This window comes from Shewanella litoralis, from assembly GCF_009828585.1.
GTDB lineage: Bacteria > Pseudomonadota > Gammaproteobacteria > Enterobacterales > Shewanellaceae > Shewanella > Shewanella litoralis.
In genome coordinates, this window is the sequence record NZ_WSRZ01000016.1 from 1 (window position 1) to 57,671 (window position 57,671).

Annotated in this window: 48 protein-coding genes and 4 pseudogenes (1 of these 52 running past the window's edge); 21 read left to right on the forward strand and 31 right to left on the reverse strand. The window is 38.8% G+C overall.

Annotated elements, in window-relative coordinates; genetic code table 11:
- Positions 1–427: 427 nt before the first annotated feature.
- Complete coding sequence (locus GQA99_RS13285; protein ID WP_160054376.1) at positions 428–694, forward strand: hypothetical protein; 267 nt, start codon at positions 428–430, stop codon at positions 692–694.
- A gap of 57 nt (positions 695–751) precedes the next feature.
- Here GQA99_RS13285 and GQA99_RS13290 read toward each other — a convergent pair whose 3' ends face one another.
- On the reverse strand, positions 752–2,167 hold the full coding sequence (locus tag GQA99_RS13290; RefSeq protein WP_160054377.1) for a DEAD/DEAH box helicase: 1,416 nt from the start codon (positions 2,165–2,167) through the stop codon (positions 752–754).
- A complete protein-coding gene (locus GQA99_RS13295) occupies positions 2,164–2,673 on the reverse strand; it encodes a VspR family transcription factor (protein WP_223419997.1) in 510 nt (169 codons plus the stop codon). Before GQA99_RS13295 ends, GQA99_RS13290 begins: the two co-directional genes overlap by 4 nt.
- A gap of 101 nt (positions 2,674–2,774) precedes the next feature.
- On the opposite strand from GQA99_RS13295, the gene GQA99_RS13300 reads away from it, so the two are divergent.
- Positions 2,775–3,011 carry a helix-turn-helix domain-containing protein gene (locus tag GQA99_RS13300; RefSeq protein ID WP_150139088.1) on the forward strand — a complete coding sequence of 79 codons (237 nt, stop codon included), beginning with the start codon at positions 2,775–2,777 and terminating at the stop codon, positions 3,009–3,011.
- A 192-nt stretch (positions 3,012–3,203) separates the two neighbouring features.
- Here the strand turns inward: GQA99_RS13300 and GQA99_RS13305 are convergent, their stop codons facing one another.
- The 4 genes from GQA99_RS13305 to GQA99_RS13320 form a co-directional block, all read right to left on the reverse strand.
- Positions 3,204–3,566, reverse strand: a complete 363-nt coding sequence (locus tag GQA99_RS13305; protein WP_229785903.1) for an AbrB/MazE/SpoVT family DNA-binding domain-containing protein — start codon at positions 3,564–3,566, stop codon at positions 3,204–3,206.
- A gap of 432 nt (positions 3,567–3,998) precedes the next feature.
- Positions 3,999–4,568, reverse strand: coding sequence for a PIN domain-containing protein (locus GQA99_RS13310; RefSeq protein WP_160054378.1), 570 nt, complete (start codon positions 4,566–4,568; stop codon positions 3,999–4,001).
- Positions 4,568–5,020 (reverse strand): helix-turn-helix domain-containing protein, encoded by a 453-nt coding sequence (locus tag GQA99_RS13315; protein WP_160054379.1) that lies wholly within the window; start codon positions 5,018–5,020, stop codon positions 4,568–4,570. Before GQA99_RS13315 ends, GQA99_RS13310 begins: the two co-directional genes overlap by 1 nt.
- A 670-nt stretch (positions 5,021–5,690) precedes the next feature.
- Entirely contained in the window at positions 5,691–6,230 is a 540-nt protein-coding gene (locus GQA99_RS13320) for a DUF4377 domain-containing protein (protein ID WP_160054380.1), read from the reverse strand.
- A gap of 201 nt (positions 6,231–6,431) precedes the next feature.
- Here GQA99_RS13320 and GQA99_RS20810 point away from each other — a divergent pair.
- Positions 6,432–7,487 (forward strand): annotated as a pseudogene (locus GQA99_RS20810) (M12 family metallopeptidase).
- Positions 7,488–8,005: 518 nt separating this feature from the next.
- Here the strand turns inward: GQA99_RS20810 and GQA99_RS13335 are convergent.
- The 10 genes from GQA99_RS13335 to GQA99_RS13380 form a co-directional block, all read right to left on the reverse strand.
- Positions 8,006–8,827: a DUF2726 domain-containing protein gene (locus GQA99_RS13335; protein ID WP_160054382.1), complete on the reverse strand. Its 822-nt coding sequence runs from the start codon at positions 8,825–8,827 to the stop codon at positions 8,006–8,008.
- Between the two features lie 61 nt (positions 8,828–8,888).
- Complete coding sequence (locus GQA99_RS13340; protein WP_160054383.1) at positions 8,889–10,208, reverse strand: DUF6602 domain-containing protein; 1,320 nt, start codon at positions 10,206–10,208, stop codon at positions 8,889–8,891.
- A 636-nt stretch (positions 10,209–10,844) separates the two neighbouring features.
- A complete protein-coding gene (locus tag GQA99_RS13345) occupies positions 10,845–11,441 on the reverse strand; it encodes a tyrosine-type recombinase/integrase (protein ID WP_160054384.1) in 597 nt (198 codons plus the stop codon).
- A 186-nt stretch (positions 11,442–11,627) separates the two neighbouring features.
- A complete protein-coding gene (gene merA / locus GQA99_RS13350) occupies positions 11,628–13,286 on the reverse strand; it encodes a mercury(II) reductase (RefSeq protein WP_160054385.1) in 1,659 nt (552 codons plus the stop codon).
- Between the two features lie 35 nt (positions 13,287–13,321).
- Positions 13,322–13,741 (reverse strand): organomercurial transporter MerC, encoded by a 420-nt coding sequence (merC, locus tag GQA99_RS13355; protein ID WP_160054386.1) that lies wholly within the window; start codon positions 13,739–13,741, stop codon positions 13,322–13,324.
- 10 nt (positions 13,742–13,751) lie between these two features.
- On the reverse strand, positions 13,752–14,027 hold the full coding sequence (gene merP / locus GQA99_RS13360) for a mercury resistance system periplasmic binding protein MerP (protein WP_160054387.1): 276 nt from the start codon (positions 14,025–14,027) through the stop codon (positions 13,752–13,754).
- 98 nt (positions 14,028–14,125) lie between these two features.
- Positions 14,126–14,473, reverse strand: a complete 348-nt coding sequence (locus tag GQA99_RS13365; RefSeq protein WP_160054388.1) for a mercuric transporter MerT family protein — start codon at positions 14,471–14,473, stop codon at positions 14,126–14,128.
- A gap of 91 nt (positions 14,474–14,564) precedes the next feature.
- Positions 14,565–14,972, reverse strand: a complete 408-nt coding sequence (gene merR / locus GQA99_RS13370; protein ID WP_160054389.1) for a mercury resistance transcriptional regulator MerR — start codon at positions 14,970–14,972, stop codon at positions 14,565–14,567.
- Positions 14,973–15,452: 480 nt separating this feature from the next.
- Positions 15,453–16,403, reverse strand: a complete 951-nt coding sequence (locus GQA99_RS13375) for a hypothetical protein (protein ID WP_160054390.1) — start codon at positions 16,401–16,403, stop codon at positions 15,453–15,455.
- A 112-nt stretch (positions 16,404–16,515) separates the two neighbouring features.
- Entirely contained in the window at positions 16,516–17,019 is a 504-nt protein-coding gene (locus GQA99_RS13380; protein WP_160054391.1) for a hypothetical protein, read from the reverse strand.
- Positions 17,020–17,185: 166 nt separating this feature from the next.
- Between GQA99_RS13380 and GQA99_RS13385 the strand changes: the two are divergent.
- Positions 17,186–17,337, forward strand: a pseudogene (locus tag GQA99_RS13385) (IS110 family transposase); the annotation flags it as partial.
- Here the strand turns inward: GQA99_RS13385 and GQA99_RS13390 are convergent.
- From GQA99_RS13390 to GQA99_RS13415, 6 genes and pseudogenes are all read right to left on the reverse strand, one after another.
- A pseudogene (locus GQA99_RS13390) lies at positions 17,329–17,771 on the reverse strand (transposase); the annotation flags it as partial. The pseudogenes GQA99_RS13385 and GQA99_RS13390 overlap by 9 nt on opposite strands.
- Positions 17,772–17,871: 100 nt before the next feature.
- Entirely contained in the window at positions 17,872–18,327 is a 456-nt protein-coding gene (locus GQA99_RS13395; protein WP_160054393.1) for a hypothetical protein, read from the reverse strand.
- Entirely contained in the window at positions 18,320–20,122 is a 1,803-nt protein-coding gene (locus GQA99_RS13400; RefSeq protein WP_160054394.1) for a tyrosine-type recombinase/integrase, read from the reverse strand. The genes GQA99_RS13395 and GQA99_RS13400 overlap by 8 nt, the downstream gene beginning before the upstream one ends.
- Before the next feature lie 4 nt (positions 20,123–20,126).
- Positions 20,127–22,157: a site-specific integrase gene (locus GQA99_RS20595; RefSeq protein ID WP_170293544.1), complete on the reverse strand. Its 2,031-nt coding sequence runs from the start codon at positions 22,155–22,157 to the stop codon at positions 20,127–20,129.
- Entirely contained in the window at positions 22,147–23,265 is a 1,119-nt protein-coding gene (locus GQA99_RS13410; protein ID WP_160054395.1) for a tyrosine-type recombinase/integrase, read from the reverse strand. The genes GQA99_RS20595 and GQA99_RS13410 overlap by 11 nt, the downstream gene beginning before the upstream one ends.
- A 441-nt stretch (positions 23,266–23,706) precedes the next feature.
- Positions 23,707–25,020 carry an ATP-binding protein gene (locus GQA99_RS13415; RefSeq protein WP_160054396.1) on the reverse strand — a complete coding sequence of 438 codons (1,314 nt, stop codon included), beginning with the start codon at positions 25,018–25,020 and terminating at the stop codon, positions 23,707–23,709.
- A 913-nt stretch (positions 25,021–25,933) separates the two neighbouring features.
- Between GQA99_RS13415 and GQA99_RS13420 the strand changes: the two genes are divergently transcribed.
- The 3 genes from GQA99_RS13420 (at position 25,934) to GQA99_RS13430 (ending at position 30,902) form a co-directional block, all read left to right on the forward strand.
- Entirely contained in the window at positions 25,934–26,239 is a 306-nt protein-coding gene (locus GQA99_RS13420) for a helix-turn-helix domain-containing protein (RefSeq protein WP_160054397.1), read from the forward strand.
- Positions 26,236–27,501 (forward strand): type II toxin-antitoxin system HipA family toxin, encoded by a 1,266-nt coding sequence (locus GQA99_RS13425; protein ID WP_160054398.1) that lies wholly within the window; start codon positions 26,236–26,238, stop codon positions 27,499–27,501. The genes GQA99_RS13420 and GQA99_RS13425 overlap by 4 nt, the downstream gene beginning before the upstream one ends.
- A gap of 245 nt (positions 27,502–27,746) precedes the next feature.
- The gene (locus tag GQA99_RS13430) at positions 27,747–30,902 is read left to right on the forward strand and encodes a DUF3427 domain-containing protein (RefSeq protein WP_160054399.1); all 3,156 of its coding nucleotides are present in this window, start codon (positions 27,747–27,749) and stop codon (positions 30,900–30,902) included.
- A gap of 291 nt (positions 30,903–31,193) precedes the next feature.
- On the opposite strand, the gene GQA99_RS13435 is transcribed toward GQA99_RS13430, so the two are convergent.
- The 3 genes and pseudogenes from GQA99_RS13435 to GQA99_RS13445 all read right to left on the reverse strand — a co-directional run bounded on the left by GQA99_RS13435 (position 31,194) and on the right by GQA99_RS13445 (position 34,677).
- On the reverse strand, positions 31,194–32,510 hold the full coding sequence (locus GQA99_RS13435; RefSeq protein WP_160054400.1) for an anaerobic C4-dicarboxylate transporter: 1,317 nt from the start codon (positions 32,508–32,510) through the stop codon (positions 31,194–31,196).
- Positions 32,511–32,821: 311 nt separating this feature from the next.
- Positions 32,822–33,604 (reverse strand): annotated as a pseudogene (locus GQA99_RS13440) (DNA glycosylase AlkZ-like family protein); the annotation flags it as partial.
- A gap of 392 nt (positions 33,605–33,996) precedes the next feature.
- On the reverse strand, positions 33,997–34,677 hold the full coding sequence (locus GQA99_RS13445; RefSeq protein WP_160054402.1) for a hypothetical protein: 681 nt from the start codon (positions 34,675–34,677) through the stop codon (positions 33,997–33,999).
- A gap of 130 nt (positions 34,678–34,807) precedes the next feature.
- Here GQA99_RS13445 and GQA99_RS13450 point away from each other — a divergent pair, with 130 nt between their 5' ends.
- Positions 34,808–36,169 carry a hypothetical protein gene (locus GQA99_RS13450; protein ID WP_160054403.1) on the forward strand — a complete coding sequence of 454 codons (1,362 nt, stop codon included), beginning with the start codon at positions 34,808–34,810 and terminating at the stop codon, positions 36,167–36,169.
- A 313-nt stretch (positions 36,170–36,482) separates the two neighbouring features.
- Positions 36,483–37,151, forward strand: coding sequence for an inovirus Gp2 family protein (locus GQA99_RS13455; protein ID WP_160054404.1), 669 nt, complete (start codon positions 36,483–36,485; stop codon positions 37,149–37,151).
- 117 nt (positions 37,152–37,268) lie between these two features.
- Here the strand turns inward: GQA99_RS13455 and GQA99_RS13460 are convergent, their stop codons facing one another.
- The 4 genes from GQA99_RS13460 to radC all read right to left on the reverse strand — a co-directional run bounded on the left by GQA99_RS13460 (position 37,269) and on the right by radC (position 39,915).
- Entirely contained in the window at positions 37,269–37,994 is a 726-nt protein-coding gene (locus GQA99_RS13460; protein WP_160054405.1) for a lecithin retinol acyltransferase family protein, read from the reverse strand.
- Between the two features lie 182 nt (positions 37,995–38,176).
- Positions 38,177–38,737 carry a tyrosine-type recombinase/integrase gene (locus tag GQA99_RS13465; protein WP_160054406.1) on the reverse strand — a complete coding sequence of 187 codons (561 nt, stop codon included), beginning with the start codon at positions 38,735–38,737 and terminating at the stop codon, positions 38,177–38,179.
- A 133-nt stretch (positions 38,738–38,870) separates the two neighbouring features.
- Positions 38,871–39,275 carry a DUF2787 domain-containing protein gene (locus tag GQA99_RS13470; protein ID WP_160054408.1) on the reverse strand — a complete coding sequence of 135 codons (405 nt, stop codon included), beginning with the start codon at positions 39,273–39,275 and terminating at the stop codon, positions 38,871–38,873.
- 163 nt (positions 39,276–39,438) lie between these two features.
- Positions 39,439–39,915, reverse strand: a complete 477-nt coding sequence (radC, locus tag GQA99_RS13475) for a RadC family protein (protein WP_160054410.1) — start codon at positions 39,913–39,915, stop codon at positions 39,439–39,441.
- A 137-nt stretch (positions 39,916–40,052) separates the two neighbouring features.
- On the opposite strand from radC, the gene GQA99_RS13480 reads away from it, so the two are divergent.
- Positions 40,053–40,259 carry a helix-turn-helix transcriptional regulator gene (locus GQA99_RS13480; RefSeq protein WP_160054412.1) on the forward strand — a complete coding sequence of 69 codons (207 nt, stop codon included), beginning with the start codon at positions 40,053–40,055 and terminating at the stop codon, positions 40,257–40,259.
- 182 nt (positions 40,260–40,441) lie between these two features.
- Complete coding sequence (locus tag GQA99_RS13485) at positions 40,442–41,374, forward strand: hypothetical protein (protein ID WP_189386228.1); 933 nt, start codon at positions 40,442–40,444, stop codon at positions 41,372–41,374.
- Between the two features lie 46 nt (positions 41,375–41,420).
- Here GQA99_RS13485 and GQA99_RS13490 read toward each other — a convergent pair whose 3' ends face one another.
- The gene (locus GQA99_RS13490) at positions 41,421–42,731 is read right to left on the reverse strand and encodes a DNA cytosine methyltransferase (protein ID WP_373291440.1); all 1,311 of its coding nucleotides are present in this window, start codon (positions 42,729–42,731) and stop codon (positions 41,421–41,423) included.
- Positions 42,732–42,856: 125 nt separating this feature from the next.
- Here GQA99_RS13490 and GQA99_RS13495 point away from each other — a divergent pair, with 125 nt between their 5' ends.
- From GQA99_RS13495 to GQA99_RS13520, 6 genes are read left to right on the forward strand one after another with little or no spacing between them, the layout of a single operon-like run.
- The gene (locus GQA99_RS13495) at positions 42,857–44,707 is read left to right on the forward strand and encodes a DEAD/DEAH box helicase (RefSeq protein ID WP_160054416.1); all 1,851 of its coding nucleotides are present in this window, start codon (positions 42,857–42,859) and stop codon (positions 44,705–44,707) included.
- On the forward strand, positions 44,704–46,296 hold the full coding sequence (locus GQA99_RS13500; RefSeq protein WP_160054418.1) for an ATP-binding protein: 1,593 nt from the start codon (positions 44,704–44,706) through the stop codon (positions 46,294–46,296). The genes GQA99_RS13495 and GQA99_RS13500 overlap by 4 nt, the downstream gene beginning before the upstream one ends.
- Positions 46,296–47,219: a hypothetical protein gene (locus GQA99_RS13505; protein WP_160054420.1), complete on the forward strand. Its 924-nt coding sequence runs from the start codon at positions 46,296–46,298 to the stop codon at positions 47,217–47,219. Before GQA99_RS13500 ends, GQA99_RS13505 begins: the two co-directional genes overlap by 1 nt.
- A gap of 49 nt (positions 47,220–47,268) precedes the next feature.
- Positions 47,269–49,212 carry an AAA family ATPase gene (locus GQA99_RS13510; protein WP_160054422.1) on the forward strand — a complete coding sequence of 648 codons (1,944 nt, stop codon included), beginning with the start codon at positions 47,269–47,271 and terminating at the stop codon, positions 49,210–49,212.
- On the forward strand, positions 49,199–50,491 hold the full coding sequence (locus tag GQA99_RS13515) for an LlaJI family restriction endonuclease (protein WP_160054424.1): 1,293 nt from the start codon (positions 49,199–49,201) through the stop codon (positions 50,489–50,491). Before GQA99_RS13510 ends, GQA99_RS13515 begins: the two co-directional genes overlap by 14 nt.
- Positions 50,492–50,511: 20 nt before the next feature.
- Positions 50,512–50,754, forward strand: coding sequence for a helix-turn-helix domain-containing protein (locus GQA99_RS13520; protein ID WP_160054426.1), 243 nt, complete (start codon positions 50,512–50,514; stop codon positions 50,752–50,754).
- On the opposite strand, the gene GQA99_RS13525 is transcribed toward GQA99_RS13520, so the two are convergent.
- Positions 50,751–50,957, reverse strand: coding sequence for a hypothetical protein (locus tag GQA99_RS13525; RefSeq protein WP_160054428.1), 207 nt, complete (start codon positions 50,955–50,957; stop codon positions 50,751–50,753). The two genes, GQA99_RS13520 and GQA99_RS13525, sit on opposite strands and share 4 nt — an antisense overlap.
- A 624-nt stretch (positions 50,958–51,581) precedes the next feature.
- Here GQA99_RS13525 and GQA99_RS13530 point away from each other — a divergent pair.
- The 4 genes from GQA99_RS13530 to GQA99_RS13545 all read left to right on the forward strand — a co-directional run.
- Positions 51,582–52,484, forward strand: a complete 903-nt coding sequence (locus tag GQA99_RS13530; RefSeq protein ID WP_160054430.1) for a hypothetical protein — start codon at positions 51,582–51,584, stop codon at positions 52,482–52,484.
- Positions 52,485–52,554: 70 nt separating this feature from the next.
- Positions 52,555–55,428 carry a helicase-related protein gene (locus GQA99_RS13535; RefSeq protein ID WP_160054432.1) on the forward strand — a complete coding sequence of 958 codons (2,874 nt, stop codon included), beginning with the start codon at positions 52,555–52,557 and terminating at the stop codon, positions 55,426–55,428.
- A gap of 2 nt (positions 55,429–55,430) precedes the next feature.
- Positions 55,431–57,092, forward strand: coding sequence for a nuclease-related domain-containing DEAD/DEAH box helicase (locus GQA99_RS13540; RefSeq protein ID WP_160054434.1), 1,662 nt, complete (start codon positions 55,431–55,433; stop codon positions 57,090–57,092).
- Positions 57,085–57,671 carry the beginning of a helicase-related protein gene (locus tag GQA99_RS13545; RefSeq protein ID WP_160054436.1) on the forward strand. Its footprint extends 2,626 nt past the window's final position, so 587 of the gene's 3,213 nt are visible here — the first part of the coding sequence; it begins with the start codon at positions 57,085–57,087; its stop codon lies off the right edge, out of view. Before GQA99_RS13540 ends, GQA99_RS13545 begins: the two co-directional genes overlap by 8 nt.

Genomic DNA, 57,671 nt, shown 5'->3' on the forward strand with positions numbered 1-57,671 from the left:
TTTAGAGCAGCATCCGCTAAAAGCCAGTAAACCAACCAAAATAAGAAAGGCAGCATGGAATGGTGATTTTAGGAGCGAGATTTTCTTTGGTTAAAAGATTTAACAAAGCTTAATCCCGCCCTGCATTAGAAAGCGTGTTTGAAGATGAATCAAAAATAAACTCAAAAACGGTATTGAAAGTGCATTTATTTATCGTAGTTTTTTTCCAATGATGGGATTAAAGAGTACTCATATCGGACGATTACTTGTTAGCGCAATAAATGTGCAATTCTCAAAAGATTACAGCCATACATAAATATTTACCTCCATCTTCCTAATTTAAAAGCATGCAAAGCCATCCCTCATCATTAAAAGTATTGAGACCCTCTTGATTCTGTAATTTATTCAAGGTATTTTGATTATGTAACAAAACCAAGGTGGAGTTTACATGTCTGAAGAAAAAGCTGAGCACAAGGTAAAACATGGCGGATTTCGAACTGGTGCAGGTCGAAAAACTAAATACGAAAAAACAGTCGTGATGCGGGTTCCTGAAAAATACAAAGACGCTATAAAAAGTTTAATTAAACATTTAGATGATTGTGAAATGATAGATAAAAACTACTCAGGAGTGAAGTCCGAACCTATTTTTATTCGATCTCTTCAGGACAAACCACAAAAAATAACTTTTATTGTTAATCCAGTTTCAAAATCTTGATTAAGTAACGATATCAAGTTGTATAATGATAAATAATCTAGATTGAAGTAAGTAAAGTTACTTCAACTCTCCTAACCCTAACCCTAGGCCTATGGTTTCTTGTTTGAAGCGACCGAATATATTCATCACTTGGTCATATGAAGTTGATAAAAAATCTTCATCGAACAAGCTATCAATGTTTTCATTGAAATCATTTAGTTTAATTTCATTACCGGCCAAATCAATACTTGGCCCTTTCAACGAAATTGTTTTGTTTTGACTATTAGTCTCATCGCCGACGAGCAGTGATTGCATTGTTTCAAATTTTACAACATCAGCCTCAACAGGCACGTCATGTCTAACTCTATAAGCATACTCTAGTAACTTGGGTTCCGCTGGCATATAAAGAATTGCTTCTTGATTAGTAGTGTCTGTAACTCTAAGAATTCGTCCTAGTGTTTGCCTAAAATACATTTCAGTTTTTATGTTTGAGAGATAACAACACACTTGTAGGCGAGGGATATTAGTTCCCTCACTAATCATTCCAACAGAAATAATCCACTTGGATTCTGAATGTCTGAATCGCTGAATAATGGCTGTCGGGTCATTTTCCTTATAGGTAGCTACAACCGCTTCTTCTTCAAGCCATTTTTTTACAAATGTTGAAATTCTATTGGCCTGTTCTATCGATGACGCTACGATTAAGCCAGCGGCATTAGAGTTTTCAAGTCTTATAAAATCTAGCTTTTTACTAGCCGAAGTGATGATATGTTTTATTACATCCTCATTTTCGATTACGTCCTGGTATGCAACTTGGGAGTTAGACAGTAGGTCATCAAAGCTTTCGAAAACGACGGTTTCATTACTTTCTATTACTGAAATATGATTGTTATCAATAGCGATTATCTGAGGTACGCGACAAACACCGTCTAAAATGGCCTCATGAAGCCCATAGACGTAATCACATGAGATTTCACCATCTGGTGAGGCGTAGCTAGCAAAAACGATAGGGGCCGTATCTGAGCGCCAAGGCGTGCCGGTTAATGCCATGGTGAATCGAGCTTTGTTCTGAATGTTCAGAATTATATGCTCTCCCCATGAATTCGCATTATCGACAGTAGATCCTGCACAATGATGGATTTCATCGAAAATAACGAATACTCGATATTTTTCAAATAGCTCCCAAAAAGCACCATCTAAGTACTGCAAATGTTGATAAGTATAAGCTCTGCCCTTTGAACCAATTAGCCCGTCAAAACGTTCATTCGATCTTAATTGTAAGCACTCAGCAAAATCCATGGAAACTATCGAAGATGGGGAAAAACAAAAGATTAAATCAACAAGGTCATTCTTCAATAGATGGTTTGATAAAACAGAGGCCATCAGAGTCTTTCCTGAGCCAGGCGTCGCTAAAACCAAGAAATGAGACTGTCCATTAAGGTATTGTTTTAATGACGAATCTATACATGCATTTTGCCAACGTCTAAGTCTCATATATTTCTCTGTTCGATGATCGCTTCAATGGCCTTGATTTTCCCCAACAATTTAGTGCTATTTTCCCTCGCTAAATTGTACTTGGGTTGTAACTCTTCAGCTAAATCAGGCAGCTCTAAGTATATCTCTTTATATGCCTCTGATTCACCTAAGCTCAATAATAGTTCTGATTTATAGTAGTTTAGTTTTGCGCTCAATTTCTTATGTTTATCAATGCCTTCAATATCAGAAATAGGTAATAAAGCCATAGGCTTAACAGGAAGGTTTGTGGCATCAAAATGAACTGTTTTTTTGAATCTAGTCTGTCCCTTTTGCTTTTGTATATTCCTCTCTAACCAGCCTTTTTTTACTAACTTCATTAATTCTGCATAAATCATTCTTCTGATCTCTGCGCTATCCAAAGAGGGATCTTTTTTTAATGCAAAATATGCAGAGCGGACATCACTTGTTGTGAACTTATCAAAGTTTTCTGCTTTAATGATTTGAGCTACGAATGGGTCTAACATCAAAAACAGATCCTAATAATTTATCTCGAATGGGTATTATAGGGCGTGGTGGCTTGTACCTCAATATGAAAATCTAATCATTTTACCTGGAGTGTTGATAGGTGAGTGATTTAGTAATTGAATTTGGCGAGAAATTAAGATACCTAAGAGTTAATGCTGGCTATTCTCAAGAGGCATTTGCAGCATATGTCGGTATTGAAAGAGGTAATTACGGGAAAATGGAAAGAGGTTGCGTCAACATCAAACTGGAAACTCTATACAAAATCGTTAATGCACTTGACTGTGAGTTTGATGAAATTCTACCAGCCAGACTCAAATATAAAGTACAACTAGATTAGTGCTAATGCTTAAAGTGAGCCTCATTAATTTATACCTATAGCAGCAGTGATAATTAGTAGTAAACTTATAAGATTATTAACTAAGGTTATGATGGAGCTGATATGTGTTTATTTAACTCGGAAATGGACATTTCTGCGTTACAAAGAGCGAACAAAGTTAGGTTTTCAGATAACTTCTAGTCTCCCAATTACCTACAACTCGTCTAATAACTGATCACCAAAATCAATTTCTACACTTTCAACTAAACTTTCAGCACTTCTACGCATACTTGCTGTGAGCGGCACTAATTTGTCGGGGTGTTGTTGCATGTCATTTTCAAGAATAGATAAAAAACCTTCCAATTCAGCGGTATTAGGTATTGCATCAAACAATCCTTCGATTGTCTTTAAAGCGGCACGATATTCATCATCAGAACTCAGAGATATCTCATCGTGACCAGTAATAATTTCATTTCCGACAGAAGGAGAATCAAGCCATGCAGTTAAATCATCAGGAACTGGTGCCGTTGCGTCACATTTTAAAAGCAATATATTGAGTTTAGTATTCTTCATCATCAATTCCTCTCTTTGAATCGTCACTATTAGAGTAGCAACTCCCGACTCTGTGGTATTACTAAAATTTGATCGACTGATTTGTGCTTAGTTTCTTATTGCTAAGCTATCCTGTCACACTTTTGGACATAATCGTTTTACGAACTTTGGACGATATCTACATTCCCCACTTCCAGATAGCAAAACGGCACCTCATGAAGCGGTGCCGCTAATGACTAGAATTGAACACAATCATTCACCTCTGCTCTGAAGTGTTAGATTCATTATATGCAAAATTTCTTGCTGAACATGCATAACGAACACATGGATAAACACTGAAGCACTTTGGCACAAAAGTGTGTCTCAACCACTTTTCAATTCGTGTTTTCACTAACCGATTCTGAACTTGTTGGATTAAAACGCACTTGGCAATCTTGATTACAAAACTATTTCTATTTAAAGCATAAGCTTAAAGTTCTTTAACTTTGAGACAAAGCTTGGCAGTTTCTGCTTTTGCAAGCAGGCTAAAAACTCGTCTTGACTCATTGGTGGCCTTTTCAACGAACCTCGTTGTTGCTGGGCAGCCTTGACACAAGCACTGCTATCTAACTCAAACATATCACATAAGAACTCATCTGGATGTATTGCACAAAGACCTAGCGGATCAAGCTCCTTTATAGGGAAGTCTTTAAGATTGAAGGTAATGATTGACTCCGCTTGACCTTTAATAGCTGCAGCAACAACGTGTCTATCATCAGCATCTGGCAAGGTTAAACCATTAATCAATGGTTCATAACCTTCAACCAAGCAGTCAAGTACATGAGCATTCATTAACAGCTTGGTTCTTTCTAGCCGCACAGGATCGGCATCTGGGTTGTTCTTGAGAAGATTACGAGTCCATTCATCATGTATTTGCTCTGTCCATCGTGCTCTGAATAGCCCTGTGTTGGACAAATACATTAGGTAACTGCGAAGTGGAGCAGGATACATAACACATGCGTCTAAAATTACCGTGTATGATGTCATTAATATCCCATATCCATTTCTTGATCTAATGCGGATAGTTCAGCAAGAGCAGCTAGTCTGTTCTCTTCTAAACGGCTCTTGTATTCCATAAGATCAGCATAGGCCACCTTTCTACGGTTACCAGTGCGACTAAAAACAATCTCCTTAGAATCTAATAGCTTAATAAATGTAGGGCGAGACATATTTAGCATGTCAGCACCTTCTTGCGTTGTGAGTTCTGCATGAATAGGTGTAATGCTAACAGAGTTACCCTGACCTAATTGAGTAAGCACCTCAATCATCATGTTTAATGCACTTGATGGAATCATGACTTCGTGAGTCTTACCTGACTTGTCGATAACATTAATCCTTTGAGCTTCGCCATTGGTTTTTATAACGGCTGACAACTCTTGGCTACCAAGCTTAGCCAGTGCAATTTCTTCAGCGGTTGGCAATTTTGTAGCAGTATTCATCGTATTTCTCTCTAGATTCAAATTTAAACTATACAAATCTGTATATCAGAACATTATCCGAAATATTCGAAAAAGTCAATATTCGAAATATTCGCAATACTAAAGGTTTACTGTATAGGGTAGCCCTAAAACTGATCTCCAGAAGCAACTGGTGCCTTTCAATGAAAAAGCATTTTTTTGGCTCCCAAACATTGATATGGTACCTATAAGGGAAGGACAAAATTTATCGACTCAAAATTTCACTGGCAAGGAATGGGGCACGAACGTGTCAGCTTCATTCCTCTGACACGTATATGGACATTTGTGAGCCTGCAACTTTGCTAAATTAGCTGTTTGCGAATAACTTTTGGTATTACAAAATACTGAGCGGCACCGATTGATACGGTGCCGTCCGTGAAAGGAAATGGACATTTCTGAGTTACGAATGCCATCAGTGTATGCCTTGTTCGCATAAATAAAAATATGGGAAAATTCTATATCAGTGGCCAGTTTTAGTGAACCACTATAGATTTCAGTTTTGAAAAATATGGAAAATTCTAAACATGTGAAGTAATGGTGATTCAATACGACCAATATTTATCGGCCGCTACAAATATTGATTGTTACTAGAGCGAATTTATCACTTATAATTGCACTATAATGGCTTTCTTATTTGCAAATTGATAGATTTCTAATTCCATGAAATTAAATTGATAACACCATTCCCCATATATTTAAAAGTGATTGTCACTATTCCACCTGAGTTATTCATATTTAATAAAGACTCACACAACGCTGTATCTTCACACTCAAATGATTGACTTAAAAAAAAGTACTCACCATCATTCATATGAATTGTTGAGTCAAGAAGTTCAACATTATCAATGACGTACTCCACACCCAATTCATCTTCAACCGATGAGTTGATACTAACCAATGAATACTGTTTACTTGAAGCGTCCGCAGAAGGTGAGCCATCCTCATTGACTTCGACTGTAAGCTCATAAGTATACCCCCACATATAAGTAAAGCCTTCAATTTCGTCATAAAAGAGCTTGCCATCAGCCAAAACGCAAAGCATTTGATTTACACCTGTGCACGGTTGCATATAAGAAGCTATGGAGGTTGACTGTTCATATGATGAAGCGTCTTTTTCGTCTGAATTGTTACAAGCTGACGCGAACATAAGGCAAACAAAAAACAAAAATGAAAATGAAAATTTAGATTGCATAACACTAATCCTTTAGTTTTATTGGATATAAATAAACATAATTATAAATTTTTATATTAGCAACAAAATAAAAACAGTAAATAGACGCAGATCACATCTTGGTAACAAAATTTTGACATATGTTACTATCTTTATTTCTAATTAAATTTCTGAATAAAAACCAATTTCGGACTTTTATTGATTGTAAATAGGATCGAAGGAATGAAATTATTTAACTATTTAATCTTATCTTCATGCATTACACTGTCACTAAACTCACACTCGAAAACGTATGATATATTGGTAGAAGGCGCCGATGAAAATAATGTGTTGGTTCACAAAACTCTAACAGTTGAGAGATCAAAAGGTGAATATATTTTTGAAGGAGATATCATTGTCACTGAGCATATTGAAACTCTAAACACTCCAACTCCTTATTCCGTTATCATTAGCGGTAGTCAATATAGATGGGATTTGGGTGTAATTCCTTATACCATTTCAACAAATTATAGCACCAGTCAAATAAATTCAATTCTTCAGGCGATGAGTGATATAGAAGATGTTTCAGGTGTTATTTTTGTCGAACGCTCGAATCAAGCGGACTATATCTCTATATACAAGGGCTCAGGTTGAAGCTCTCAAGTAGGGAAGCGAGGTGGCTCTCAAAATGTTAGTTTAGCAGATGGTTGCTTTAGCGGCGGAACACCTACACATGAACTCCTACATGCTGCAGGCTTTTGGCATGAACAATCACGGGAAGATCGTGATTCATATATTACAATTAATTGGGAGAATATTATATCCGGGAAAGAGCACAATTTTGAACAACATATTTCTGATGGGGAAGATGTTGGCCCCTACGACTATAATTCTATAATGCACTATCACTCGACCGCTTTTAGCTCTAATGGTCAAGCAACTATTTCGAGAAATGACGGTATGTCTTCTCTAGGTGGTTCTGTTATGACTTCGACAGACATTTCTACTCTTCGAGAAATGTACGGTTATCTTCAAGAAGTTGATTTAAACGTAAATTACCATTATTGCTACGGCGAAAACTCTCTCAATTGGGCATCATATAATGATGATGCTGATTATTATGAGATTCAGATAAATTCAGGGTATGCGTTTTCAAACTTCGCAACAACTACAAATAAAGCATATCAAGTAAGTGTTAATCAAAATACAGAGTTCAGAGTTCGAGCTTGCAATAATGAGGGGCAATGCTCGAAGTACTCTAACAGCGTTACAGCCAAATATGCATCAGTTTGTATGTGATTTAAATAGTTGAAAATTGGCTGAATTTTAAGTGAAGACTAAACATTCTGGGCTTTCTGGCTTGGTAACTTAACTAAAATTCAGCCTATCTAACTGCATCGATTCAACATCAAGTAATATTTCTATAGCATAGTCAATTGGAAAGTTAACTTGAATCAGGATTAATATTTTGTTATCCATTCTTGCTGTTGAGACTGTATCCATAGATAGACAAGCCACTGTATTATTTAAATCGTCACAGAAATAGTAAACACTTTGGTGCATTATCTGGAGTGGACCTAGTTCAATGGACACTCTGTAGCATTACTAAAATTAGGCCAACAGGCCAGTATCAAGCAAATCTAATCTAGGCATGCGAAACAAGCTTTGGGGCAGAAATTAGTTAGAGCTTTGACCCTAACTCAAGAACTTTTGATTAGAAAATGTATACCTAGTCTCTAATGTCGTGACCAATTTGATTAGCCACTAGACAACTAAGATGTTGGACAAAAGCTCGAGCTAATCTGAACTTTTGTCCTCTATCTAATAAGTTTCCTGATTACAACCTTAAAGTCATGTGCAGTGGTCAGGGAATCGGTATCAGCACGGACTCTGTGAAGCGGAATGTTTGCAGCATCAAAGATGTTATTTTTTAGTTTGTCCCTGCGTCTTGCATCTACATTGTCATGATAGTGACTATCTACCTCGAAAAAATATTTTGGGTTATGGTTATCAGCTGGATCAAAAACAACAAAATCAACGATCCCTTTGAAGTAAAAGTCTCTTTCAGGTAGAGCAAGATGTTCTCTAATCATGTCAAAATCAAATATGTTACTAAGCACTACATTGGGATAGATAAAATAACTTGGAAAAACGTCTTTTAACGCTTGATAAAACTCTGATTCTAAATTACTTTTAAATAAAGGTTGTAACCAATCAACCCTAGAGAATTTGGATGTCTTTGTTGGTTCTTCAACTGATGGTTTGATGCCAGTATTCTTTTGAGGTTCAACAAGTAACTCAGCTGCTTTATTGGAATGCGTACACATTCGCGCAAATGCAACAGCTTCTTTATGGCTTAATTCTTGATACGCCTCTATTCCAATGTTCTCAATTTTTGTTCGTGCATCGCCACTGAGATATAAGTAACTTGCAGAATGTAATAGTATATATTCACGGCACAAAGTCGATACGAGCACAGCAAGTTCTTCATTGGCAAATCGAATAAACTCCGTCTCTAAATGTATACAAACATTAGCCCACTCCACTTCAGAGTGTTTAAGAGATGATTGCTCAGTTCTTGTTAACTTGAATATATCTGGCCAACGTTTTTCTGCCATCAAAGAGTAAAACCTTTCCATATCTAATCCTATAAACCATTTCGATAACGATGGATTTAGAGCTAATCTTCAATACTCTGATTTAATCAACAATTATCAGGTTGATATAACTCTTGCTAATGTCATGACGGTCACACCAAGTATCCAAGCGCTCTTTACTGGATGAGATAAAGTCCTGATTACCGCTGTCACTGACCATGTGGAGAATTGAAGAAATTGGCCGAATGTGGTCTCCTACTTGCTTAAATAGAAGAGTATTCATGATTTTTTCCAACAATTCATCTTCAGGCACAGAATTATTCACTGCTATTTCACAAATATTATCCAAGTGAATATACCCTCCATAACCAAGCATTGAATAGACTACACTAGACATAACGGGATCAATTTTGACAGGCTGCCATTGTTGCACATCCTTACGGGATCTTAACTCAGACTCCTTAAGCCGAACGGGGTGGTACATCCAGCCTGCAGCATCTTCGGTTTCGGTTGGAACTGCAAACATCAACGGGACAGGCACTTCAACATTTGAATCTTCACCCCAAGGCATTTTTACATCAAAATAAAGAGATATTTTAGACCAAATCACTTCTAACATTATGCGAGCAGCATTTCGATTCAACGATAATAATGCGGCCCATTTTCGATCTTCATTTATGGCGATAAAAGGAACACCATTACCTTTAACAATACTAAAGCCATTCGTTGTTACTAAAGCAGGCAAGCTTGGAACTCCTAACCCATCGCCTGTAACCTCACCCTTCTCCAGCAATATGTCTAAGAAGGCATTTCTCATACCAGACTCTGTGCTGTATCCACCATAACCATGAATGATACTAAGTGGTGCTAATATTTCTTGGACCAAAGAATAGAATAATATTCCATCAGACTTAGACAGCGAGTTAATTTGACGATAACTCTTAGGAGCTTCTTTACCCGTAATTTGTGAGAAATGAATGCGAGCAGCCTCGATTTCAGGTTCAAAATTTGGATCATCAAACTTTGATTCAAAATGTTCAGAAAACTTCTGCCTAATTACTCTTAGATGATCGAAAGCATCTATATAGTCTGCTTTATTAAGAGTTTTCTTTACTTCAAAAACACAAAGAACCTGATCTATTGGATAAATAAACTCTTTTGTTCGACCATATTGTGTACCTTCACCACAAACTAACATTCCGTCAATTTGTTGAGGTAACATTTCTTCTCCCACAGAAATGAAACCGGACACGACCTTCAAACCCAAAGACTTCGGAATGGCAAAATTTTGATCAATGCCCTGCTTAGTTATTTCTTCATATGCACTACCTAATGTTGGCATATGAGGCATATCAAACTTATCTAAGGCTTCTTTTTCAATTTGAATGAACTGTGCTAGCAGTTCTGATGCTTGCTCTATCATGATTTTTCTTGTTTGATGAAATAATACTTTAGGTTGGTGTAGCTATGGCACGCTTTGATTTGTTCCGCTTGCCAAACTTATATACACCCCGTATAGCCATAGACTAATCCGGTGAAAGTCCTTTGCAAGAAGGTTTTTCTCCAGTAACACACTGTTATTAAGCGCTAATTATTATAAAATCGCAAGTGTTCATCACGAGGATAGGTCAGAAGGAAACCGCGTCTTGTAATATCCACCATAATTATGCAGTACTGCAGGAAAGTTCATGACCCTATCAGGGGAGATCCGAAATATTGAGCATCCATAGATTTAGTATTGATAAATAAGGATGGAAGTTTTCCAGATTATAATACCTCTAACACACAATTGAGCATAAACGTGCCAGCAGAAGAACTGACACGTAATTGGACAGAAATGAGTTAGGTTTGAAATTGAATTGGGAATTTGATTCATCAGAAAATCTGCAGAAAAATGTTCTGTTCAAGTAATTGTTGACACCTTTTATCTCTAACTAATTTCCTTTGGCTCATAATAATGGACGTTTTGGGTATCTAAAATTTGGACAAAGTTTAACCTGAAAGAAACCCGCTAACTTGTCGTTGATGAAGTAGCCCTAGGCTCTAGGGCTACTTCATATTAGCAATCTGTATTTTCAGAAATTATGAGAGCATCTTCCAGTTCAACACCAAGATATCTTATCGTATTATCTACCTTTGTATGACCTAGCAAAAGCTGAACTGCTCGTATATTCTTTGTTTTTGCATAGACCAGAGTCGCTTTGGTTCGCCTCATAGTGTGGGTTCCATATAGGTTTGGATCTAATCCCAGATTGGATGCCCATTTCCTAACTATGCATCTATAGTACGAGTAGCTAATTGACTGTTGTTTCAATCTAGGGCTAGAAAAAATAAAATCGCTTGCGCTTAACGAAGCAAGTAAGAGCCATTTCATCAAACTTTGTTGTGTTCTGGCTGTAATTTCAAATTGAACTTCAATACCAGTCTTCTTCTGGATATGCTTAACTCGATTAAACATCCTGTCTTGGGAAGAAACATCGCATACTTTCAAAGATAGTAAGTCGCTTGCCCTAAGTTTGCTATCAATAGCCAAATTGAATAGTGCTAACTGCATCAAGTTATCCTCAATCTCGAGTCTGGTACGAATACGCCAAATTTCTTCAAGCCTGAAAGGCTTTTTGACACCACTTCTTTGTCCACGGTTTAGTATGACCATGATGACCTCCTTTGGGGGTGACTGGTCATAGTTAGTAGGATTGGGATACAAATAATTACACGTCTACACTCATTTCTTAACAAAAAAAAGCTAAGTCTCGGTAGCATTTAGTACCACCGACCTTCGACGGTTCTTGTTTGATTTCAAATTCACATCATATAGAACACCGCATCAATCAGTGATGATTTACCCAGCACAACATGAAAGCTCTTTAACATCCTTATTAAAAGTCTGGGCGCAAAGTTTTAGCCCTTCCACCATGGTTAGGTAAGGGAAAAGTTGATCGGCTAACTCTGTGACAGTCATGCGATTGCGAATGGCCAAGGCTGCACTCTGAATAATTTCACCGCCTTCATGTGCCAAAATTTGCGCACCGATAATTCTTCCGGTTTTCTTTTCTACCACTAATTTAATGAAGCCGTCGGTCTCGAAATTCGCTAGGGCTCGTGGCACATTTTCCATACCCAAAACTCGGCTGTCGGTGTCGATACCTTGCGCCTTGGCCTGAAATTCTGTTAACCCCACCGTGGCTACTTGCGGGTCGGTAAAGATCACTGCGGGCATAGTGGTTAGATCCAGTGTGGCATTTCCACCGGTCATATTTACACCGGCACGACTGCCTGCCGCTGCGGCAACATAGACAAATTGTGGCATATTGGAGCAATCTCCTGCGGCATAAATGCCAGAAATATTGGTCTCCATCCACTCATTAACAATAACCTCACCTCCTTCGTTAGTTTTAATACCGATTGCGGCAAGATTAAGTTGACTAGTATTAGCATTACGTCCGGTACTGATTAACAGTTGATCACCAATCACAGTACCTGCATTGGTTTCTAGCGTAAATTGTTCACCATGATATGAAACGCTTGTCGCCTGAGTGTGATTCAACACGTTAATGCCTTCTTTTTGAAAACATTCGGTCAGCTTCTCACCTAGCAAGGGATCTTCTGCATACAATAATGAATGACGCGCCAATACCGTCACCTCGCTGCCTAAGCGGCGATAAGCTTGTGCAATCTCCAACGCGATCACAGAAGAGCCAATCACGATCAGATGGTGTGGTAGCGCTTTGGCAAATAATGCTTCTGTGGATGTCCAGTAAGGTGTGCCAGCAAGGCCATCAATCTGCGGGATCGTCGGTGTTGAACCAGTAGCAATTAATATTTTATCGGCATGTAGTATTTGCTCTGAACCATCAAGATTACTAATGATTAAGGTATTGGCATCGTTAAATCGAGCAAAACCTTTGATTAAACTCAGCGCAGGATTGTTGTCTAGAATATTTTGGTATTTAGCTGTCCGCAACTCTTCCACTCGGGCAGTTTGCTGCTCAGATAACAGCGCACGACTTAGTGCTGGAGTATGATTTTCTAGTCCAGCAAACGGGTTACTTCGTTGTTGTTGAGCCAATTGTGCTGCTCGAATTAAAATTTTTGACGGCACACAGCCAACATTGACACAACAGCCGCCAATCACATCACTGGATTCAATGAGTGTAACCTTGGCACCGCCTTCGGCTGCTTTAATGGCGCAGGCAAATGCCCCTGAGCCGCTGCCAATGATGGCGACCTGTTGCTTTAAGCTATAGTCTTCTTTCTGGTTTGTGTTACCACGGATTGTCATGTCTTTAAGTTCTGTTGCAATGTAGCCTAAAGCATTAATCGCAAGGATAAGTTCAGCTACATTTACATCATCTCGAGTAGTGATATATGCTAAAGCGTTTTCGTAATACACCTCTGTTTTAATGACACCTTCAACGGAATCGAGTGCTTCTTTAATATGTTTAACGCAGCTTGGGCAGGTCATACCCTGTATGGATAAGCGTATAGGTAATAAATTCATTTTTTTTCCTTCAATTAAGGTAAACAATCATTGGCTTAAACGGCACAACTGTCATCGTCGCAGCGCTTATTTACGGGTGAAAAAATGTCCCATACAGAAACTGCCACCATCATTGCGAGTGCAGAATACGTCACATAGCTACTCCAGCCGTATCGAAACAAGGGGTAAAGTGATATCAAAAGTAGCGCAGGGCCGAACATACCCAGAGCACTACGATGCCACTGCCTATGGCTGAACCAGCCCAGTCCGTTTAGCACTAAGGCAACCCAAGCAAATAGAGGTAATAAAGTATTAACAAATTGGCCTTCCCATTGACTAAGAAACCCCAATCCAAGGGCAGAGCCCAAACTGGCAATCGCCGGGAAACACATGGCGCAGCCCATAGCAGAGATAACAGCACCCAAGGAGCCCGCTTTATCACCGATGCGTGTCAGCATATTGAATAAATTGGTCATAGCCTTCTTCCTATTGTTTGATAGTTGACGGGTAACCTGCGTTGGTGGTCGCATCGATTAACGCTTTGACCGTGGTTTTCTCATCATCAAAGGTCACAATTGCCACCTTGGTCTCAAAGGTGACATCGGCCTCGCTGACGCCTGCAACATTTTGCAGCGATTTTTTCACCGTAAAAGGACAGGTGACGCAGTTCATGGTGGGCACGTCTAAGGTCACTGTTTGTGGTTTGGCAGTAGCCGGCAAACTAGTGAGTGCCATAAGGGTGAGTAACGTGACTTTTCTCATTGTATTCTCCAAGCGTTAGTTAAAAGTGTAAGTGCTATGAATCGCTGTGTTCTGTCATTAATCTTCAATTGGTTTATGCCAAATCCTTGCTGCTGCATTTAAGCAAACCAGACAATCCAGTAATTGCTGGTCACTAGCGCTAGCGCTGCCAGTGCCGTTAACCAATAAATCACTTGCCGGCGCTTGCGCACTTGCGGCACAGCGCAGGCGGTTCCTGGCTCACAAGCCTCCACTGGTCGGTAAACTTTTCGACCGGCGACAGCAAACAGAACCAATACCAGCACAATAAAAATAGGCCGATAGGGCTCTAATAAGGTCAGGTTACTAATCCAGGAACCACTGACTCCTAGCAACAACAATATGAATGGCCCTGCGCAACACAGGCCTGCGCCGACGGCGGCGACAATGCCACCAATAATGTGCAGATTAGGATTTTGGGGGGACACGGCTTACTCCTCGGATTTCAATCTATGGAATAAGTGTAAGTGCCGTACCTATATACGGAGTCAAGCGGAATTTTTCTGTGGGTAGAGTCGTTTAGGGTTGCAGGGAATCGATGATGGGGCAATGGCTGTCATCTTGATTGCTATGGCACTGCAGCAATAGTGTATTGAGTGCTGTTTCCAAGCGTCGTAAATCCGCCATTTTGTCTCTGACGGCGCCGAGTTTATGCTCGGCAAGCTCTTGGACTTGGCTGCATGGGTAGTCTTCTAAGCTTAATAGATTAGCAATTTCCTCGAGCGTAAATCCCAATTCTTGGGCACGTTTGATAAAGCGAATACGGTTCACCGTTTCATTTGGGTAATGACGATAACCAAAGTCTGGCTTTAGCGGTTGTTCGATCATTCCCCGCCGCTCATAAAAACGCACCGTCTCAATATTTATACCAAGCTCATTAGCCAGCTTACTGATGGTTCTGTTCTTTTTAGATGTTACAGAAGTCATACCTCCTCCTTTGATTACTATGATGAATGATACTTTGGCTTGAGCTCTCTGCCCTGAGAGATAATAAATAGATTTTTACAAGGTATCCATTTTATCCAGAGTTGCAAATATTACGACCTTTCTTACATAAAATGCTATTGATGAGTAATGTTTAGTTAGATAACTCATAGCTAAAGTGAACATAATTCGATACGTGATATTCGATGCCCCTTTTCTATGACACTCAGGCAAGACTCACCTGTGATTTAGTAGCCACTGTGCAGTATTGTTAAAATGTGGTCAATATTCTGATGTCTGAAATAACCGTATCACCCACCCCAACTCACAATGGGGCAACAAAAGCGTGTTAGATTCTCAACTCTAATTTTTGGATATCGCATTAAAATTTCTATGGGTAACCTTTTGCTAAAAACGCAATAAAATAGCTGGCAAAAAACAAGTAAAAGCCAGCTGTTATTTTCCGTTTGAGCAACTTGATACCTATTCTTCCTCGTAACTTTCATCTATTTCTCGTGCAATACTTTCGAAGCTTTTGTGATTTTCTTGTAGGTAGTACAAGTAAATTCTGGCGTCATGCTCAGAAAAATCCTTAGTATTTGAGTTGGTCAAATAATCTTTTACTCGCTCAATGCCATGAAAATATTCATCAAGGTCGTACTTAGTATAATCAGTAAGCTCGTTTCTTTCTTGCAGTGCACCTTGAAACTCATTATATGTTTTTTCAATCGACTCAAGCATTTTAAAACCAAAGGAGACATTTGAGCTCGAAGGCGAGTAAATAGCTTGTCCTACTTTCTCAAACATATATCTCATTGTTGAGTCAAGGATGTCTACTAGCGGTTTTTCCATAAATTTAACCTTATGCTTTTCGTCAATTTCTCGAAGCCTTTCATTAATTGATAGATATGCTGTATTGATGCCCATCAGCTGTGTTTCTGCAATTTCCGAAAAATCTACGTCGATGAATTCACTTTTACCCTCATCGTAGAAACGAGCAAGGGTGAAACCACCTTTGCTCATAGAAATACGAGATATGTGATTAAAGTACGTTGTTTTCTTTACGTGATTCTTTGTTGGGTGACCTATTGAGGCATTTCTAACTGCTCTAATACCTTTTAATTCTTCTGACAGTTTATATGGTACATCAAATGCTTCTGATAAATGATTCATTGCATCTTGCTGTATAAATAACGCTTGTAGTAGCCCGTATGTATAGATATACGATAATCCAGTTTCATCAGGATATTCCGATTTAAAGTAGCTTTGCAATGCCAAGCCAGTGTCACCAAGGGTATCTAATGAACTACATATTTGATTCCAGTTATCTAACTCTGAAATCAAAACCTTCTGATATCTATGAGTATTTATATGATCACGTACCTGTTTTTCGATATCGAAGAATATGGTAAGACTTTCTTCAATTTTGCTCATCTATCGCAAATCCTTTCAATAGGTATAGTGCCTTAAAAATTGGCGAAAATTGTGGGCTAAACTTGAGCGTAGCGAAAATAGACTGCGGTTTTTAGTCTAATTAATCAAATTGTTATAAACCTTTGATTAATGACTTCCAATCTACGTATTTACCTATGTTTTTGAGGTTAGAATCGTCAATATGACGACCTTTTAACTCATTACGACAATCATCGACGTATGAGCAAATCGTTTGGTAGATTTCTGCGTTTGTTGCCTCTTTGTAAAACGAATTCTCAGGAGCTAATTTATGAGTTACATATTTGAACTGCTTAGTTCTCGATTTAACAAACCGTTTTTTATCATCTTGCCAATATTCGCCTCTAATTTGTGAACCTAAAATATGTAGTTTAATAAAACCTATTATCTCATTATATTCCCAAGCTCCACCATAATTTTCATGTATTGCATTTTTATAATTACTTAAATAATCTGGATTATCTTCACAATACTTCCTTTTAAATTCAGCATCCGAACCACCAAAGATCCTATTTTCAGTAAATATACTTCTCTGTTCGTAATATATTTCACGTTTAATTCTATAAACAGGTATTGTCATTAAATCAATTTGATACATTCAGACTCTCAGTTACGAATTAGGTGTATAACGCTTTGCTCACCGGAAAAGTAGGAGCGCATGCGAGTAATTTTCCTAGTCCAGCAATTTGATACTTATGAGCCCTCTCCCTAGCAAGCCGCATCAGTAGTATGCTTAAGGTGACTAAACAACAGGAGAAAGCTCAATGAAATTTTATAATAACTCACATCCATACTACTGTGGTATTGATTTACATGCACGTTTACTTTCGTCTGTATCATTGACTCTAAAGGGGAAGTTGTAGGCCATAAAAAAATAGGTGCCCGTAAAGATGACTTACTGCTCATTTTGGAACCGCTGTAACGTTCGTATGGATAAGCCAATTTCTTCACAGGCCCTCTCTTTTCTTGCGCCTGAGGTAACAGCTTCATCAATCAAGGATGCGTAATGCTGCCTATCTGTGAGTGAGGTTAACTGTCCTCGTCTTCCCCCCAGTAGGCATTTAACTTTTTTTTCAGTACCAATGATGCTTTAACTTGTTCAGGATAAAGCCCTTTTTCACGGCAATACTGACTTAATTCAATTTCGCTCAATGCTGCCGTTTCTAAAACAACTGAAAACTTTTGCTCTGGTGACCAATCATCAGAACGATTACTACCTGCCAAACCCGCACCTGCTTTTAAATACTTATTTTGCCAAGAATACAAAGTCGATAAGTTGATACTTTCTCGCTTTGCGAATTGACTTAATGATAAGCCACTTTCAAGGAGCTTTCTAACGGCGTTTGGCATCCAATTTGCGGTCAAAACTGCTTCTTGCCTGCTAGTTTTTATAAGTTTACTTCTTGATTCAAGCCGAAAGAACGATTTCAAAAAATTGTGTGAAGCATGATTATCTGCTCATCATTAATCTATCAACTTTTAACTTTAATATTTTAACCTCTTGCTCGAGGTCATCCCTTTCTGCTTGATAGAAAGCAATACTTTGTAAAGCTTTGTCACGCTGCCTTGTCATATCCTTTAGTTGATTTCGTAAGTACCTATTGTCATCTCTTAAAGATCTGTGCTTATTCGTTTCGAGAAATTTATTATGGCTATACCCCTCTTTAATCAGTTTATTATGTGTCTCAATGGCTTCTCGAATGTGCGCATTCCAAGGGCTATTTAGCGCCATATTACTTTTTAGACCGGCACCACTCCATATTTCCTTATACGTCCATGTAACCTCAGGCTTAGCTTTATGCAGTAGCTCTACCTGTTGCCATAAAGCTTTAGTATTATTATGTTTTGTTTCTTCTCTGTTCTTAAGTAGGCCGTTGTGATTACCACGTGACAAAGATTTAGACATTAATGACCTCAGCTTTATCTAGCTGTTCAATCAGCTTGTTAATTTCAATGTTCCTAGAGTTTAAATAGGATGTCTTAGGCAAACTTGATTTAAAAAAAGTTAACAATCTCTCATTTTCACGTTTACGCCACAATAGGGTTCTGCGCATACCATCCGCTGATATTACTGAATTATTACAATCAGCGGGCCTGCAAGCCGTTTTATCACCACCACAAAGAGCCTTTTGTGGTCTATACATACATAGACCATCATCCGTTTGCTCAATAAGAGCTTTATTAGGAAGACTTTGCAGAAAAATTTCACGTTCAGCCTTAGTCATTCCTTTAAACTCTTTTCTAAGTTGCTTTACCTCATCGGCACCGCCACCAATTATAGGTATTTGATTCGAATAAAGTTCTGCATATAGTTCTTCAGAAAGTATAAATTTTTCTTGTTGTAACTCAATATAAATGTTTGGGTCACCGTATATTTTAGTCATTTCGGGGTCATAGTGTTTGAGTTGATCTTGGATGGCTTTGATTCCCAAGCCTTGTCGAGTCATAATTCTAGCGAATTTTTTCCTAAACTGGTGGCTTGCTATGTACCAGACTTCATTATTATATGTAATGTTATTGTGATTGAGGTATTGACGTAACATAGTATTCATACTCATATTCGATACTTGATATGGACTTCGATTAGCCTTTTGAACAAATAAATAGTCCTTATTTGAGGTGTAACGGTTACTCAAGCCTAGTTTTAATTTATCCATTATTTGTTTAATAAAAGGCAATGTTTGCCATTTATACTTTGTCGGTTCTGCTTCTAGTTTCGTTGTTTGTGAAATAACAAAACTAATAACCTGTTCGTATCCATTGTGGTTCAAAGTTTCAGATTTGAAATTGTGTTCATTCCTGATACGCAAAATCTCATGGATTCTCATGCCGGTAAACAATGCAATGAGAATGTAACCAGCTGACATCAATCTGTTTTGAAAAGAATTTATTTCATGATGGTTTGTAAACCCGAAATCGGAATATGGAAATGTTTTTTTAACAATGGGTTCGTAGTATGCGGTACCGTCATCTCTGTATTTCTTTTTGTATTTTCTAATAGATATAAATTTTTCTCTTGCTAGGTTCACTTCATGTAATATTTTGTAAGTTTCAATATCTCTGATAGCAGCATGATAGAGTTTTTTGGCTACAGAATCAGGCATTTCAGATGTAGTTCTTTCTTGTCGACCAATTACCTTATTTGCATTAATTCTAGCCCATTCAGATTCAGACATACCTTCTAGCAAGTGAACCGTCAAACCGTCTCTCATCTTGTGAGATTGCTTTTGTAAATGGCCAAACCCACGAACTCGACTCAATAAAGTTCTGTTTGTTATTTCAAGGCCATTTTTATGAGTTTCATTCAGAATTTCACTTTGAATACATGAGGCATCAAATTCAGTAATATCTGATAATTTTAAAATTTTATTATCATACATATATGAAAGTATACGTTTTAACCCATGAGTGAGTAATTTTGTCAATGTTGATGTTTTGGGGTTGGAGGGGAGGGGGTTAAAGATTAATTGCTCTATAAAATCCTTTGCAACAGCAAGATATTGTTCATTATGTTGACTACATACGTTTGTTCCATCGTTAAATACTAACTTTTCAAAATTAAATGTCACATCACATTTTTTTAATTTTGGGTTCTCGTAACTAAAGTCCCACTTATTATCAGAATATTTAGAGTGTTTTGAAATCTGCTTATTTTTTATCTCTGGTGCTGCATTTCTCTCTTGATTCGATATGTTTATCATGGGCTTAACCTATATTTTTAATCGACCATTCAGGAACAGGGTTGTGGATTGCATCGTTGCGAATCATTTCAACAATAGATTTATCATATTTAGGGAGTATATATGTATCCCACATATACTGTTTCTCCTGAGTAGCTAAATTAAATTCATCTTGTTTAATTTCACCTAATGCTAAAAGGGTTTGGTAATAGTTTAAATAACTGAAATATTTTTTTATATCAAGCTGTGTAATAACAAGATTTTGACAACCAAGACAAGTCTCTGTCGCTGAGCTACAATATACTCCTACAGATTGATTCTTTTGAGGCGAGTTTAAAGGATCTTTACAATGATTTAATAGATTCTCTTGAGGTTTATCGATTTCAGCTGGTAATCGAGAGAATGGGTCATCATTATCTCCTTCCAATCCAAGTAACATAGCTTCTAGATGGAGTCCTCTTCGAGCCTTAAATATGGGGTCGTTAAGCTTTCTCAAGTAATCTGATGTAGTTTTTAACCTAGTATGCGCTAAGAGTGCTTGTAAGTATGTTAAATCCTCTGTACGAAGGTATTCTTGCCAAGCCATTGTAGGTCGAAATAAACTTGCTTGTAACGTAATGGGCTTGCTATCACTGGGGCGTTTTAGGTTAAGCTGCACTCCAAAATCGTAAATAGCTTGCTGAAATCTTTTTACTGTTATTACTCTGGGAACTTGATCAGAGCTAGCATTACTAATCCATAACGCTTGTTGTCCTTTAGGTCTATACGATTCAGTGATTTTTATTACTCGTTGAATTATTCTAATCGGCCAACTATCACTTCCTTTTATTAATGGGATTGTTTTATCCTTTTTGTTGGAACGGTACTTCTCCCACCGAATAAACATTCTATTAGAATCCAGAGGGTCTACTTCAAGGCAGTCTAATGTAAGTCTAGAGATAGTGCTTGGATTTAATCCAGTTCGAATAAGTAACATTAGGTAATAAGGGACTAAATCTGATGCAGAGACCCAAAGCTTAAGGTTGTTCTCATTATAGAATGCGGTTAACCAACCTGGTTGTCGGTGTCTGAAACCATGATAAAACAATGGGTACTTTTTAAGGGTATCGGCATCACTTAAAACCTGACATTGCATAATATTTTCCCAGTACCAAACCAGGTAATCTGTCTTTTGCCAAGGTGAATTATACTTAATTGGAGACGGTTTTCCTGCAAAATTATTTATGTAATAGTCAGTATCACTGACACTTTTATAGAATTTTTTTAGTGCTTTGGCGTAATAAGTTGTTCCATTAGATATCCCTTTCAAAAAAGATTGACCTCTAGGTATTTTATAGAGACTTTCGATATTTAATTTTTCACAGTGCAGTTCATTTACCCAAAACCAAATACAATAATCTTTGCTTGCCCATACGGAACGCTTTTTTTTATTTGTGATAACGGGTGCAACATCAGTAATAGGAGGTTCCTTTCCTAGCCATTGTGGTTTATATGTTGATTCAAGACGCTTCGATGTGATAACTAGTGATTGTTGTACAGCTGTTGATATTTCCCTTATTTCTTCCATATCGTATCCTTCATTACTTGAAGATAACCCACTACTTTTGGGGAACATATTTTCCGGAATTATAAATGTTGGAGAAATCGATTTATGCTTTTGCCATTGTTTAAAAATACTGCTTATAGAACGAAACAGACTTCCTGCTGTAGAGTATTTTAGGCCGGATTCGTTCTTTAGCCAAAGGCAAAAATTTATGAGGACCGTGCCATCGAGATCCGAAGGAGATGTAATATCATGCAAGGAGGCAAATTGGAGGAACTTTTGAAATTTCTCTATAACAGATATGCGTGTGAAATGCCCTTGAGAGTGTCTATTTTTGTACATAGCCCATGAAAAAAGGCTGATAATTTTTTTAGAGCCCAATTCGCACTTATTGTTAAGATTATAGGTATGTGGGTGACCAGTGTTTTTGCACTTTATGGTAAATTTTAAATCACGATATGCTCGAGCTTCATCAGCAGTGATTTTAGTAATTTGTACGTACTTAATTGTCACTAATAGAATCCTCTGTCACTATATCAATTTGACGTTGAAAAGCATTATATGAGCCAGAATAAGCTATTAAGGTGGCTATATGCACGTAGTATGTTCTAGTTGTTTCTTCACTTGCATGGCCAAGTAGTTTACTAAGACCAGTTAGATCGTGGTTAAGTAAATAATGATATGTCCCAAAAGTGTGTCTTAAAAGATGCGGGTGAGCTTTAACTCCAATGTGCTTACTGGTTTTTCTAAATAGTTTTTGAACCCAGTTAATGCTCAATGGTTGTCCATCTATGGTGATAAATAATGTAAGGCAATCTTTCGGATCTATGTGTGCAATAGCATCGATTTTTTTCTCTCTGTCTATGTCTACATACTCCCAAATTTGGTAAAGTAAATCATTAGGTATTAATATCACTCTTGCCTTTCCGCCTTTTCCAATAACTCTAGCTGGCGTAAATTTTCCTCGACTATTCACTTCTGGTAGATCACGAAGAGGAAAGTTACAGGCTTCAGATATTCTTAATCCTGTCTGGAGCATAAATGATGTCAACAATACATTTCTTTTTTTCACTAGCGCATTTCTTTTTCCTGAGATCTTTCCGACTGAAGAGACAAATCTTAAAGCATCCTCTAATAGCATGAACTTAATAGGTTCTGAAACAGCTTGAGAGTGATGCCCTTTAGATTGATATCGCTGACTCAAAGATAGTTTTAAACTTTGTATTTCCTGTGGATTAAGGTAAGGGGACAACCCCTTTTCATATGACCAAATAAGATAGCGGTAAGCACCAGCTACTCTAGAATTAATTGTATTCCAAGAAAGTCTTTCTCCATTATTTTTTGTGTATTCACATAATGTATCAATGTAAAAGTCGAATGTATCGTCTGTTATTGAACCAATGTTATTCAATGATGAATTAGCCCAAAGCAGAAATTCTTTAAGATGCTCAGCGTTTGTTTGTAAGCTCTTGGGCTTATTTTTTAAAGCTAATTGTCTCAGATACTGATTTACTTCGACACATGGTGAAGTGTCATTATTGAACATCTGTGGAATGTCACCCTTCAATCTTGCCAATTTTGAACGTTTTGACGTTGTGAAATTACAGTACACAATATTCATTTTATAATCTCTTTTTTACCATGTGTATCAGTAGACTAGCCAAAGACATACTGATTTTAACTGAATTAGATATAGTAGCTAATTTACCATTGTGTTACTTAATTCACCTCAATTGTATAGCATAGAAATCTTTATAAGTTAAATAAATGTAGTTTTTATATGGTCATTACTACAAGTTAGATGGAGTAAGGAATTGTAAAATTTAAACGTATATGTACATCAAGTGTAGGTACTACTAACGCGGCAGGCCGATAATAAATACTTTATTAGCCTGTTCATTTGCCAATGTAGGTTTATGCATAGCAGTTTGTGGCGTTGTCGATACTTCAGTCAGTTTAGATGTCATTTATTACAGCCGCATTGGGTTATTGAAAGGTAAACTTATTTATTAATCAGCCATATAAATTACGGGTTACACAATTTATGAGTAGTAACCTAACGTTACCATTTTGTCGGTAAATACTGAGTGTAATATAACGGCATTACGATATGTTCTTTCTCTAGAGCTGAAGATCCTTGTGTTCCGGTAAGCTTGAATGTTTTGCTTGGATTGCATTTTTCGATATATGACGTAAGAGATTTAGCGCGCGTACGTTTACCACTTTTGACTTCGATAGGGAAAATGGCGCCTGCATCATTAGTCACAATAAACTCTATTTCTGCTCGAGCATCATTCCAAGAGTAGCTAGGGTCAATACCTATAGCAGTCAGTTCTTGCTGAACAAAATTTTCGGCAATATACCCTTTGTACTCATAACTTTGCTGTTTTATTTCTTTATAACTATTGCCAAGCATATGGCTGAGTAACCCTATATCGAACATGAATAACTTAATCATATTGTCTTTTTTGTAAGCGGCAAGTGGTGATTTAGACGCCCCTTCAATCGGATAGTTAGCCAGTGCCAAGCGACAACGCAGTAACCAGTGAATCGCGTTTTCAAAATCGCTATAACGTGATTTACGTTGGTGGACGTTTTTGAATTTAAAGCGCTTAACCGACTCATCCATCACGATAGAGAGTTGTGCAGGGATGCTACTAAACACGGATTCAATCAAGGTCGCATCAACTTTACCTGCGTATTTACCAAAATCTCGTCGGTAACCTTCTACCAAGTCAGCATGTATTTTCGAAATCTTTGCAACACGTTCTAATATGCTGGCACCTTTATATTGATACCAAGCCGCCACGGCCTCTGGCATACCACCAGTAAAGAAATAATCAGTGAGTTTGTCCATCAGTATGTTGTGTGCGGTCGTCGAACTTGCTTGGGTGTCAAATGCCTTAATTAGCGCAGTTTCTTCAGAGGCATAAATAAATTCTTTGAACGTTAACGGACGTAAATAGTACTGCTCAACTTTGCCAACAGGGAAAGTATTTAATAAACCAATGTTTGATCCACTTGCCGCGACAAAGTAAGTCGGGGCTTTTTCGGAGAAATATTTGAGTGATGTGACAGCACGCTCACACTCGCCGATTTCGTCAAGAATAAGTAAGTCTGTTTCTGGGTTAAAGCTCTGGCCGGTGATCAGTTCAATGTTTGTTAATAACTCGTCAGGTGCGAGTGAGCTTTCAAATGCCTCTTTAAAAGCAGGATTTTCTAGAAAGTCGATACGAAGCGTATTGGCGAATGTTTTACCAAACAGTATTTGCAGGAGAAACGTTTTACCCGTTTGGCGAGCACCATCAATCAGTAATGGCTTACGCTCCGGTTGGTTTTTCCACGTCATTAATGAATTGAGTAAAGTACGTTTCATAAAGCCTCTAACCGGCGGTAATCAATGTTAGTGGTCATTATAAACATAAAATCACGTGCAAAACACACTTTTGTGCGCGTAAAAGTGCGTGTTAACTACACTTTTACGCGCATAAAAGTGTGTTTTGGTTGCTGGGGCGAGGCTGTAAGTGACGTAATAAGTCGTCGACTTTATCAACAATCGCTAAAGTCAGCCGCGGCTATCGTCACCCGACATTTAGCCCAGTTTGTGGTGTTGTTGATATGAATGCTGCCGTCATCCCTTTAATCGTGCTGGGCAATAAAGGGAATAATTTGTCAGCCTAAGTGTTATTAACTTGCTATCGCTTCGGGGTTGTTCTGTCGGTAAATGATTATACCGAAATGGCTGTTTAACGTGTTATTGAGGTGACTAGTAGGATCCATGGGGCAATTAATCATGTTATTCGCCTCATATTGTGAGGCGAATAAATTGCTATTTTCAACAAATTGAGTGCTTAAATTAAACTGGAGTTGCGGGCTTGGTAGCAAGAACTCTTTTAAGCCGGTCATAAGCATATGCATACTTATCTGGAGGCATCTTAGTTAAGTTTTGCTGCTTCCAAAGTATGGCGGGTAATTGTTCAACTCCGGAAAGTCCAAGCAATGACCAGTTGGGTGATCGGTTTTTGAACGACAATAAAAATGCTCGCTCTTCTTGTGTTAGCGAGATGTTTATTATTTTCACTAACTGTTCCCGTGCAGCCTCAAGCGCTAAAACATCGTTTTAACCATCGCGCAATTTAAATCTAAAGGTGGGATATTAATCCTATTTTTCTGTTTAATACGGTAATATAATCCCATTTATTGCTCGTGATAGTTGTTTAAATGGTTGGGTTCGACTATATTCCCATTAATGGTTGAATAGTGGGAATACAGTCCCTTTGGTTGGTGATATGGCTAAGCGTGATTTACACAATGTGCTGTTTCCAAAGCAGCGAAAAATTCTTTCTCATTTTGGCGAAGACCTATTACTAGCCATGAAGCGACGTGGTTTTACGAAAAAGCTACTGTGTGAACGAACTGGCTTTGATCACAAAACCGTGAACAAAGTCTTCGCTGGTGATCCGGGTGTTGCCATAGGCACTTACTTGAAAGTCATGGCGGTACTTGGCATGGATAGCAACTTTGCAGACATGGCCGCTCACGACGAAGTCGGTATCAAGCTGCAAAACATAAAATTGCTGGAAGGTTCAAGATGAGCCGTGAAATCGTCGAAGTTTATGCCGACTGGCAGCCAATTAAAGCGCCACTGTTAATAGGACAGCTTGCTTACAACGACTCAAGCCGGGGTGGCGTGTTTAGTTTTACCTACGATAAAGCGTTTCTAACTTCAGCTTATCGCTTGCAAATAGACCCAATGCTTGAGCTTCACTCAGGTGATCTCTATAACGACAAAGTCGATAAAAACTTCCGTGCATTTCTTGATTCATCTCCCGATCGATGGGGGCGTATTTTAATGCAACGACGTGCGGCTATTGAAGCACACAAAGGCATTCGTGCAACAAGTCAATTAAACGAGTTGGATTACCTGCTGGGCGTACATGACTCTTACCGAATGGGAGGGATCAGATTTAAGCGAGCAGGTTTTGATGCTTTATTAGCCTCCCCTTTTTTGGATAACAATGCCGAATTTGCAGCACCACCCATGGCGTCACTACGTGAACTAGAGTACGCCGCCATCCAGATTGAAAAAGACGATAATATCGACAGTGACGAGTACTACCGTTGGTTGATGATGCTGATTTCTCCAGGCTCATCACTAGGTGGTGCAAGGCCCAAGGCTTGTGTGACAGATGAGCAAGGCCACTTGTGGATTGCCAAGTTTCCCAATTTAAACGATACCCACGATGTGGGAGCGTGGGAGATGGTCTGTTATGAATTGGCTTTGGCGGCAGGTGTTGACATGTTCCCAAGTGAAATTAAGCAGTTTTCGTCACAGCATCATACCTTTTTAACAAAACGCTTTGACCGGAAGGGTGAACAGCGGCTGCATTTTTCATCGGCCATGACACAGCTTCAATACTATGATGGTGAACAATCTCAGGGTGCCAGCTACTTAGAAATTGCTGAGTTTCTTTCTACTCAAGGTGCACAAACAGAAGCGGATTTAGCACAGTTATGGCGTCGTATCGTGTTTAATATTGCGGTCTCCAACACAGATGATCACCTGCGTAACCATGGGTTTTTATTGACAAAGAATGGCTGGAAGTTATCACCGGCTTATGACTTAAATCCGATAGTGGGTAAGCACGGCCTGCATCTCAATATTACCGATGCAGACAACGCTTTAGACTACCAATTAGCCTTTGACGTAAAAGACTTCTTCCGGCTTTCTCAAACCCAAGCCACGCAAATTTACGACGAAGTGTTAAATGCGGTTAAGCAATGGCAAGCCGTTGCCAAGCGCCTAGGGATCAGCCGAGCAGAGCAAGCCATGAAAGAATCGGCGTTTAACGTTTAATGATTAATGCGTAAGTGAAACTATCTCTTTATTTCAACTGGATAAAGCCGTTATCGATTCGGCCTCATTCTCTGCCTCGTACTTCATTGTTGTAACTGTAGTGGCAGAAGTACAAGGTGTGTTGGTGTTGTGAATTCGATAGCTGTTACCGTACTCAATTGATAAATATTAAATTTTAGATAGTCCATGCAACAATATTGTTATGGTATATTTTTATCTTCCTTACTTTTAAAGGCTTATCCGACATGGAACAAGTTGGTATATATGAAAAGCTCATTACTCAACTGATAGATAAAAGCATAGATCGTGATGTTTTCTATTTAGGGGAAAGGCCACTTGAGAGTGCTGAGGCGAGTGTCTGGCTATCTAGGTTTTTAACAAACATAATTGAGTATGCTATTGAAGCCGTCCCTAAAGGCGATAATCAATTAGTAAACCAAATTAATCTTGCTAACAAATTAGTACTTTGGTTAAGAGATCATGTTCAAGATGAGCAATTGATATCTGAAAACTTGCTTGATAGTAAAGGCCGTATTCTGACGGCGCTATTTGAAAAGAAAAACCCGATATCAACTGACTTTCCTGAATTTACGAAGGCCATTTATCCGCTGACAGGATTAAGTCAAAGCGAGTTGTTTTGTGGCAGTAACGCGGGTATTTCTTTAGACACTGAGCTTAAGCGTGAGATCCGCTCAGCGGATAAAATTTATTGGTTAGTGTCTTTTATTAAATGGGCCGGTATTCGAATTTTTAAAAATGAGCTGGAAGAGTTCACTCGAAGCGGCAAAACCCTGCGGATAATCACGACATCTTATATGGGCGCGACAGATGCTAAAGCTGTGGAGTTTTTAGCAAGCCTTCCAAATACAGAAGTTAAATTGAGTTACAACACTAAGCGCGAACGTCTGCATGCCAAATCCTACTTATTTCTACGTGAAACAGGATTTCACACTGGATATATTGGCTCATCTAATTTGTCGCATTCTGCGCTGACGAGTGGCCTTGAGTGGAATTTAAAAATAACCACTCAAGAAATTCCCCACATTATAGATAAATCTCTCAATACCTTTGAATCATATTGGCAATCGAGTGAATTTGAATTATTTGATGGCAATATTGAAGCTAAAAACAAACTTCATGAGGCGTTAAGAGAAGCTAAGGGTGGATTTAGCGATAACAGTGCATTTCATTTTGATATAAAGCCCTTTGCACATCAGCGAGAAATTCTTGAGCAGTTAAATGTTGAACGTCAATTACACCAGCGGTTTAGAAATCTCGTTGTAGCAGCAACGGGGACCGGTAAAACCCTAATATCAGCGTTTGATTTTACCCGCTTTTATAAACAATATCCTGAAGCTAATTTTTTATTCGTGGCTCATCGGCAGGAGATACTTAAACAAGCTTTGTCTGCGTATCGTGGTGTATTGAAGAATAACCAATTTGGTGAATTGTGGGTTGCCGAGCACAAGCCGAATAGCTACCGTCATTTGTTTGCTTCGGTACAAAGCTTGAATCTGCAATTGGACAATTTACCACTTAGCGCTGATTTTTATGATTATATTGTGATAGATGAAGTGCATCATATTGCGGCTAGTAGCTATCGTGGATTGCTAGCACATTTTTGTCCTAATATTTTATTAGGGTTAACTGCTACGCCGGAGCGCCATGATGGGCAAAATATACTAGATGACTTTTGTGGAGTCATTGCTGCGGAAATTCGTTTACCCGAAGCCATTAATCAGCGCTATTTATGTCCTTTCCAATACTTTGCTATCGATGATGATACCGATCTTCGCAAAATTAAATGGCATCAAGGGCGATATGATATCGCAGAGCTAAGTCATCTTTATACTCATAATGAGCAAAGAGTGAAGCGCATTATTCGCAGCTTGAACGATACAGTCACTGATATTCGTCAGATCAAAGCCCTGGCGTTTTGTGTTAGCAAAGAACATGCAGAATACATGACGAAGAAGTTTGTCTTAGCCGGTATTAGTGCAGATGTGCTTACGAGTGATAACAGTCATGAGAGGCAACACAAACGCCAAAGTTTAATTAGCGGTCATGTGAATATATTATGCGTGGTGGATATTTTTAATGAAGGTGTCGATATTCCTGAAGTCGATACTTTATTGTTTTTACGTCCAACCGAAAGCTTAACTATTTTTTTGCAGCAGTTAGGACGTGGATTGCGTTTAACCGATGATAAACAGTGCTGTACCGTATTGGATTTTGTGGGTAATTCTCGTGATGAATATGACTTTTCACAAAAGTTTCGCGCGCTTGTTGGTAAAACTAATCAGTCTATTACAGATGAGATAACGAGTGATTTTCCTCATTTGCCTTTAGGTTGCCGAATTGAGTTAGAAGAACAGGCTCAGGCAATGATTTTGCGAAACATTAGCCGTGCCACCATGAATGCGAGCAGGTTGCGGCAGTTGATTAATAATTTTGAGCATCAAACAACACTAACCTTAAACTTGGCTAATTTTTTACGCTTTCATCCCAACGTACAGTTAGAAGATATTTATAAGCTAAAAATGAGTTGGTTAGAACTCGTTGAGAGCGCAAGTAAAAATCAAATTAATGAGCCACATGTAGATATGAGCATAGCTAAAGCCTACTATCGTGCGATAAATTATCACTTGCTCGGCTGCAATTCTATTTCATATTTACAGTTTTTAACGCAGCTCATTATCGACAATTTTAGCTTTGATGATACGAATACAATTCAGTGCCAATTTGCATTAATGTGCCATTATAATTTCTGGGATAAATCGGGCTCCGAGCTAGGCTTTACTAGCCTAAAGCAAAGCTTAGCCGCCTTGAGGCATACACAATTACAAGCTGAACTGCTTGATGTCATATCGTTACTTTTTAAGCGTATACATCATAATGAACTTGAAATGCAGATCCCAGCAATTCCATCTTTGAAAGTGCATTCTAGATATACCCGAGAGCAAATACTCGCCGCCTGTGGCGCAAGCGTTTTTAGCAAGAAATCGACAGCTCGTGAAGGTGTTCTAGTCCTTAAGGCGCTTAATGTTGAACTACTATTTGTTACCTTGAAAAAATCTGTTAAACAATTTTCACCGACTACTATGTATCATGATTACGCGATTAATGAATCGCTATTTCATTGGCAATCTCAAAATAGTGCAAGACCAGAGTATGGCAGAGGTTTGGGCTATATCGAGCACGAAAAAATGGGACGAAAATTGATTTTGTTTGTACGAGAACAAGCTAAAGATGAAAACGGCCGTACCATGGGATTTGTTAATTTTGGTTTTGTGAAATATATAAAACATTCAGGGTCACAACCGATGAATATTACATGGCAACTTGATGAGCCGATGCCCGATTTTATGTGGCATGAGACTGCCAAGTTAGCTATCGGGTAGCCAACCATATTGGCATAGGCAACTGTTGAAAACAGGATGTTTTCGTCAAGCCCCCATGGATGGGTTTACGGCGTGTTGCAGAGGACGATATGGTGGGCGAACCAACAAATAAACCTGCTGATATCGAAGTCACCAATCTTGACGCTTTAGGCCTTTCACAATGATTAAAAACAATAATGGCAGCCAATGTGGCTGCCATTTTATTGATGCTAGTGACTTTTTCTAATCACTTCACTAGCGGTTTACCGCTTTGTTCTTAGGCCAAAACTCAAAGCCAAATATAAGTTGAGATTAATTAATCGCCATTGAAATAAAGTAACCCACAACAGTTGCAGTGATTACACCAATAAACCCAGGAATAATAAAGCTGTGATTGAGCACGTATTTACCAATGTGTGTGGTACCGGTTCTATCAAAGCTAATTGCCGCTAAGTCACTTGGGTAGAATGGGAAGAAGAAATAAGCATAACACGCTGGCAGTACACCAATTAATACTGGTGCTGGGATGCCGAGTGAATATCCTAAAGGCAACATAATGGTTAATACCGCCGCCTGACTTTTTAAGAATATAGATGACACAAACATCGCGATAGCAAATGTCCATGGGTACACGCTGACAATGTCGCTCACCGCGCTGACTAAATAGCTCTTGTGGTGTTCGATAATAGTGTCACTCATCCAGGCAATACCAAAAATGATGATGACCGCGGTCATACCGGCAGTAAATACATTACTGGTAACAATCTTTTTGGGCGATACATTGGTGGCGAGTAATATGACACCACCAACAGACAGCATCATAAACTGAATCGCGACCGACATTTTTACGCCAGCAGGCAGTATTTGCTTACTAAACATGGCGACCACAATCACCGCAAGAATACCCAGTAAAAATACCATTAAGCCTTTTTTAGCCGTTGATTGTGCCGCTGGGGTTTCAGCATCGTCATCTTGTGGGTCGATTAACGACTCACGGAAATCTTTATCTGCTAAGCGTGCTTGGAACTCGGTGTCTTTGTCTAAATCTTTACCGCGCTTTAAGCTCCAGGTACAGGCGACAAGTAAACCGCTTAAGGTTGCAGGAATGGTCACCATAAGCACATCGATTAAGCTGATATCAAGGTTATTATCAACCGCTGTTGCCAATACAACCGCAGCAGCTGCGGCAATTGGGCTGGCGGTAATGCCCATTTGCGAGGCGACAGTTGCCATCGCTAATGGGCGTTCAGGACGAATGCCTTTTTTATAGGCTACATCGTAAATAACAGGTAGAAGTGGGTAAACCGAATGGCCAGTACCAACCAATACGGTTAAAGAGTATGTACATAAAGGGCCTAAAAACACGATATGTTCAGGATGTTTACGCAGTATTTTTTCAGCAAACTTCACTAACAGATTTAAGCCGCCAGTTGCCTCAAGTGTTGCCGAGGCTGCCACTACCGCCAGAATAATTAACATCACGCTGATAGGTGGGGAACCAGGCGCGATACCAAACACGAATGCCAGCACTGATACACCTAAACCACCGAGTAAACCAAACGCGATACCGCCATGGCGGATACCAATAAATATCACCGCTAGTAACAGCAGCATGTGTATATAAAACATCGTGTGTTCTCCCCATATAGGAATTATGTAGGTTGTTATTATTTTTAGCCTTTTGAAGGTATCTCACAACGAATTTGCGGTTAGTGACTTAATTCAAGCTATTGAATTGCCAAGTTGAAAAATGTGTAAAACGTGAACAAGGTTGCATACTGATTTAAGTGCAGCGCAGATCTTGTAAGGCAGGGGAAAGGTGTTTTGCAATACTCAGGGTTAATTATTGGCAGGCGTTAAGCAACATCTTACCGATGGCTTTGTCGTTACAAGCCACTAATTGCCAGCGCTGACAATTGTTGAACTTGCTGTAATGCTTAATGGCATCGATAAACGCGGGTATAAAAGTAAACTTGCCTGGTGTGTGGCTCGGTAAAACTGGCAATGTCGCCTTGTTCGCACATTTGCGCCAAGGTTTTGGTCAGTAGTGGTTTAAGGCCTTTACGCAGGTACTGAATTTGCTGCAAATTGCCAAAGCCATGAGCCACTAAATAACGCTTAATTAAATGCTGAGCAAACTCGCAGTCGCTGGGCACTGTGGTATCTATATGGCTTGGTAACACGCGCTCGGTTAAATCGTAAACCTTTTGAAACTTATCACGCCTAGCCACCATTAACTCGCCTTGAATAAACAATTGTTCAAGCGCTTTTTTAGCGGGTTTCCAATCCCACCAGGCGCCATTTTTAACGTCGGCGTCGTGCTTAAATTGACTGGCGTTGAGTGGCCCTTCGTCCGTAATACGTGCTTTTACTTCGCGCATGACTTTGTGTTCAGGCTCAAACCAATGTTTGTCGCCTTGTTGTAATTGCTGCTTGCGATACAAGCTAAACCGATAATCTTCAATGGGTAGGTATGCCGCTGCATGGGACCAAGATTCAAACACACTTTTGTCGCCCATGGCCTGATCTAACATGCTGGTGGCGTAGTGTGGCAACCTACTATGCAATACATGATGATGCGCGCGTTCAACCACATTAATAGAGTCTATTTGCACATAACTTAATTGCTGCAATAGCGCTGGCAATGACTCAAAAGGCTGCAGCAAACCTTGTTGCTGCATACTTAACTGTAACCATTGTGTGGCTGAGTAAGGGTTGGTCATTAAGAGCCTTTATTGAATGCGGTAAGCGAGTTAAAACACGGTGATAGGCCATTGTAGGCCAACTTTTATAGCAGAGTACACCAGCGGCTGATTATAAGATTGCTGGATGTTGGTAGTAAGAGTTAATCATTGTGTGAGTTGTTCTTACGCGCTATGGCGTGTAAAGCTGGATTGTTTACACATTATAATAGTTCAGTACTGGCTGAAATAACCTAGGAAAAAACAAACATTAAGCCCAGCAAATGCTGGGCTTAATGTTAATGCGTTCAGGTTGAGAATCTATTCTACGTTTTGGATCTGAATGTTGTAACTTTAAAAAATATGATATAAAACATTGAGATATCTTTATTTTTATTGTTTTATTGAGTGTTACTCGCCAAATTACCCACCGTTTAGGTTTGCTTTATATTTATTGACATTGCATTTTGATAGCGGGTTTGAAGTTCAAATATTGTTTTAAGATCATACTCATTATTAACTATTGCGCGTTGTTGAATAGTTTCAAAAAAGTAGCTTAGTGTTTCTTGAACTTTTTCTAATGAATTATTCACTCTATCTAGTTCGCAAGTTAGCTCATTGATCTGTAGTTGTTTATTATTTGATTTTAGAGTTAAAACGCTTATTCTTTTGTCTTCTTGGATGTTTTTTCTTCTTTCATTATCTATATGCTTCTGTTCCTGAATCTTCATTAGATCTTGTATTGTCCCATCGAGAATCATTTCTATGAACTGGCTTCTAGAAAATTCATACATTTTGCGTTCGGTATCTAGATGCTTTAGTAAACTAGGTTCTAATGTCACATTCAGCATTTTCTTTCTATTTTCGCCTTTTCTTGTTTGGCGAGTCCGATAAGCTTTTTTCATTTTGTCTGCAAAAGTAAACCAACTTTGGGAGTTCTTTGGTAATCCTGACTTCAGCAAAAAACTAATAAGCCCATTAATATGGACATATTTATACCCATCATATCCTTGCTTTCTTATGTAATTATTTAGCCATGTGATTTCACTTGGTGTATTTGAGTCTAGAAAATAAAACAAAGATTTGAGGTCCTGAGGAGATAAAATATTTTCCATAATTTGATATGATATTAGCTATTATTTTTGATACTTTACAAAATTACTAGTAGAATTACTAGTGTCTTAAAAGTGTGTAAGGTGCATTTTATAGGGTTTTAGAGTGTTATACGTGCAGAATTAGGGATGAATGTTGAAAAATTTACTTAATAGCATGACGGGCGCTACGCCTAGTATGCGTTTTGTTTTATTGCGATGGTACATTTCCTATGGTGCACAAGTCATAGTACCAAAACAAAATGAGAGTTGGCTCCAGATAGGGGTATCTAAAACAACCTTTAATCGCTCACTAAACTATCTTGTGAATGAAGGGTATATTAATAGCCTAAAGCCATCACACCTTTATAACTCAAGTTCAGCCCCCACTTATCGTCTTTCACAGGCAACTGTAAACCTGCAATTGGCTAGCCAAATAAATTCAGAGGTATTGGGACTTTTTGAGGCTTGGCTAGTGAAACCATTGCAATTGAACGAATCTCTTAATACACGAATATTGGTACTGGCTAGTATCTTACTCCAAGAACCATATATTGATTTAACTAGACATTTATCAGTGCTCAAAGTGCTTACTGGTATGGATACTAATTCTATTAAGAAAAATGCCTCTAAAGCCCTGAAGCTGTCAGGTGTTTTTGCTCCAAAACCTTATCGTGGTTGTGGCTTGTTTGCGAAAAGTCCATTTATTTACTGTATCAATCAATTTAATGAAAATATTCAAGTTACTAATTTAGGTTTACCATTAACCTTTGAAAACCAGTTGTTCTCTCCAGATATGCACAGTTCTGCTAACTTATTCATGCTGTTAACAAGTAACTCTATAAATGTCAAAAAGGCATTTGATGACGGACGGATTGAGCCTGATTTATGTTCGATGAGTGCTTTTTGTCATGCAGCTATAAATCATCACACTTTAAGACCTCACTTGATTTCTTTGTTTCACTTTATCATTAGGTTATTTACAGGCCCACATTACAAAGATCAGCCCAAGTCACCAAAGGAGATTGTCGAATTTCTGAAATTATATCTTCCAGTTAAAGCTCACAATGGAGAGCCGTCTATCTTGGACGACAAGGAGCCCACTTCTTTTGAGGCCTTTAATAAATGGGCAACGAATAAAGCAAATTTAGCTGTTGTGGACGAATTCTATACACGGCTAGCTCGCAATATATCCTATCAACTTATTGAGATCATTGCTCAACTTGCATTTTTTAAGAAGAAATATAACTCAACAATTATTGATATAGTTTATTGCCCTACTAAATACCTAATAGCGCAAAAGAGATTAAGCAACATTGACACTAATTTAGATATTCAGGATAAAGACAAATCTAGTAAAGTAAACGAGACTGGTGGCTTTTATGTCAGCAACGCTATCTTCGAAATAGCTAGTCAGTCTAGCCAATCTCTCCCTCGTTTAGCTCTTGTTGTTGATAATGAACTAATCGATAACGATTCATTAGTACTGGGTGATAAAAAGAATTCGTTTCAATAAAGTTACTTGAGATCTGATATTTCATTTTCTAATTCGAGTAAAAGTACCCGTGTCGACTAGATATCGTATAATTCTTTCTTAGTTTAATTGTCGAGTAACGTAACCCCATAGATCCCTTGTCTTGAATGCTCAAATGTCCAAGCATGCCTTGTGTTTCAGGGACTAGGTTTGTCGGTTTGTTAATACTACTGTCTTATCTAGTTAGATAGTGTTCTAGACCGTACGTTCTGAAGAATATGTAAAGAGGCCGAGCAGGTTGAAAAATACTCGAACCATATAAGTTATGAATCAATAACCTATATGGAATTTCAACATGCAAACACGTCACATCTCTAACACTAACCTTAGTGTCATCAAGAATGGTCAATATCAAGGCCTCAATGTTTATCCAAAGCCACTAAGCGCTGAATATTTAAGCGTTATTCTACAGACCTTACAGACTGCTCAGAATGATCACTCTCGTACTTTTATGGTGCGGTTTGATTTGCATCTACCACAGCTTAATTTTCACGACTCACCAACGGTTTATGATTCAACAGTGATCAGCAAGTTCTTTAAATCTCTGAACGCTAAAATCCAACATGATAGGCTTATCAAGCAACGTGAGGGTAAGCGGGTGCATCGTTGTACTCTGCGTCATATTTGGGCAAGGGAGCGAGCTGATGCTGATACGGACCATTACCATGTGGCTATCTTGCTTAATAACGATGCTTATAATCATCTAGGTGATTTCAATCATAGTGGGCAAAACTTGAGTACCAAGATAGTTGAAGCCTGGGCCAGTGCGTTAGGCCTAGATGCATACAGTGCCAGAGGTTTAGTACACTTCCCCAGGGATAAGCCCGTTTACTATATTAATAAGAATGCACTGGATTACCCGCTGATATTTAATGCCGCCTTTTATCGATTGAGTTATTTTGCCAAGTTAGAGACTAAGCATTATGGTGATAGGACTCGTTCATTTGGTTATAGTCGTATATAAGGCATTGGTAACTGAGTACAGAGCTCAATATTTCAAGTTATTGAGTCAGAAGTAAAAGAAACCAAATAGAGAGAAAGTGGCCTTATATCCACTTTCTCTCTTAATGTTATATAGACATTAATCCCATAACCAATGCCAGGCATCTGATACTAATTCGACACCAGCTTTAGCTCCTGTCACAGTGACGACAACAGGGGTAAATATAAACGCTGTTGTACCCGTTTCTATCGCACCAGTGACTAGTTTAATACCTGCGTTCGACAGCTCACCTTTAGCTAGACAATCATAACTATCTTCTAGTGTTCGAGTGGTACCAGTGAATAAACATTCCAATGGCTTACCCACAAGGTCACCAGGCGTACCCAATACCGTATTGACGTTATCGGGTAGACCTAAGTATTCACCGGTCATCTTAGCTGCAGTAGAGGCTAATGCGACGTTTGCTATCGTACCTGTAGCCACCTTTGATGCTGCTCTGCCTAGTAATCCTGACCTTGCAGCGGTTTGAATGGCAAGATGCGAGACATTACTTACTTGATTGGATGTTCTTTGTTCATCCAAGCATTCATTGACGAATTGTTCACAATTATTAGTGACTAGATTATATGAAGTACACCCTAGTTTACTTAGCGCATATTCGATTGCTAAATCTGGAAAATAAGTCGATTTCTTCACCCAGATAGAGTTGCCATTAGAGAAGGACCCACTGTCTATCTCTTCTATGGTGCCGCTCTTGGCTAGGTGGATAATTCTATGGTTACCAATATAGAGACCATGGTGCTTTGTTAACCCAAGGATATCGAGATTAGTGACAAGGTGATCGCCAGGTTGAAATGAGTTCATATGCTTTCCTTAATCAAAAGCTTAATGAGCTAATAGCAATAACCGCATGTAGTACAAGTGAAGTTATTAATCAGTTTTAGAGGGGAGATTTCAAGCTTCAGTCACATGAGGCAGAGCTATTAGCTGTAAGGTTTTTGTCAGTGATGTGAGTTAATGGTTAGTGTGGTTGTAATAACAAATATTTAAATTTCCAGTTCAACAAAATCCTTATCAACATCATCCTGAGTAATGCCGATATACCGCAGTGTTACTCCCTCAGAGCTATGTCTTAGCATCTTCATTACACGACCAATATCTTTAGTGTTTTGGTAAAGATGGTAGCCTCTGGTCTTTCTCATTGAGTGTGTGCCAAGCGCTAGCTTTAGTTCTTCACCTACTAACGCAAATGCTTTGGTAACAGCACGTCGAGTGAGTGGCCTAGGTTTAATATTTTTAGACTGTTGATTACGGAAGGACTGAAAGAGGTAGATATGTTGTGGGTATTCAGCCCTGACATCTTGAATATGCATTAACACCTTGTGGTTGAGCTTGATGTTAGCTTGCTTGCCTGTCTTCATTTCTTTGACAATGAGGCGTTCTCCTTGGATATCATCAAATTGGATAGCCAATAAATCAGAAATCCGTAGCGCAAGATTAAGGCCGATATTCCAAATATCAGCCATTTGCTTACTACAGCGCATTTCCAATAAGTGGCCAATGAGTTGAATGGTTTCATGCTTTTTGATTGCTTGTACTTCCGCCATGTTCAAGTTCCTTATTTGAGCTATAAAGACGATTTGAGTACTTCAAAAGGTAATATTGCTTACACCCCTTGATATTGCTGGGTTTCCAAGTTCCCGTTTTACCAATATGGGAACTTGGATTTGAATCTGATATTTAACCCAATGCGACTTGAACTTGGTAAACATCCATATGGTGATAACTGAGGAAATTGTTGCTAAATAGCTCAATGAGCTCTTCACCCTCATCATGGTTTATCCACCCACCAAGTGAGCTATAGACCTGCTTGCTGTTAAAGCAGATATCAATGTCCTTAATTAATTCATAACCGTGAAAGGCAAAATCAGTCACATAGACTAAACGCCAATGATCAAATTGCTTTTCAAGCCTTACCTCAACAGGATGAAATCCACCTCGTTCAGGTGAATAGTCAGGATCACGAAAATATAAGGTGATTGCATTGGCATCTTTTGGACTGGTGTTCAGCAGTTCTTGCGTCAGCAATTGATAGAAAGAAATCGGCATTGCTGGTCTTTGATTGGTATCAATTGAAATAGTCATATGAGTTCCTTAAATAACACACAGCACAGCAAAGGATTAAGGGCATGCGCTCTTAATCCTTTGTTTGCTGGTGGCGGGTAAGTAGTGGGAGTAGAAAGAAATAGATGTGTTAGCAAATGACGTGTTATCAGCGGTCGTTAGCACAGGGAGCGCAAGGCAATGGCTATATTAATCCTCGCTCGGCAAAAGACACTGGTGTTGTGCCTACTACGATGTGATCCAATACCCTGACATCGATAAGCGCTAAAGCATCAGTTAGCTTCTTTGTTATCTGTTTGTCTGCCTGTGAGGGTTCTGGCTCACCTGAGGGATGATTATGAGCAAAGATAACTGCAGCTGCATTCACTTCAAGTACAGCCTTCACGACTTCCCTAGGGTATACGCTAGCAGCATCAATCGTGCCGAAAAACAGTTCACGAAATTCAATTAGCTGGTGTTGTGTATTTAGCATCATTACACCAAAGACCTCTCTTTCATAACCGCCTAGCTTATATGTCAGAAAGTCTTTTGTTGTCTGTGGATTGGTGTATGCGTCTTGATAGTTGAGCTTTTCTGCAATGATATTTGCAGCGCTCTGAAGTATCTCTAAAGAGGTTTTTGGCCAAGCTTCACTCGAGTTTGTATTTGATTTTTTGTGCATAACGAGATTCCTTTGATGATTTAGTTTGCTTATGCACATAGGTGATATATAGCTGAAATCCGTTCGAAAACGATGATCTGCAAAGTTAAAATTTACCAGAGTTCCCCATGTTGTGAATCAAATATGAGGAATTCACAATGAGACTAATTAAACTGAAAGAAGTGATGGATTGCACTGGGCTAGGGCGTTCGACTATTTATAACTACATTGCAGATAAAACATTCCCAAAACCGGTAAGCCTTGGTTTAAGAGCGGTAGCCTGGGTCGAAAGCGAAGTGCAAGATTGGATTTTAGATAGGATAGAAGAGCGGGACTTACTGAATGAAAAAGTCTTCGTGAAATAGCGATAAAATTAGAAACTGCAGATAGTGATATATCTTAGCCTTATGGTTGATTATACCAATGTAAGCTACTTCTCTCTTCCGCAAATAGTGCGACTCGCATTTCTGTAAATCGCACTAATTAATTGGATATAATAAAGAAAAAATGATAATTTTATTATAAAAATATACCAAATTAATGAATCATGAATCAAAAAGATTTTAATGAAATACAGCGTATTGCTCCTCTTCTCACTCAAGAGGACTTTAATCAGGAAGTCAAAAATTATGCAGATCGTGGTGAACTAGCAGATCTTTATGAGCAAATTGTTGCAGATGTACAAGGACAATATTTCTATAATTGTGACGCGTGCGATGAACATATAACCCCAGACCTATCGAGAAAAAGAATTAAGACTAAAGTCTTGAAAAAAGTACCTCAGTTGGCCTTATTCCTAAAAAATATTCACTCTGGAGCTGAATATCAAGTCCAGGCTCTCTCTATGCTTCGGGGAGAGCAAGTCGATTTTGGTAATATTTCGGACTTCAAACGAGATTTACGTTTGAGGCATGAAGAACGGTGGACTAGAGTCTTACGCGAAGTAACTGGGAATAATGAGGTTCAGGGCGGCGTATCAGTACTTGGTGCTGTCTCTGAGGAGCTATTAAAGCGAGCTATCGACATTGTGTCTCAAAGTCCTGATATTTTTCAAACTACTCAAGATGATACAAAGTCTTATGGAGACTTTGTTCTTATGTCTTTGCCTAATAACCTTTGGTTCTCAGTTAAATCGGGATTCTCTAGAGAAAGGCTTTTAGCTTCAGGCTTTAATAACGATTTAGTCGGGGTTGGTTTTTTTGAGGCTTCCGATGAATTTATATCATCGCATAAAATTAGAAATCTCAAGAAGGCGGGTTTTCTTGCTATTTATCTACCGGATGTAGCTGTTACTCAACAGCAGCATGAAAATAGTACAACTACATTCACAGAAGTCCAAGATTTCTATGCAAAAGAAGGGAATGTCCCGCCTCTTAATATTAATGGTACCGCATTTTTTCGTAAACTTTCTACCCTGGGAGATGATATTAAATCGCTATTAGATGTAGAACTTCAGAAAAGAAGCACTTTAAAGTTCTAGGTTGTTAGCGAGCTTCACTTTATTGGTAAAGCTCGCTTATATGAGGCTAGCTTGCTTTGCGTTGCTTACAAATAGATTGTTCTGCAATGGTAAGAGTTTTCACCATTTGCTCAGCAACTGCCTCAATCACTTTCATACATACGGAGTTCCCGAACTGCTGATAAACTTGGTTTTGTGATACAGCATCAACTTTAAAATTCTTTGGAAACCCTTGAAGCCTAGCACATTCGCGTGGTGTTAACATTCGAGGGTTTTTGTTTAAGTGACTTTGATCTAAAAGGATTTCAGAGCCATCTTTGTAGTATCGCGCACTAATGGTGTTAGTGTACTCACTAGACTCATTGACTAATGAGTAACCAAAACCATTACCTTTTGTCTTGTGCCCAGCTTTTCGTTTTTGGTGACCCTCCCAGAGTTTATCTGAAATAGTAAAACGGTCTTTTCCATATTTTTCTTGATCAGTTTTTAGTTCTAGTTCGGTTTGAAGTATCTCTCCAACACATGTAGGAGTCTTTGGTGGCTCTGGCCAACAAAATGCTTTATCAAAATCAACATTTGGAAACTGGTTCTTATCAAAACCGATTATGAATACTCGCTCTCTGTTTTGTGGCACACCAAAATCACCTGCCCTTAATACACGAACATCCACCCAGTAATTCAACTTATCAGCTAGAGCATTACGTGCTTCTTCGCTCATCGGAATATCTTCTGGAATGTCCTGTTCATTTTTACCTTGTAAGATATCTAGGATCATTTTGAGCGTGCGACCTTTGTCATGTCCTCTAAGTTGCTTCACATTTTCAAGTAAAAAAGCTTTTGGTCTTTTTTCTGTCAAAATACGCTGAACTTCAAAGAACATAGTTCCACGAGTATCGCTAAATCCTTGTTTCAAACCTGCTTGAGAAAATGCCTGGCATGGGAAACCGCCAAGAAGAATCTCATGATCTGGAATATCCTTAGCTGCAATTTTAGTGATATCTCCATTTGGCATTTCACCGTAATTAGCTAGATAAGTTCTTTGGGCAAACTTATCCCATTCAGAAGTGAATACGCAGTGACCACCTAGTTGTTGGAAAGGGTAACGGATACCCCCTATACCAGCAAAAAGGTCAATAAAGCGAAAGTCAGCTTCTTCAATTTTTCCTTGTTTTAAGGGGGCGTTATCGTAGAAACTTTGCATTTCTTTTGCAAGATCTACAATTTTCCCCCATTTTAGTGGCGAAGGTTTATGCTCTCCGGTTTCCCAACCTCTAACCGTCCGTTCGCCGTCTTTTCCTAAACCTATCAAATTTGCTAGTTCACGTTGACCTAGCGCAAGATTTTGTCGTAACTCTCTGATATAGTTTGAAGTGTTCAATTTTAGCACCATATTACTTTGTATATATCCGGTTTTTAACCTGGTAGTGGCATTACTGTATATTTATACATGGTAAAGTGCAAGTTTTTATCCGGTTTTTAACCTGGCATTTATAGGGATTGTAAATGAGTTACAAGATCAATGAAGGCATAATTGAAGAAAAAGGTAAGGTGGTAGCTCCAGAGGCTGTATTTAGACTTGGAAGATTCTCTGTTTTATCAGATGGTATCGATACCGAATTTGTTATTTCGAAACGTCCTGCTCAAATACAATTTGTGTTTGAGCTTGCGCCTATACCTAATTTTACCCTGCATTTTAGAGACCGACCTTTGGATGTGGAGCAAACTAATGCTTTAGTAAAGTATGGCTACTTTATTTTAGACGAAGGCCGAATTTGTTTTGTTAGCTCAAGGATAAATGAATTCTTGGAAGCTGCATTCGGTGATTTATCTTTATCTAAACTAATTAAACTTCTTCGCACCCTTTTTCAAGAGGGGTTAATTATTGAAATTCCTTCTGATCTTATTGAGCAACTAAGAACTAATCAACAAAAAGAGTCTCACCACAAAAAACTGTTTGTTCAATCACTTTATCCATATCAAGAAGCTGGTGTTAATTGGCTCAGTTTTTGTGCCGAAAATGCAGTAGGTACAATTTTAGCAGACGATATGGGGCTTGGGAAAACAGCCCAAGTCATTGCTTTATGTTGCGATGTGTTAGAAAAGAACCCTAAAAGTAAAATTCTTATTGTTGTTCCAAATCCTCTTATCGATAACTGGGTTCGAGAATTTAGATTTTTTGCACCTAGTATTATCCCATATCTTCATTACGGTAATCAAAGGAGAGGTGTCGTTTCAGCATTCGATAATTACAACGTGATTATTACGCCATACAGCACTATGTCTTCTGACATTGCTATGTTTGAAGAAATATACTTCGACCTTGCATTGTTTGATGAAGCTAGCATGTTAAAGAATCCTAAATCAGGTCGTTCACTTTCAGCTAGGCGCCTAGAAATTGGTGTTATTGTTGCAATGTCAGGAACTCCCGTTGAAAACAGTTTGATGGATGCATGGGCATTGTCTGATTTAGTATTCACTGGTTTCCTTGGAACTGAAAAAGATTTCAAAAGTACCTATGTTGATTCAAATATAGCTGACACATTAAATAAAAATTTGGATGAACTTGAAAATAGCCTTCGACAAATTACACTACGCAGAATGAAAAAAGATGTATTAAAACAATTGCCTGAAAGGTTAGATATCCATACAGCAGTATCGCTTAGCGAAAAAGAAACTATTCGCTATGACTTGATCATTGATGAAATGAAGAATGATGCAGCGAATGGTGCTGGTGGGATTCTGCCTTTGATTAATAAGCTACAGCAGTTCACTGCTCATCCTGCTTTACTTGATTCATCAATTAGCCGTGACGTGAGAACACTCAAGGCCAATAGTGCAAAATTTGAATTGTTAATTCTTCAACTCGACAAAATTGCTAATGCGAAAGGTAAAGTGATCATCTTTGCGACGTTCCACAAGGCAATTGATTTGATCCAAGGTGCAATCAAAGAAAGATATAAAGTTTCACCTGGCATTATTGATGGAAGAACGCCTAATGAAGAGCGACAACCCTTAATCGACGACTTCTCTGCATCGAATGGTTTCGACGTATTACTTTTACATCCTAAAACAGCTGGAATGGGATTCAATATTACGGCCGCAACAAATGTGATCCATTACAGTCGGCAGTGGAATCCGGCCCTTGAAGAGCAAGCTACTGCTAGGGCGTGGAGAAACGGCCAAGAGCAAGTTGTGAATGTTTATTACATGTTCTATGCCAATACCATAGAAGAAAAGATTGATGAACGTCTTCGTTTAAAGCAGCAGCTTAGTGAGCGAGTCGTTTCAGTTACTGATGATAAAGAAACAGACAAGCAAATCATGCTTGCATATTTGGAAACGTTAGAATCATGAATCAAAAGATAGATTTGCCAGAGGAAGACGACTTTCGTCCATCAGCGGCTAGATTAGTCGAGAGCCTACGAGATACGGGTTATACAAAAGAAGCTGCATTTGCAGACATAATTGATAATTCAATTGCAGCAAACGCTACCAAAGTAGAAGTTGAGCTTCAGTATTTGATGGGGGAATTTAGGGTAATAATCACTGATAATGGGGATGGCATGTCTCAACAACAGTTGAAAAGTGCTATGCGCTATGGTTCTCCAAGACGAACTAACCCTAAGTCTTTAGGCAAATTTGGAATGGGGCTTAAAACAGCATCAACAGCATTTTGCCGCCGCTTAGTGGTGTTGACCCATCAAGATGGACGTAATGAAGGCCGTGCTTGGGATATCGATAAAATTATCACTTCTGATCGTTGGGAGCTTGAAACCCCAGACTCTAGCCTGTATTGCGATGATTATGATGCGCTCACTGACTTTAAAGAGCCCAATGGGACGATGATTATTTGGGAGAACATCGATCGTTTAGTAAAAATGGGCAGTGATAAACAAATGCGAGAAGAGATAAAGTCTCTCGGGAAAGAACTATCTACAGAGCTTAGCGCAGTATTCTTTAAATTTTTAAATTCTGGAGACGTTACTATTTCAATGAAGGTCGTGGATGCACCTGTATTTAACTTAAAAGGTTGGGATCCACTATGTTCTGAATTAAACAACTCAACTAAAGGTGTTCGTTCTCGGGTGTTAAGGGAGAAAACGGTTCCAATTGAGGTAGCAAATAAAATTTTATCTTTTACTGTGAAAGGCGCCATTATCCCGTCTCAGAATGAACTTGATTTTAGCGAAAGGGACTATGCGAGATATAGCCTTGATAATCAAGGGCTTTACATCTATCGGGAGGGACGTCTGATATGGCATGATGGCTGGCCGCATCGAATGTATAAGAAGGAAAGTAAGATCACTCGACTTCGAGTAGAACTAAATTTTAGCCATGAGCTTGATGATGTTTTTAATATCGATTTTAGAAAGAGTAGAGTTATTATTCCTATTGAAATTCGAGATGAATTAAAACGATTAATTTCTCCATGGAGACAGGAGCTCCTTAAAGACCAAGTTCGTTTAATCTCAGCGTCAACAAACCGTGTACACGGACCGGCTGACAAGGCGATTGATAAACATAAAAAGAGTACTAAAAATTCGGACATTAAGGTTGAAGGTGACATTGTTACTATTCGTAATCAGAACCAAATGGAACCTACTGTCATTGAGGGTATCCGAGTCTATGATGATAGAACCGTTCGAGTTCATGAAGAAGAATCTTTAATTGGTGGTGACTTATGGGAACCTTCATGTGATGAGGAAGGTAATACATGTGTAACGCTAGGTAAGTCACATCCATATTTTCATAAAATGTATAACGTCTGTAAGGATAATGTTGAAGCTATGAAAGCTCTTGATATGCTTCTATGGAGCTTGTCAAATGCAGAGCACGGTGAGTTCTCAGAAACCAATCAACATACCTTAAAGGGGTTTAGACAAAAAGTAAGCCAAACATTGCGTTACTTGAGTATAGAACTACCAGATGCAGAGGAAGATTAATGAGCTATCAATACGATCTATCTGATTTTAAACGTTATTTGAATGAAAAGAGTTCTAAGTATCGAGTTGATGGGCTGATTTTTTGGCAGAATCGAATCCCTCTGCCAATTGATTTGTTTAACCGTATTTTTAACGAGTCTGATCAAATAGTGACAGATTATGTTTATCACGTCGCGGCAAGTTCAATCGTATTTCTCGAGTATGCATCTTTCGAAGACACTTTAGGTATTGAGGTTAAAAATCTTCCTAATGGAGATTTAAAAAAACAGGTTTCAGTGTTAGAAGAGTGGCTTAAAAATCACTTAACAAGAAATTCGGCCACCAGCCGTATGACCTATGAAATTGCAGATATTTTGGGGCTTGATAATTTTGAGTTCTCTAGTGATAAAGTTGCAGAGGCGCTTCAGCATCAAGGTAAAAAATATGCCCGAATTTTTATGCCGCGTGAAGTAAGAAAGGAGTTTGATATCATTTCCGGCAGCGAAGATGTTGGTCAAGACAATACCGATATGTTTGGTAATGTCATTTCTGATCGTTACAACATCTATCGAGCAGGTTTTAGTGATGCATTGGCTATTATATTTAATGCGCTATTAGAGTTTCGTATCTTGTGCTCTGGGCGTGGAGAGCATTTGCAAAAAATCCGTATTATTGCGCCTATGATTGAGAATATAGATATTCGTATTGGTAAAACGTCAGATGGATCGCTCTGGGAGCCTGGTTATGAAGATGACCATTACATAACATTAAATAATGAACATCCTTTACTTAGGCATCTATCCGAAGTTGAGTCTAAACCATTGGCTGAGTTCTTATTCTTTTTAGGCGAGTTTGAGAATGGACAGTTTTCTGAAACAAATAAGAAGCTAATAGAAAATCTTCGTCAAACCGTTTCTCGCAGCTTATGGATTAAGCACGATTAATCGGCCTCTCATTTAGCCGTTACACTTTATATCAAGGCAAGAGATAATTATGCTTTCAGTATTAAATATGGTTGGTAATTGGTTTAAAAATGAACCAGAAGCAGGATGGCGGTTTGATGAGATTAAGTTTGATGATGAGGCAAAACGAGCTTTTGAATTGCTGGATTTAGATATTGAAGTATTTGAACACTCAGCACGAGTTGATGTTTCTGGCAACAACAATCATTGCTATATTCCAAGCCATTACTTTTTATATGCATTAAAGCTTCAGCCTCTAGTTTCGCTGCTTACTCTCTATATGGATATTTTTCGTCAAGTAAAAAGTTCTACATCTTCAGCAGTTGATTTCGATAAATTGATTAACAGTAGTTCACCATCGAACCCAGTATTAGATGCGTTAGATCATTATAGTCGTGATAATTTTTTTGATGTTTTTCGTTCAGATAAAAACCGACTAGGTGGGAAGAACATAATTAATCAAGACCCTAAAAAAGGGAAGAAATATCGTTCGGATGATGATTTTATGTGCTCCATTATATTAAAAGCCTTACCTGTTCCTGATGCTAGCTCTAGTATGCTAGGTGATTTAATTTATGCTTTTTCACGGAATCCTACCGCATACCAAACACTAGCCGATAAATATAGTGCTAAGCTCCCTTATGTATTTAGGTCCTCTTCAGCAGATGACCTACTTTTCATGATTATTTTAACCTTAGCTTTAAAAGGCAAAGTTGACTCATTACTAGGTAGTAAGTCGACGGTTAGATTCATTGGATGGGGTAGTATTGTAGATGCATTTCTTCTGAGTAAGACGCCAGTATCTGGTAATAATCAATATATTGAAAAGCCTGTTCACTACTCAACGTTGCTAAATCAATATGTTCATATAAAGAAAGGCTTATTAGATACAGATGCATCAATTGTTGCTTTATCTGCGCTTATTGCACCTCTGTGGCCAAAAATGTCTATTATTCGAAGTGGCACTGAGATATTTTTTAGGTCATCCATACTATCTATTGGACCTGATTTTAAGGGGGCTACTAATAAAATTTTCTATGGTGCTCCTGGAACTGGTAAGAGTCACAGAATTCATACAGAAGAATATAAAGTTGCTGAAAAAATTGTTACTGTTTTTCATCCTGACACGCAGTACAGCGACTTTGTTGGCGCTTTAAAACCTCATATTTTAAAAGAAAATGAAGGTAATTCTGGTGTTACTTATCTCTTTCGCCCTGGCCCATTTACTAATGCCTTAGTGAAAGCTAAAGCTCATCCAGATACTCATATCTGTTTAGTTATCGAAGAAATCAATCGCGCTCCTGCAGCAGCTGTATTTGGTGAGTTATTTCAGTTACTCGATAGAAATACAACAGGGGAAAGTACTTATAAAATTGATGCTGCAGATCCAGATATGCTTACGCATATCAACGACCAATTGCGAGTTGCAGGCATTTCCGAGTTAAAACAGTTAGAAATCCCCGCGAATTTATCAATTCTTGCAACTATGAACAGCAGTGATCAGGCTGTAATGCCATTGGATACTGCATTCAAGCGACGTTGGAGTTTTGAATATCTGGAAATTAATTTTGCAAATTCAGCAGTTCCTAATACTTTAATATATATTCAAACTGCTAATGGCCAATTTTCAATTGAGTGGCCTAAATTAGCTCAAAGCATTAATGATGTTTTAATCGAAACAGGTGTTACAGAAGATCGCTTGATAGGACCATTTTTCTTAAGCCCTACAGAGCTGATTGACTCAGACTCAGCAAAATTAGTGCTAAATAGTAAGTTATTTGTTTATCTTTGGGATGACGTATTACGTCACTTAGGGCCACATAAAGTTTTTTCTTCAGCTTATAAAACATTTGGAACTCTTTCTCGAGCTTATATCCAAGGCTCTGCTGTGTTTAGTTCTGCTATAGAAAGAGAAGTCGAAGCAAAGGGCATGAAAATTGAGGTGGCTGAGGCATCACAAGATGCTGAAAAATAATATACTTTATTTATCTGACCGCATTTTTTTATCCGATAAAAATATTCCAAAAACTCTATTGGATGAGATGCGCACTTTAGGTCTGATTGCACCTGATATGCTCAAGGTGAATTTTTGTGGAGTAGTATCTTATTGCGATGGTTTAGCTGTTTTTTTTCCTCGAAATTATAATACTTCAAATATAAAATTGGACGTATCTAGTCACCTACTTATCCAAGCATTGTTGAAATATTATCAGAATAAAGACAGTGCTATTTACGCGCAAGAGAATGGCGATGAAGTTATCGGGGGAAGATCATTCACGTTGGCTACTTCGCTACTCGATGATTATCGTTCCAATGGCTTGTATGTTCGCCGTGTAAAAGAAAAGACTATTAATTCTGGTAAAGTTAATTGGGCACGAACAATTGCTCGAAGCACTTCTTATCCAACTGAAAATGGTCCAATATATCTCGACTTTTTTGCTTCTCGATCTCGTTATATTTCAAATTGTGAAACAGCAAAGATTCATGCTCAAGTCATCAAAGAATTATTCAGTAACTACGGAGTGCTTTGGCTAGGGGTATCTAGTTATTTTGATGAACGACTTGAGCTCTTATCAAAGCCGTTAGGTAGTATTGAAGTACAAATTGCTTACTTACAGCGTGAGCTTCAGGTTACCTACTCTGAACGAGATATGTTTTTAATTAAAAGTCTAATTCAATATCTTCGTGTTCAAAAAGGCTCTAATGCAAGTAAGGTGTTAATTGGTGTTCGAAAATTTCACCATATGTGGGAGTCGATGCTAGATGAGTGCCTAGTTGGAAAGTACGCCGTAAATAATAAATTACCAGTTCCTGTATATCAAACAATAGATGATAAGTTTATCCCTGTAGCTCAGAAAGGCCAGAGAACAGATACTGTACTTAAATTTCCTGAGTCTAATCGGTTTGCTGTTGTAGATGCTAAGTACTATGAAGCGAACTCACCTAATACAGCCCCTGGGTGGTCAGATCTTGTGAAGCAATTTTATTATCAGAAAGCGGTATCTCTTCTAGAAGGTGTAAATGCTTCTGTATCTAATCATTTCGTATTTCCGGGGGGGAGTGGAGAGCTCAAAGCCGCGCATGTAGCTGAGCGGGGAGTAATAGTAACGGCTGAGACTGATTGTCTTGGTGAGCAGTATCCAACGATATATTGCCATTATCAAGATCCTATTAAGTTACTTGAAGCTTATGTTAAAAATCACCAATTGATTGAGTTAACCGATGAATTGTTCAACGTAGTTGATTACAGCTAATATAGATAAGGAGTATAAATTTGATTTTGAGACAGGCAACTGCATTAGTGTTGAGAGATTTTCGTCTTGAAGCCGGTTTAAGCCAAGAGCAGTTAGCGAGACAGTCTGGTATAGATAGGACTTACATATCAGGCGTAGAGCGTGGTGTTCGAAATATTACTTTAGACTCATTGGAGACGATAGTTTTAGCTTTGGGTGTCAGTCAATCAGAATTTGTTGAAACACTCCATAACCACCTAAAAATGGTTAAGGCTGTCGATTAGCTGGTTAACTTTTCGATGGCCTTATAAGCGGCTTCAAGAGCCTGCTGAACTGCAAAATCTAACCCGCAATCATGTTCTTCGTCATTTCGGCTTATTGACCAACAAAAACCTTCGCGGTACTGATCTGGGTTTGTCTCAATGTAAATATCAAATCCAAGATAAGTTTCTTCATATGGAAGATCTGTTACAAATATTTTGTTCATTAGCATTTCTGGTGATGTTGTTTGAGCTGATTATCATACGTCCAATTTCTTAGGTCTACGGACTATAAGTCACAATATAAAATATTGCTCGTATGATTTTGAGTACATCTCAGACTGAATGGTCCTTTAAAGTATACATTCTGAGCTTCGATGCAATAAAGATGGTTTATGAATTACACATTTTTCTAGCTATTTTTTCATATTTACATTTGAATTATAAATTTTATGAATGTAATGAAGATTACTAAGGTATACAATTCTCTGAGTGTTACCTTTTCTAAAAGCAAGCAAAAGCTTGTTGAATATTTAACTTACAATAAGTCATAGGTTAGTTGACCGTGTGGTCAATAGGCAGATGAAGGATTGTGAGCTTGAATAAGGCGAGGAAATTAACTATACGGCAAAGAGTTGAGAAGCTGCAATTTACCAATAGGTTTTGGTTGTTGCAAAATTATGCTTCTTAAATATGTGACTCAGTGGGTGTCAGACAGCAGGAAGTTGAATGAACGAAATGAATATACTGATAAAAAGCTCTTTTTTTTCTAACAAAGGTAACAATCCTTGTAACCGAGCACTCTTATTTAGCAGTTTATTTTGTATTCCTCATGTATTAAAGAGGATCAAATGAAGTTAGCTAAAAAAATAAGAATCCTTTCGCAAACTGATCACTTCAGCTTGAGTAATGTTGAATGCAGTGTTGATAATGCAGTCGAGGAGTTAGAACTTAGTTCACTCTTTACTATATCTGATGATTTTTCTTTTGTTGTAGATCAAGGTGATGATTTATATATAGAGAATGATGAGGAGTTACTTAGTTTTGGTTACTTTGAAACATTCGAATCAGAGAGTGAAATTGAACTTTCTTATTTTGAAACATCAGGTGATAGCCAATGGGAATACATTGTACTCGAAGATAAGTTTTTTGATGTTGAAGATAATATTGATTATGACGAACTAAAGTACCACGAAAGATTATTACCACAAGAGCGGGCTCGTCAACTGACTAGTGAGCTGGCTCTAGAGTATTTCGTCGATGACTTACTTTTTGTTCAGCTTGAAAATGTTTTGATTTTTCACAAGTGTCATGGACAGACAAAAAAAGCAATGCGAGAATTGCTTAAAGAAAACATACAAGCAAATGAACTTGCTCTGATCCTTGAACTTCGAGAATATTGGGTAGGTAGAGAATGTTTTGCCCGAACTTATTATAATAGCTGTCCAGATATTAAGTTCAACAATCTGAGCTGGATACTTGGCCTAGCGATGATTAGGTTACATAATTTTGATGATATTGAAGAGGCTATTCAATATCTTGAAGATTGCTTTGATGATTGGTCACAAAGCCTTAGACTTCTAGATGGATTCCGCTCTTTTCGCTCTTATATACTGCACATCGTTGACCATACTCTTAAAGATTTGCCTCCATATTTAGATTACCAGAACTTTGTAGACGATAACCTCTTGGCATATGACTTTTCTGGTGGGGAAGTCTATAAATGGCTACAAGAAAATAACCTTCTTCATTAGGTGCGAGAACAATAACATCGCAAACTAATTTTAAAGTAGCTAAAGACGTTCCTGAAATACGGAAGATAAAATGATTAAACATAAGACGGAAATACCCATTGTTGGTGCTTGTGTTGTACATTTCGAGGACCATGAAAAGAAGCACTTTGGCAGAGTGATTAAAGTTACTCGAGATAATCCGGCTAAAGTGCAGGTTCATTGGTTTACAAAAAATAAAACGGAATGGTTAATTCCTGCAGCACTTAGATCCGGTTTTAAAGTTGGGATGGATGTTCTTTATATAATATCTCAGACAGGTGCACCGTCCATGGGCGAGGGTGTAGTACTTAAAAGCAGAGTTGTAGCAAATTACGAACAGGTATTAGTTGAATTCCCAGTATCTGGCAAAAAAGTTTGGTTGCCTTGGCAGGGGCTGAGACAAATTAAAGGTGTCAAACATCGTTTTATTCTTGGAGAAAAAGATGGTTGTGATGCTGCTGAGCGGCTTAGACTTCGAACTTTGGCTTGGGTTCTAAAACTCTGGAATGAAAATACAGGTTCATTGGCGAAGTTTGATATAGATCCACTACCTCATCAAATTCACCTTGTTCATCATATATTGGCAAGCGGTGATCTAAATTGGTTAATTGCTGATGATGTTGGCTTAGGTAAGACCATTGAAACAGGCTTACTACTTGCGGCTTTGCGGGAACGGAAGCAAATAAAAAGGATTTTATTGATTACTCCAGCGGGTTTAACAAAACAATGGCAAGAAGAACTATTCATTAAATTTGGTATGGGTGATTTTCTCATTTACGGTGATGATTTTACAATCACTGAGCCACGTCATTGGAAAATGTATGATTGTGTCATCGGTTCAATGGATCGTCTGAAAAATGATGACCATCTAGAACTGTTAATGCAAGCAGAGCCATGGGATATAGTCATATTTGACGAAGCCCACCGCTTAACTCGTCGGCAATATGGCGTAAAGTATTCCAGCTCTCAACGTTTTGAATTGGCACGAGAGCTGCGAGCGCGCACTGAATCGATGTTGCTATTAACTGCCACACCACATCAGGGGCAACAAGATAGCTTTGCCGCTTTACTGGAACTACTCCATCCAGAACGGAAGCAAGAGTTACTGAGCTTAAGCCTTAATCCGGAAATCCTACAGGATATGGTGTTCCGCAACCGAAAGGCTGATGTCACTGATCTTGAAGGTAACTTTATTTTCCACGGAAAAACTACTCGCGCCCTCAAAGTTCCAATCAGCGAGGAGGCTCGTGAATTTGATCATGCATTGCAATTCTACTTGCAGAAGGGTTACCAATCAGGTGAGGAGAAAGGACAAACCGGACGAGCGATAGGTTTTGTTATGACGGTCTACCGTAAGTTGGCAGCTTCCAGTATTGCTGCAATATACGAAGCACTGGTTCGCCGGCGTAAGAGATTGCAAAAAGAACTGAAGCCAATTCCGGATATGGAATTTGATCGTCGCGCCGCCCTCGATGCCCTTGATGCTCGATTCGAAGGTGAGTCCGAAGAGTTTATCACTAGTACCACTAGTGCTGATGAGTTCTTTCAGGGTGAGCTGGAACTGCTAAATCGACTAATCAAAATTGCCCGTCAGTTAAAGTATGACGATCGTAAACTGTCTCTATTTCTAGAACAGGTGATCGAGCCTATTATGGCTTTGAACCCTAATGAAAAAGTACTTGTGTTCTCGGAATATCGTGGAACACAGGAATGGTTACTTAAAGCGCTTAATGAACGCTTTGGCAATAATAAAACTATGTTGATCAATGGTTCGATGGATTTGAACGAGAGACGCGCAGCCATTGCGTGTTTTGAACGTGATGCTCAGTTCTTGCTATCTACAGAGGCTGGGGGCGAGGGCATCAACCTACAACAGCGTTGTCATATCATGGTTAACTATGATTTGCCTTGGAACCCAATGCGTCTGGTGCAGCGTATTGGCCGCCTTTATCGTTATGGGCAGAAAAAACGGGTTGTCGTATTTAATATCCATTCACCAGACACATTGGATGAACAGATTATCGAGATTCTCTATACACGTCTTGAGCAAGTCGTCGTTGATATGGCGTCTATAGGGGCCGAATTTAATGATTCAATGAAAGATGATGTATTCGGAGAGATAGCGGATCTAATTGAGGTGGAAGATATTCTGAAGCAAGCGGTTACAGAGAGCATTAGCCGTACGGCAGAGCGGATTGATGAGGCACTTAAGCAAGCTCAAAGCGCAGCTGATAAGCAAAGCATACTATTTGCTCATGTCGCTGGTTTTAGTAAAGAAGAAATGAAAGATAATCTAGTTATTGACGAAACTCATCTAAGGGCTTTTATCGGAGGAATGTTTGTCCCATTGGGCATAGTTATCTTAGACATCACGCACCAGGATCAGGTATGGACGATTAAATTACCCGAGGAGGTGATGCGTGCAGTTGGTACCAGACGCAGTCGGCACAGTATCTGTTTTAATCGCGAGTTGGCGGCAACAAGAGATGATTTGTTGATGATGGATACCGACGCTTGGTTGCTTGAACACCTTTTTTCTGCAGCACTGGATTATGATTTTGGTGGGAAAACAGCGGCCATTACTGGACTGGATGAGACTCCATGGATGATGGCTTCTATATTACGCTGGCAGGATAACCACGGGAGACGTATGCGGCAAGAGTTTGCAGCAGTCTGCCTTGATGCCCAAGGTAACAGTCAGATTAATAGCGCGATCATTAGCGACTGGCTGTTAGTTAGTAAGCAACTTAATGCGGAGTTCAATACTTCGGAGCGCGATAGTAATGAACTGAACTACAAAATGGCTGAAAAAGCTGTATTTAAGCGGCTGGCTTCATTGTCGACCAAAAAATTAATACCCGATGGCGTACAGTGGATTAGTGGTGCTTGGGTGGATGGCCAACTTAGTAATTTGGAATCGAAGTAATTATGAAAATGAACCCGATGATTGTACATAAGTTTGAAAGTAAGGCAGAAGAAAAGTTATTTCCGCTTTTTGAAAAAACCGAGTTGGAATCGGCAACAGTGTTTCATTCTTTAAATATTCCTAAGCATGAACGTAAGCAGTTCGCAGAAGCCGATTTTGTAGTGGTGTCAACTCTGGGGGTAATCATACTGGAGGTTAAAGGGGGCCGTGTATCAGTTAAACAGGGAGTTTGGTTCACCAAAGATGGTGCCGGTAATATTAATAAGCTAAAAGAGAGTCCGCTCAATCAGGCTAAAAGTGCTTGGGAAGCAATACGTAATATGCTGTCTGAAAAATCATTAGGTATAGATCTCAATAAAGTCAACTTTGGGTTTGGCGTAATGTTCCCTGATGTGAAAATGGGTGATATTGGTATTGAATTGGCCAAGGAAGAAGTTTTTGATGCGATCAACTGGGATAGAAAAAATCTTGGACGCTGGCTCGAGAAACTCTACAAACATTGGTCTAAGAAAACAAAAAAAACAGAACGTTTAACAGTGCATGAAGTGGAGGTGCTCTGTAGTGCCCTGCGGAGTGAGTTTGACAGAGAAAAGTCGCTGTTAGCTGAAGTAGGCGATAGCTGGGAACAAATGATAAGCCTGACTGACCAGCAGTACTTCGCTGTAGATATGATATTAGCGAATGACCAAGTAGTTATAGAAGGCGGAGCTGGAACTGGTAAAACGCTGGTTGCTGCTAGAGCTTGTGAAATACTCGATGCAAAAGACGTTTCTGTGTTATTTGTTTGCCGCAGTCCAGTACTGGCGTCATTTGTTAAAGGCCGCTTATCGAGAACCCGTGTTCATGTAATTAACTTTGCCAGTTTAAAGAGTCGAGTCGAGAAGGGCGACATCCCAAAGTTTACAGCTCTGGTGATAGATGAAGGCCAAGATATGCTGGATATAGATAGCATTGAAGTGTTGGACCGTTTATTTGATGGCGGGTTGAGTAAGGGTTGTTGGTATTTCTTTATGGACCCCAATAATCAGGGATCGCTTTATGCAGATATTGACAGAAGTGCTCTCGACTATTTGAAAGATTGCAGTTTTAAAATCCCTCTTAAGCGTAATTGTCGAAATACTCGCCAGATCGCAGAACACACTTTGATGTATACGGGGGGAGATATTGGTAATTGTCCCATAAATGCAGATGGCCTCCCCGTTATATGGAAAAACCTTAATTATGATTCAGAGCAAGCGCAGATCGAGTTGATAGAAACCCAACTAGATCAATGGATTAATGAAGAAAGTGTTTCTCCTGGAGATATCACCTTACTATCACCGTGTACGTACGAGGATAGTGTGGCTCACAAACTGGATAAACGCTGGAGGCGAAAAATTGTTGTTATCAATGAAAGCTTTGGTGAACGATGGATGGATACACAATTGCTTTTCAGCAACATTCGTGACTTTAAAGGGCTTGAAAATCGTTATGTGATGCTTATTGATAATGATGTTTTGGTTGAGCAGCCATATTCAATCAACTTGTTATACGTAGCAATGACACGAGCCAATGCAGTTTTGTGGATGGCAATCCCTAACAATAAAAAGGCTTGGTTTGATCAACAGCGCATTGATAATGCATTGTCGGTTTTAGAGTATGCAAAGGTGAAAAGGAATGGATAAAAATATGGAATTGAAAAGACAGTTATCCAGCGATCGTAATAATGTAGTTGAATATCTTCAATCACAGTTGGTGGGGCCTTCAAATGGGAATGATGAAACTTTACTAAAAAAAGATGCTCCTCATACCTATTACCTAATGGGGGCTCTTTTCCCCCAAGGAGCTGGCATCAAGAACCTAGAGGAGGGGGAAGAGGAGAATCAACTAAATGATGATCCTATTGCGATGGCTTATCAACTCAAACCTGCTTCTGTAGGCCTGTCATTTTATGTTGAGAGTGATGAGACGGTGCCTGAAGTCAGCGTGGAGCTTGCTGCAGCAACCTACACATTGAATGAAAAGCAATGGCTGAGAAGAGCTCTAGCTACACTTGAATCACCTGAACCTCATATTTTAACGCAGGGTGCAGGAAGAAAAATACCCAACGTACTGGGTGGACGTGCTGAGCTCGTTTCGACTTGGCGAAGTATGAGTAAAGGCTGGTTAGTTACCGTTACTCTAGTTAATTCACGTCATGTTATCGAAAATAAACTAGATCCTGAAGATGTTATCCATCAGGTATGGTTCCGCTGCTCTACACC

Excerpts from the sequence above, each read along its gene's own strand:
- GQA99_RS13285 (WP_160054376.1), top strand. The coding sequence starts at position 428 with ATGTCTGAAGAAAAAGCTGAGCACAAGGTAAAACATGGCGGATTTCGA.
- GQA99_RS13290 (WP_160054377.1), bottom strand. The coding sequence starts at position 2,167 with ATGAGACTTAGACGTTGGCAAAATGCATGTATAGATTCGTCATTAAAA.
- GQA99_RS13295 (WP_223419997.1), bottom strand. The coding sequence starts at position 2,673 with ATGTTAGACCCATTCGTAGCTCAAATCATTAAAGCAGAAAACTTTGAT.
- GQA99_RS13305 (WP_229785903.1), bottom strand. The coding sequence starts at position 3,566 with ATGATGAAGAATACTAAACTCAATATATTGCTTTTAAAATGTGACGCA.
- GQA99_RS13310 (WP_160054378.1), bottom strand. The coding sequence starts at position 4,568 with ATGACATCATACACGGTAATTTTAGACGCATGTGTTATGTATCCTGCT.
- GQA99_RS13315 (WP_160054379.1), bottom strand. The coding sequence starts at position 5,020 with ATGAATACTGCTACAAAATTGCCAACCGCTGAAGAAATTGCACTGGCT.
- GQA99_RS13320 (WP_160054380.1), bottom strand. The coding sequence starts at position 6,230 with ATGCAATCTAAATTTTCATTTTCATTTTTGTTTTTTGTTTGCCTTATG.
- GQA99_RS13335 (WP_160054382.1), bottom strand. The coding sequence starts at position 8,827 with ATGGAAAGGTTTTACTCTTTGATGGCAGAAAAACGTTGGCCAGATATA.
- GQA99_RS13340 (WP_160054383.1), bottom strand. The coding sequence starts at position 10,208 with ATGATAGAGCAAGCATCAGAACTGCTAGCACAGTTCATTCAAATTGAA.
- GQA99_RS13345 (WP_160054384.1), bottom strand. The coding sequence starts at position 11,441 with ATGGTCATACTAAACCGTGGACAAAGAAGTGGTGTCAAAAAGCCTTTC.
- merA (WP_160054385.1), bottom strand. The coding sequence starts at position 13,286 with ATGAATTTATTACCTATACGCTTATCCATACAGGGTATGACCTGCCCA.
- merC (WP_160054386.1), bottom strand. The coding sequence starts at position 13,741 with ATGACCAATTTATTCAATATGCTGACACGCATCGGTGATAAAGCGGGC.
- merP (WP_160054387.1), bottom strand. The coding sequence starts at position 14,027 with ATGAGAAAAGTCACGTTACTCACCCTTATGGCACTCACTAGTTTGCCG.
- merR (WP_160054389.1), bottom strand. The coding sequence starts at position 14,972 with ATGACTTCTGTAACATCTAAAAAGAACAGAACCATCAGTAAGCTGGCT.
- GQA99_RS13375 (WP_160054390.1), bottom strand. The coding sequence starts at position 16,403 with ATGAGCAAAATTGAAGAAAGTCTTACCATATTCTTCGATATCGAAAAA.
- GQA99_RS13380 (WP_160054391.1), bottom strand. The coding sequence starts at position 17,019 with ATGTATCAAATTGATTTAATGACAATACCTGTTTATAGAATTAAACGT.
- GQA99_RS13395 (WP_160054393.1), bottom strand. The coding sequence starts at position 18,327 with ATGTCTAAATCTTTGTCACGTGGTAATCACAACGGCCTACTTAAGAAC.
- GQA99_RS13400 (WP_160054394.1), bottom strand. The coding sequence starts at position 20,122 with ATGATAAACATATCGAATCAAGAGAGAAATGCAGCACCAGAGATAAAA.
- GQA99_RS13410 (WP_160054395.1), bottom strand. The coding sequence starts at position 23,265 with ATGAATATTGTGTACTGTAATTTCACAACGTCAAAACGTTCAAAATTG.
- GQA99_RS13415 (WP_160054396.1), bottom strand. The coding sequence starts at position 25,020 with ATGAAACGTACTTTACTCAATTCATTAATGACGTGGAAAAACCAACCG.
- GQA99_RS13420 (WP_160054397.1), top strand. The coding sequence starts at position 25,934 with ATGGCTAAGCGTGATTTACACAATGTGCTGTTTCCAAAGCAGCGAAAA.
- GQA99_RS13425 (WP_160054398.1), top strand. The coding sequence starts at position 26,236 with ATGAGCCGTGAAATCGTCGAAGTTTATGCCGACTGGCAGCCAATTAAA.
- GQA99_RS13430 (WP_160054399.1), top strand. The coding sequence starts at position 27,747 with ATGGAACAAGTTGGTATATATGAAAAGCTCATTACTCAACTGATAGAT.
- GQA99_RS13435 (WP_160054400.1), bottom strand. The coding sequence starts at position 32,510 with ATGTTTTATATACACATGCTGCTGTTACTAGCGGTGATATTTATTGGT.
- GQA99_RS13445 (WP_160054402.1), bottom strand. The coding sequence starts at position 34,677 with ATGGAAAATATTTTATCTCCTCAGGACCTCAAATCTTTGTTTTATTTT.
- GQA99_RS13450 (WP_160054403.1), top strand. The coding sequence starts at position 34,808 with ATGTTGAAAAATTTACTTAATAGCATGACGGGCGCTACGCCTAGTATG.
- GQA99_RS13455 (WP_160054404.1), top strand. The coding sequence starts at position 36,483 with ATGCAAACACGTCACATCTCTAACACTAACCTTAGTGTCATCAAGAAT.
- GQA99_RS13460 (WP_160054405.1), bottom strand. The coding sequence starts at position 37,994 with ATGAACTCATTTCAACCTGGCGATCACCTTGTCACTAATCTCGATATC.
- GQA99_RS13465 (WP_160054406.1), bottom strand. The coding sequence starts at position 38,737 with ATGGCGGAAGTACAAGCAATCAAAAAGCATGAAACCATTCAACTCATT.
- GQA99_RS13470 (WP_160054408.1), bottom strand. The coding sequence starts at position 39,275 with ATGACTATTTCAATTGATACCAATCAAAGACCAGCAATGCCGATTTCT.
- radC (WP_160054410.1), bottom strand. The coding sequence starts at position 39,915 with ATGCACAAAAAATCAAATACAAACTCGAGTGAAGCTTGGCCAAAAACC.
- GQA99_RS13480 (WP_160054412.1), top strand. The coding sequence starts at position 40,053 with ATGAGACTAATTAAACTGAAAGAAGTGATGGATTGCACTGGGCTAGGG.
- GQA99_RS13485 (WP_189386228.1), top strand. The coding sequence starts at position 40,442 with ATGAATCAAAAAGATTTTAATGAAATACAGCGTATTGCTCCTCTTCTC.
- GQA99_RS13495 (WP_160054416.1), top strand. The coding sequence starts at position 42,857 with ATGAGTTACAAGATCAATGAAGGCATAATTGAAGAAAAAGGTAAGGTG.
- GQA99_RS13500 (WP_160054418.1), top strand. The coding sequence starts at position 44,704 with ATGAATCAAAAGATAGATTTGCCAGAGGAAGACGACTTTCGTCCATCA.
- GQA99_RS13505 (WP_160054420.1), top strand. The coding sequence starts at position 46,296 with ATGAGCTATCAATACGATCTATCTGATTTTAAACGTTATTTGAATGAA.
- GQA99_RS13510 (WP_160054422.1), top strand. The coding sequence starts at position 47,269 with ATGCTTTCAGTATTAAATATGGTTGGTAATTGGTTTAAAAATGAACCA.
- GQA99_RS13515 (WP_160054424.1), top strand. The coding sequence starts at position 49,199 with ATGCTGAAAAATAATATACTTTATTTATCTGACCGCATTTTTTTATCC.
- GQA99_RS13525 (WP_160054428.1), bottom strand. The coding sequence starts at position 50,957 with ATGAACAAAATATTTGTAACAGATCTTCCATATGAAGAAACTTATCTT.
- GQA99_RS13530 (WP_160054430.1), top strand. The coding sequence starts at position 51,582 with ATGAAGTTAGCTAAAAAAATAAGAATCCTTTCGCAAACTGATCACTTC.
- GQA99_RS13535 (WP_160054432.1), top strand. The coding sequence starts at position 52,555 with ATGATTAAACATAAGACGGAAATACCCATTGTTGGTGCTTGTGTTGTA.
- GQA99_RS13540 (WP_160054434.1), top strand. The coding sequence starts at position 55,431 with ATGAAAATGAACCCGATGATTGTACATAAGTTTGAAAGTAAGGCAGAA.